The 57,671-nt window shown below is 64.6% G+C and carries 49 protein-coding genes (2 of these 49 running past the window's edge); 22 read left to right on the top strand and 27 right to left on the bottom strand.

Features of this window, described 5'->3' with window-relative positions; all coding sequences use genetic code 11:
- From I6F33_RS29070 to I6F33_RS29050, 5 genes are all read left to right on the top strand, one after another.
- A protein-coding gene (locus tag I6F33_RS29070; RefSeq protein ID WP_225144859.1) for an acyl-CoA acyltransferase crosses the window boundary here: on the top strand, positions 1-291 show its end. Its footprint begins 585 nt before the window's first position; 291 of the gene's 876 nt are visible here — the last part of the coding sequence; the start codon falls outside the window, past its left edge; its stop codon occupies positions 289-291.
- Between the two features lie 229 nt (positions 292-520).
- Positions 521-3,388, top strand: coding sequence for a PAS-domain containing protein (locus I6F33_RS29065; protein ID WP_225144858.1), 2,868 nt, complete (start codon positions 521-523; stop codon positions 3,386-3,388).
- A 201-nt stretch (positions 3,389-3,589) separates the two neighbouring features.
- Entirely contained in the window at positions 3,590-4,567 is a 978-nt protein-coding gene (locus I6F33_RS29060; protein WP_036023927.1) for a tripartite tricarboxylate transporter substrate binding protein, read from the top strand.
- Positions 4,568-4,750: 183 nt separating this feature from the next.
- On the top strand, positions 4,751-5,236 hold the full coding sequence (locus tag I6F33_RS29055; RefSeq protein WP_225144857.1) for a tripartite tricarboxylate transporter TctB family protein: 486 nt from the start codon (positions 4,751-4,753) through the stop codon (positions 5,234-5,236).
- 4 nt (positions 5,237-5,240) lie between these two features.
- Complete coding sequence (locus I6F33_RS29050) at positions 5,241-6,749, top strand: tripartite tricarboxylate transporter permease (protein WP_225144856.1); 1,509 nt, start codon at positions 5,241-5,243, stop codon at positions 6,747-6,749.
- 113 nt (positions 6,750-6,862) lie between these two features.
- Here the strand turns inward: I6F33_RS29050 and I6F33_RS29045 are convergent, their stop codons facing one another.
- On the bottom strand, positions 6,863-8,554 hold the full coding sequence (locus I6F33_RS29045; RefSeq protein WP_036002216.1) for a bifunctional diguanylate cyclase/phosphodiesterase: 1,692 nt from the start codon (positions 8,552-8,554) through the stop codon (positions 6,863-6,865).
- 222 nt (positions 8,555-8,776) lie between these two features.
- Between I6F33_RS29045 and I6F33_RS29040 the strand changes: the two genes are divergently transcribed.
- Entirely contained in the window at positions 8,777-9,037 is a 261-nt protein-coding gene (locus tag I6F33_RS29040; RefSeq protein WP_225144855.1) for a hypothetical protein, read from the top strand.
- 226 nt (positions 9,038-9,263) lie between these two features.
- On the opposite strand, the gene I6F33_RS29035 is transcribed toward I6F33_RS29040, so the two are convergent.
- From I6F33_RS29035 to mtgA, 3 genes are all read right to left on the bottom strand, one after another.
- The gene (locus I6F33_RS29035; RefSeq protein WP_036002287.1) at positions 9,264-9,905 is read right to left on the bottom strand and encodes a hypothetical protein; all 642 of its coding nucleotides are present in this window, start codon (positions 9,903-9,905) and stop codon (positions 9,264-9,266) included.
- Positions 9,906-10,043: 138 nt separating this feature from the next.
- On the bottom strand, positions 10,044-10,226 hold the full coding sequence (rpmF, locus tag I6F33_RS29030; RefSeq protein WP_007598106.1) for a 50S ribosomal protein L32: 183 nt from the start codon (positions 10,224-10,226) through the stop codon (positions 10,044-10,046).
- A 172-nt stretch (positions 10,227-10,398) separates the two neighbouring features.
- The gene (gene mtgA, locus I6F33_RS29025; protein WP_036002223.1) at positions 10,399-11,073 is read right to left on the bottom strand and encodes a monofunctional biosynthetic peptidoglycan transglycosylase; all 675 of its coding nucleotides are present in this window, start codon (positions 11,071-11,073) and stop codon (positions 10,399-10,401) included.
- Between the two features lie 161 nt (positions 11,074-11,234).
- Between mtgA and I6F33_RS29020 the strand changes: the two genes are divergently transcribed.
- Positions 11,235-12,158, top strand: a complete 924-nt coding sequence (locus I6F33_RS29020) for a polyprenyl synthetase family protein (RefSeq protein WP_225144854.1) — start codon at positions 11,235-11,237, stop codon at positions 12,156-12,158.
- Positions 12,159-12,237: 79 nt separating this feature from the next.
- Here the strand turns inward: I6F33_RS29020 and I6F33_RS29015 are convergent, their stop codons facing one another.
- Both I6F33_RS29015 and I6F33_RS29010 read right to left on the bottom strand, forming a co-directional pair.
- On the bottom strand, positions 12,238-14,031 hold the full coding sequence (locus I6F33_RS29015) for a caspase family protein (protein ID WP_225144853.1): 1,794 nt from the start codon (positions 14,029-14,031) through the stop codon (positions 12,238-12,240).
- A 182-nt stretch (positions 14,032-14,213) separates the two neighbouring features.
- Positions 14,214-14,642, bottom strand: coding sequence for a GFA family protein (locus I6F33_RS29010; protein ID WP_225144852.1), 429 nt, complete (start codon positions 14,640-14,642; stop codon positions 14,214-14,216).
- Positions 14,643-14,736: 94 nt separating this feature from the next.
- Between I6F33_RS29010 and I6F33_RS29005 the strand changes: the two genes are divergently transcribed.
- The 3 genes from I6F33_RS29005 (at position 14,737) to I6F33_RS28995 (ending at position 17,806) form a co-directional block, all read left to right on the top strand.
- Positions 14,737-15,111, top strand: a complete 375-nt coding sequence (locus tag I6F33_RS29005) for a nuclear transport factor 2 family protein (RefSeq protein WP_225144851.1) — start codon at positions 14,737-14,739, stop codon at positions 15,109-15,111.
- Between the two features lie 183 nt (positions 15,112-15,294).
- A complete protein-coding gene (gene bla, locus I6F33_RS29000) occupies positions 15,295-16,152 on the top strand; it encodes a class A beta-lactamase (RefSeq protein ID WP_225130532.1) in 858 nt (285 codons plus the stop codon).
- Positions 16,153-16,198: 46 nt separating this feature from the next.
- A complete protein-coding gene (locus I6F33_RS28995; RefSeq protein ID WP_225144850.1) occupies positions 16,199-17,806 on the top strand; it encodes a Na+/H+ antiporter in 1,608 nt (535 codons plus the stop codon).
- A gap of 108 nt (positions 17,807-17,914) precedes the next feature.
- On the opposite strand, the gene I6F33_RS28990 is transcribed toward I6F33_RS28995, so the two are convergent.
- Both I6F33_RS28990 and I6F33_RS28985 read right to left on the bottom strand, forming a co-directional pair.
- On the bottom strand, positions 17,915-18,730 hold the full coding sequence (locus I6F33_RS28990) for an N-acetylmuramoyl-L-alanine amidase (RefSeq protein WP_225144849.1): 816 nt from the start codon (positions 18,728-18,730) through the stop codon (positions 17,915-17,917).
- 3 nt (positions 18,731-18,733) lie between these two features.
- Positions 18,734-20,071, bottom strand: a complete 1,338-nt coding sequence (locus tag I6F33_RS28985; RefSeq protein ID WP_225144848.1) for a Rieske 2Fe-2S domain-containing protein — start codon at positions 20,069-20,071, stop codon at positions 18,734-18,736.
- Positions 20,072-20,508: 437 nt separating this feature from the next.
- Between I6F33_RS28985 and dgt the strand changes: the two genes are divergently transcribed.
- Positions 20,509-21,954 (top strand): dGTP triphosphohydrolase, encoded by a 1,446-nt coding sequence (dgt, locus tag I6F33_RS28980; RefSeq protein WP_225144847.1) that lies wholly within the window; start codon positions 20,509-20,511, stop codon positions 21,952-21,954.
- A gap of 42 nt (positions 21,955-21,996) precedes the next feature.
- Here dgt and I6F33_RS28975 read toward each other — a convergent pair whose 3' ends face one another.
- The 4 genes from I6F33_RS28975 to I6F33_RS28960 all read right to left on the bottom strand — a co-directional run bounded on the left by I6F33_RS28975 (position 21,997) and on the right by I6F33_RS28960 (position 25,819).
- A complete protein-coding gene (locus tag I6F33_RS28975; RefSeq protein WP_225144846.1) occupies positions 21,997-22,893 on the bottom strand; it encodes a TauD/TfdA family dioxygenase in 897 nt (298 codons plus the stop codon).
- A 144-nt stretch (positions 22,894-23,037) separates the two neighbouring features.
- Entirely contained in the window at positions 23,038-24,321 is a 1,284-nt protein-coding gene (gene ispG / locus I6F33_RS28970; RefSeq protein WP_225144845.1) for a flavodoxin-dependent (E)-4-hydroxy-3-methylbut-2-enyl-diphosphate synthase, read from the bottom strand.
- 13 nt (positions 24,322-24,334) lie between these two features.
- Entirely contained in the window at positions 24,335-25,288 is a 954-nt protein-coding gene (locus tag I6F33_RS28965) for a DMT family transporter (RefSeq protein WP_225144844.1), read from the bottom strand.
- 36 nt (positions 25,289-25,324) lie between these two features.
- Positions 25,325-25,819 carry a Fur family transcriptional regulator gene (locus tag I6F33_RS28960; RefSeq protein WP_036002259.1) on the bottom strand — a complete coding sequence of 165 codons (495 nt, stop codon included), beginning with the start codon at positions 25,817-25,819 and terminating at the stop codon, positions 25,325-25,327.
- Positions 25,820-25,974: 155 nt separating this feature from the next.
- Here I6F33_RS28960 and I6F33_RS28955 point away from each other — a divergent pair, with 155 nt between their 5' ends.
- Genes I6F33_RS28955 through I6F33_RS28945 form a run of 3 tightly spaced genes read left to right on the top strand, consistent with a single transcriptional unit; the run spans position 25,975 to position 29,186 of the window.
- Positions 25,975-26,457 carry a MarR family winged helix-turn-helix transcriptional regulator gene (locus I6F33_RS28955; protein WP_036002289.1) on the top strand — a complete coding sequence of 161 codons (483 nt, stop codon included), beginning with the start codon at positions 25,975-25,977 and terminating at the stop codon, positions 26,455-26,457.
- Positions 26,450-27,613 (top strand): HlyD family secretion protein, encoded by a 1,164-nt coding sequence (locus tag I6F33_RS28950; RefSeq protein ID WP_225113308.1) that lies wholly within the window; start codon positions 26,450-26,452, stop codon positions 27,611-27,613. The genes I6F33_RS28955 and I6F33_RS28950 overlap by 8 nt, the downstream gene beginning before the upstream one ends.
- Positions 27,614-27,629: 16 nt before the next feature.
- Positions 27,630-29,186 (top strand): MDR family MFS transporter, encoded by a 1,557-nt coding sequence (locus I6F33_RS28945; RefSeq protein ID WP_249789995.1) that lies wholly within the window; start codon positions 27,630-27,632, stop codon positions 29,184-29,186.
- Between the two features lie 64 nt (positions 29,187-29,250).
- Here I6F33_RS28945 and I6F33_RS28940 read toward each other — a convergent pair whose 3' ends face one another.
- From I6F33_RS28940 to pcaF, 6 genes are all read right to left on the bottom strand, one after another.
- Complete coding sequence (locus I6F33_RS28940; protein ID WP_225141291.1) at positions 29,251-30,312, bottom strand: ecdysteroid 22-kinase family protein; 1,062 nt, start codon at positions 30,310-30,312, stop codon at positions 29,251-29,253.
- 70 nt (positions 30,313-30,382) lie between these two features.
- Entirely contained in the window at positions 30,383-32,071 is a 1,689-nt protein-coding gene (locus I6F33_RS28935; protein WP_036023954.1) for a methyl-accepting chemotaxis protein, read from the bottom strand.
- Between the two features lie 264 nt (positions 32,072-32,335).
- Positions 32,336-32,938: a protocatechuate 3,4-dioxygenase subunit alpha gene (pcaG, locus tag I6F33_RS28930; RefSeq protein ID WP_225141294.1), complete on the bottom strand. Its 603-nt coding sequence runs from the start codon at positions 32,936-32,938 to the stop codon at positions 32,336-32,338.
- Entirely contained in the window at positions 32,939-33,640 is a 702-nt protein-coding gene (gene pcaH / locus I6F33_RS28925; protein ID WP_109142086.1) for a protocatechuate 3,4-dioxygenase subunit beta, read from the bottom strand.
- A 123-nt stretch (positions 33,641-33,763) separates the two neighbouring features.
- A complete protein-coding gene (locus tag I6F33_RS28920) occupies positions 33,764-34,657 on the bottom strand; it encodes a dioxygenase (protein ID WP_225141296.1) in 894 nt (297 codons plus the stop codon).
- Positions 34,658-34,757: 100 nt separating this feature from the next.
- A complete protein-coding gene (gene pcaF / locus I6F33_RS28915; RefSeq protein WP_036002283.1) occupies positions 34,758-35,966 on the bottom strand; it encodes a 3-oxoadipyl-CoA thiolase in 1,209 nt (402 codons plus the stop codon).
- Between the two features lie 320 nt (positions 35,967-36,286).
- Between pcaF and mutS the strand changes: the two genes are divergently transcribed.
- A complete protein-coding gene (gene mutS, locus I6F33_RS28910; protein WP_225141298.1) occupies positions 36,287-39,025 on the top strand; it encodes a DNA mismatch repair protein MutS in 2,739 nt (912 codons plus the stop codon).
- 120 nt (positions 39,026-39,145) lie between these two features.
- On the opposite strand, the gene I6F33_RS28905 is transcribed toward mutS, so the two are convergent.
- From I6F33_RS28905 to I6F33_RS28895, 3 genes are all read right to left on the bottom strand, one after another.
- Positions 39,146-40,822, bottom strand: coding sequence for a PAS domain-containing methyl-accepting chemotaxis protein (locus tag I6F33_RS28905; protein ID WP_225144842.1), 1,677 nt, complete (start codon positions 40,820-40,822; stop codon positions 39,146-39,148).
- Between the two features lie 365 nt (positions 40,823-41,187).
- On the bottom strand, positions 41,188-41,997 hold the full coding sequence (locus I6F33_RS28900; protein WP_225144841.1) for a hypothetical protein: 810 nt from the start codon (positions 41,995-41,997) through the stop codon (positions 41,188-41,190).
- 184 nt (positions 41,998-42,181) lie between these two features.
- Positions 42,182-42,691 carry an OsmC family protein gene (locus I6F33_RS28895; RefSeq protein WP_036002314.1) on the bottom strand — a complete coding sequence of 170 codons (510 nt, stop codon included), beginning with the start codon at positions 42,689-42,691 and terminating at the stop codon, positions 42,182-42,184.
- Positions 42,692-42,933: 242 nt separating this feature from the next.
- Between I6F33_RS28895 and I6F33_RS28890 the strand changes: the two genes are divergently transcribed.
- Positions 42,934-45,723: a [protein-PII] uridylyltransferase gene (locus I6F33_RS28890; RefSeq protein ID WP_225144840.1), complete on the top strand. Its 2,790-nt coding sequence runs from the start codon at positions 42,934-42,936 to the stop codon at positions 45,721-45,723.
- A 33-nt stretch (positions 45,724-45,756) separates the two neighbouring features.
- Entirely contained in the window at positions 45,757-45,942 is a 186-nt protein-coding gene (locus I6F33_RS28885) for a hypothetical protein (RefSeq protein ID WP_036023964.1), read from the top strand.
- A gap of 8 nt (positions 45,943-45,950) precedes the next feature.
- Here I6F33_RS28885 and I6F33_RS28880 read toward each other — a convergent pair whose 3' ends face one another.
- Positions 45,951-46,481: a methylated-DNA--[protein]-cysteine S-methyltransferase gene (locus I6F33_RS28880; RefSeq protein WP_225144839.1), complete on the bottom strand. Its 531-nt coding sequence runs from the start codon at positions 46,479-46,481 to the stop codon at positions 45,951-45,953.
- Positions 46,482-46,553: 72 nt separating this feature from the next.
- Between I6F33_RS28880 and I6F33_RS28875 the strand changes: the two genes are divergently transcribed.
- On the top strand, positions 46,554-46,937 hold the full coding sequence (locus tag I6F33_RS28875) for a DUF1304 domain-containing protein (RefSeq protein ID WP_081494490.1): 384 nt from the start codon (positions 46,554-46,556) through the stop codon (positions 46,935-46,937).
- 134 nt (positions 46,938-47,071) lie between these two features.
- Positions 47,072-48,295 (top strand): ABC transporter substrate-binding protein, encoded by a 1,224-nt coding sequence (locus I6F33_RS28870; RefSeq protein ID WP_036002328.1) that lies wholly within the window; start codon positions 47,072-47,074, stop codon positions 48,293-48,295.
- A gap of 129 nt (positions 48,296-48,424) precedes the next feature.
- Here I6F33_RS28870 and I6F33_RS28865 read toward each other — a convergent pair whose 3' ends face one another.
- Positions 48,425-48,850, bottom strand: coding sequence for a DUF1330 domain-containing protein (locus I6F33_RS28865; protein WP_036002330.1), 426 nt, complete (start codon positions 48,848-48,850; stop codon positions 48,425-48,427).
- A 170-nt stretch (positions 48,851-49,020) separates the two neighbouring features.
- Between I6F33_RS28865 and I6F33_RS28860 the strand changes: the two genes are divergently transcribed.
- Positions 49,021-51,231, top strand: coding sequence for a transglycosylase domain-containing protein (locus I6F33_RS28860; protein ID WP_036023971.1), 2,211 nt, complete (start codon positions 49,021-49,023; stop codon positions 51,229-51,231).
- Between the two features lie 324 nt (positions 51,232-51,555).
- Here I6F33_RS28860 and I6F33_RS28855 read toward each other — a convergent pair whose 3' ends face one another.
- From I6F33_RS28855 to I6F33_RS28840, 4 genes are all read right to left on the bottom strand, one after another.
- The gene (locus tag I6F33_RS28855; protein WP_036023974.1) at positions 51,556-52,395 is read right to left on the bottom strand and encodes a M48 family metallopeptidase; all 840 of its coding nucleotides are present in this window, start codon (positions 52,393-52,395) and stop codon (positions 51,556-51,558) included.
- A 217-nt stretch (positions 52,396-52,612) separates the two neighbouring features.
- Complete coding sequence (locus I6F33_RS28850; RefSeq protein ID WP_036023987.1) at positions 52,613-53,941, bottom strand: polyhydroxyalkanoate depolymerase; 1,329 nt, start codon at positions 53,939-53,941, stop codon at positions 52,613-52,615.
- A 121-nt stretch (positions 53,942-54,062) separates the two neighbouring features.
- Positions 54,063-54,881 (bottom strand): ABC transporter permease, encoded by an 819-nt coding sequence (locus I6F33_RS28845; RefSeq protein ID WP_036002338.1) that lies wholly within the window; start codon positions 54,879-54,881, stop codon positions 54,063-54,065.
- 211 nt (positions 54,882-55,092) lie between these two features.
- Positions 55,093-55,896, bottom strand: coding sequence for an ABC transporter ATP-binding protein (locus I6F33_RS28840; RefSeq protein WP_036023980.1), 804 nt, complete (start codon positions 55,894-55,896; stop codon positions 55,093-55,095).
- A gap of 119 nt (positions 55,897-56,015) precedes the next feature.
- Between I6F33_RS28840 and I6F33_RS28835 the strand changes: the two genes are divergently transcribed.
- Both I6F33_RS28835 and I6F33_RS28830 read left to right on the top strand, forming a co-directional pair.
- Complete coding sequence (locus tag I6F33_RS28835; RefSeq protein WP_225113330.1) at positions 56,016-57,338, top strand: ActS/PrrB/RegB family redox-sensitive histidine kinase; 1,323 nt, start codon at positions 56,016-56,018, stop codon at positions 57,336-57,338.
- Positions 57,339-57,440: 102 nt separating this feature from the next.
- Positions 57,441-57,671: the beginning of an ActR/PrrA/RegA family redox response regulator transcription factor gene (locus tag I6F33_RS28830; protein ID WP_276573704.1), read on the top strand. It continues 324 nt past the right edge of the window; the window shows 231 of its 555 coding nt (coding positions 1-231); the start codon lies at positions 57,441-57,443; the stop codon falls past the right edge of the window.

Genomic DNA, 57,671 nt, shown 5'->3' with positions numbered 1-57,671 from the left:
ACCTTCCCCTTCATCCTGCAACCGGTGCGCATCCGCCGCGGTTTCATCGCACCGCCCGCCATGAAGCTGATCTATTGCCGGAGCACCGCAGAATTTGCCGAATGCGCCGGCCGCATCGGACGGCTGCTGCTGCGGCTCGGCAAGATCGCGGTGGCCGTCGATGCCAACGGTCCGGTTCCCGGCCTCGTCGGCATTTACACCGAGCGGCGCGGCCGGAAATACTTCAGGGGCCCGCACCAGCCACAGCTCGGCGACCTCACCGACACGGAGCTCGTGCTGTACGGGCCGTAGAGCAACGCCCGGCTCTGTAAATCTGTACGAGCGGAGCGGGAATATTGCCGCGCTCGTCCGGAGCTACGGCCTATCGCCTTGGCAGCGGGCCGTTTACGCGTGCGCTCACCATCGCCGGTCATGCTCCGTAAACTACGGCGCTTAAGGGAATTTTCCGGCCTGTTCGCTAGCCTCGGCGGCTGAATTAGGTTGCATTCAGTCTATTGCTGGCCGAGGCCCCACCGACCCCATGATGTCGACCCGCGACAGCGAGCTTGGTACAGGCCGTGAGCAGGGCCCAGGCGCCCTGGTCGCGCTGAGCCAGCTTGCGCTCGACCACATGGAACAGGGCGTCTGCGTCTACGATGCCGACAACCGGATCGTGGTGACGAACCAGCGCTATCTCACGCTGTTCGACATGTCGGCCGAAATCGTGCGGGTCGGCACCAGCTATCGCGAGGTGCTCGCGCACAGCGCAAGCCGCGGCAACTTTCCGCAAGACCAGCTCGACGCGTTGTATTCGAGGCGGATGGCGCAGATCGCCGCGGGCAAGCCGTTCCGCACCGAGCAAATGCTGGCGAGCGGCCTCGTCATGTCGCTCGAGCTGAAGCCGCTCCCCGGCGGCGGCTGGATGACGATCTGCGATGACGTCACCCGCCTCGCCCGGCTCGAAGCGGAACTGCGCGTGCAGACCGAGCGCAGCCAGCACGCGCTCGCCAACATGTCGCACGGACTGATCATGTACGACGTCGACAGCCGTGTCGTCGTCTGCAACGAACGGTTCCTGAAGCTCTACAACCTCGACCCCGAGATCGTGAAGCCGGGCGTCGCGCATTCCACGGTGATCGAGCACTGGATGTCGCGCGGCAACCTGCCGGGCATGTCGGGCGACGAATTCTACCAGAACCGGCTGGAGGACGTGCGCACTAGGAAGCCGAAGACGCTGCTGGTGATGCGCTACGACGGACGGATGGTGCAGGCGGTCTCCCGCTTCCTGCCCGACGGCGGCTGGGTGACGGTGCACGAGGACGTCACGGAGCGGCTGCAATACGAGGAAACGCTGCGGCAGCAGAATTTCATCCTCGATGCGGCGCTGGAGAACATGGCGCACGGGCTCGCCTTCTTCGACAGCGACATGCGGCTTCGGGTCTGCAACTCCACCTACCTCAAGATCTACCTGTTGTCGCCGGAGGAGACCCGCCCCGGCACACACCTCGCCGAGCTGATCGAGCGATCCATGGCGAACGGCGCGTTCTCCCCGGAATACAGCCCGCAGCAGATCCTCAAAGCCGCCCGCGCGCGGATCGCAAGCCGTGATTCCTCGCCGATGCGCCGGCGCATGTCGAACGACACGGTGATCTCGGTGCGCTATTGCGCGCTGGCCGAAGGCGGCTTCGTCGCCACCTATGAGGACATTACCGAGCGCGAGCGTGCGATCGAGGAGCTGAGCGAGCAGTACCGCCGGTTCGACGCTGCCCTGAACAACATGAGCCAGGGCCTGTGCATGCTCGACGCCAGCCTGCGCGTGATCGTCTGCAACCGCCGCTATATCGAGATGTATGGATTGTCGCCGGAGACCGTGAAGCCAGGCGTCTCGATGCGCGACATCATGGAGCACGCCTGCGAGCTCGGCATCCATCCGAACATGACCGGCGCCAAGCTCTATGCCGACTACGTCGAGAGGCTGCGCGAGGGCGAGCACACGCTGCACCGCCATTTGAACGACGGCCGCATCATCAAGCTCAACCACAAGCGGATGGAGCATGGTGGCTGGGTCGTGACCTATGAGGACGTCACCGAGCGCCACAAGGCCCAGGCCCGGGTGGCGCACATGGCGCGGCACGATTCGCTCACCGACCTGCCCAACCGCACGCTGTTCCGCGAGAAGATGGGCGAGGGGCTGAACCAGGTCGCGATCGCCGGCGGCGCCATGGCCGTGCTGTGCTTCGACCTCGACAATTTCAAGACCGTCAACGACCGCCTCGGCCACGCCGCCGGCGACCGCCTGCTGCGCTGGGTCGCGGCGCGCCTCAAGGAGAATGTTGGCGAGCACGACACCGTCGCGCGGCTTGGCGGCGACGAGTTCGCCGTGCTCCAGCGCGGGCCGCAGCCGCAATCGGCCGACGCGCTCGCCCGCCGCCTGGTCGAGATCATCGGTCATCCGCCGCCGCTGGAAAGCCAGTCGGTCCATGTCGGCGTCTCCGTCGGCATCGCGATCGCGCCCGACCACGGACTCGATGCCGATGAGCTGATGAAATGCGCCGACCTCGCGCTCTACCAGGCCAAGGCCAAGGGGCGCGGAGCCTATCAGTTGTTCGAGCCCGAGATGGAGGAACAGGCGCGCAGCCGGCACGCGCTGGAGCAGGACCTGGTCGGCGCGCTGGAAGAGCGTGAATTCCACCTGGTGTTTCAACCGCAGATGCGGCTCGATTCCTCCGAGCTCACCGGCTTCGAGGCATTGCTGCGCTGGAAGCATCCCTCGCGCGGCTTCGTCTCTCCGGCCGAGTTCATCCCGATTGCGGAGGAGAACGGGCTGATCGTTCCGATCGGCGAATGGGTGCTGCGCACGGCCTGCGCCACCGCCGCGTCCTGGCCCGGCGTCACCGTCGCGGTGAACCTGTCTCCGGTGCAATTCCGCTCCCGCGGCCTGGTGGCGATGGTCACGAGCGCGCTCGCGGAAGCCGGCCTGCCGCCGCAGCGGCTCGAGCTCGAGGTCACCGAGACGGCGCTGCTCGACGACAGCAAGGCGACCATCGACATCCTGCACCAGCTCCGCGCGCTCGGGGTGCGCGTCAGCCTCGACGATTTCGGGGTCGGCTATTCCTCCCTGAGCTATCTGCGCAAGTTTCCATTCGACCGCATCAAGATCGACCGCTCCTTCGTCGGCACGCTCGGCGAAAGCCCGGAGAGCGTTGCCATCGTCAGAACGATCGCGAGCCTCGGCTCCGTGCTCGGCGTCGAGACCACGGCCGAGGGCGTGGAAACCGAGGAACAGCTCGACTTCGTCCGCGAATGCGGCTGCACCGCGGTCCAAGGCTATTATTTCGGCAAGCCGTGTCTCGCCTCGGAAGTCGGTCGCACCATCGAGAAGCTGAACACGGTCCGGCGGGTGGCCTGACCGCTTCGGCCGCTCAAATTCCGCCTCTCGGCACGCGGCCAAACGACGAATTGTCGCAGAGGTCGGCTCTGTCGGCGTTAGCTGACCGACGGCCGCACAGCGATGCGCGCAACACGCTTTTCTTCTCCGTCAAATTCAGGAACAATCGCCTCGCAACGAGAGACGGCGCCCCCAGAGAGGCCGCCGCGAGGGAGGCTTTCGATGTCGGGATACGGGCTGAAGACGATTGCATTTGCCGCGGTGCACGCCGTCATGGGCTTATTGCTCTCCACGGCGGTCAATGCGCAGGACTATCCAACGAAGCCGATCACGTTGATCGTGCCTTGGCCGGCCGGCGGATCGACTGATCTCTCGATGCGCGCGATCGCCGACAGCGCCTCGAAGGTGCTAGGCCAGCCGATCGTGATCGACAACAAGGCCGGCGGCAGCGGCACGGTCGGGCCGGCGACGATGGCCGCGGCGGCGAAGCCGGACGGCTATACCATCTCGCAGATCCCGATCACCGTGTTTCGCCTGCCCTTGATGCAGGAGGTGTCGTGGGATCCGGCAAAGGATTTCACCTATATCGTCCATCTCACCGGCTACACTTTCGGCGTGACCACGAGCGCGGAATCGCAGTTCAAGAGCTGGAAGGACGTGGTGGAGTTCGCAAAGGCGAATCCGGGCAAGGTAACCTACGCCACGCCCGGCGCCGGCACCTCGCTGCATATCGGCATGGAGCAGATCGCCGCGATGTCCGGCATCAAGTTGACGCAGGTCCCTTTCAAGGGCGGCGCGGAGACTAACGCCGCCGTGCTGGGACAGCACACTATGCTGCAGGCTGATTCCACGGGATGGCGGCCGCTGGTCGACGCCGGCAAGCTGCGGCTCCTGATGGTGTGGACCGGCGCACGCTCGCCGAACTATCCCGACGTGCCGACGCTGAAGGAGCTCGGCTATCCCATGGTCTATGATTCCCCGTTCGGCATTGCAGGACCGAAAGGGATGGATCCCAAGATCGTCGCCAAGCTGCACGACGCATTCAAGAAGGCGGTCGAGGATCCTGCGGTGGTCGCCACGCTGGCCAAATACGACATGGTGCCGAACTACAAGAACACCGAGGATTACAAGAAATTCATCGTCGAGGTCACGGAGTCCGAGCGCAAGGTGATCGAGACGCTCGGGCTCGCGAAGAAGTAAGACCGCGCTGCTTGTGTCCCGGACGCGCTGCAGCGTGCAACGCTGCTGCGCAGTGCCGGGACCCATCTTCTTCGCCCACACGCATGGGCCCCGGCTTTGCAGCGCACCTGCCATAGCACGTCGAAGACGTGCTTGAACGCAACTTGCGGTGCTGCGCTGCGTCCGGGGCACGAGAGAGAATCGATGAACGATCCAACCAACGTCAAGCTCCGCCTCAGCAACTCCGAATTCTGGGGCGGGCTGATCGGGCTCGCACTCGGCGGCTTCGTGATCTGGTCGGGCTTGAAGCTCAGGCTCGGCACCATCAACGATCCCGGCTCCGGCTATGTGCTGTTCTACACGGGCATCCTGATGTGCGTGTTCGCGAGCGCGATCATCGTCTCGGCGATCACCGAGGGTGGGCCGACGCTGGCCTCGCGCTGGGAGAACGTGCGTTGGAGCAAGCCGCTTGTCCTCATCGCCTGCCTCACTGCATTCGCGTTCGCGCTGGAGCCGCTGGGATTCCTGCTGTCATCGATCCCGCTGATGCTGCTGCTGTTGCGGCTGATCGATCCGGTGCGCTGGACGCTGGCGATTCCGATCGCGGTGCTGGTGCCCTCGGGCATGTGGTGGGTGCTCAAGCGGCTGCTGTTGATCCAGTTGCCGTCAGGCCTGTTCGGGATCGGCTGACGCCATGGATACGCTTGTCAACGTGGCACATGGATTCGGCGTCGCGCTGCTGCCGGTCAACCTGCTCTATTGCTTCATCGGCGTCTTCATCGGCACGCTGGTCGGCGTGCTGCCCGGCATCGGCCCGATCTCGGCGATGTCGCTACTGCTACCGGTGACACTGTCGGGAACGCCGGAATCCGGCATCATCATGATGGCCGGCATATATTACGGCTCGATGTATGGCGGCTCGACCACCTCGATCCTGGTCAACATCCCCGGCGAGGCGGCCTCCGTCGTCACCTGCATCGACGGCCACCAAATGGCGAAGCAGGGCCGTGCGGGCCCCGCGCTCGGCATCGCCGCGTTCGGCTCCTTCGCTGCCGGCACCTTTGCGCTGGTCGCCTTGATGTTGGTGGCGCCGAAGCTCGCCAGCCTCGCCATTGCTTTCGGCCCGGCCGAGTATTTCAGCCTGATGGTGCTCGGCCTCGTCGTGCTCACCTTCCTCACCCAGGGATCGATGCCGAAGGCATTGCTGATGGCGTGCATCGGTGTCGTGCTCGGGCTGATCGGGCTCGACAGCATCACCGCGCAGCCGCGACTGACCTTCGGCCGCATGGAGCTGATCGACGGCATCGGCCTCGTGCCCGTGGTGATGGGCCTGTTCGGCGTCGCCGAGGTGCTGCTCAACACCGAGCAGGCGATCAAGCGCGACGTCATCAACACCAGGATCACCCATCTCCTGCCGAGCAAGGAGGACTGGAAGGCGAGCGCCGGTCCGGTCGGCCGCGGCACCATCCTCGGCTTTTTCCTCGGCATCCTGCCGGGCGGCGGCGCCGTGGTCTCGTCATTCGCGTCCTACGCGCTGGAGAAGCGGCTGTCGAAGACCCCTGAAAGGTTCGGCCACGGCGCGATCGAGGGCGTCGCCGGCCCGGAATCGGCGAACAACGCCGCAGCCGGCGGCGCCTTCATTCCGCTGATGACGCTCGGCATCCCGCCGAACGTGGTGATGGCGCTGCTGCTCGGAGCCTTCGTCATTCACGGCCTGCAGCCGGGCCCGCTGATGATCACGCAGAACCCCGGCCTGTTCTGGGGCATCGTCGCCAGCATGTATATCGGCAACGTCATGCTGCTGATCCTGAACCTGCCGATGATCGGCATGTGGGTGCAGCTGCTCAAGCTGCCCTACAACATCCTGTTCCCCCTGATCATCCTGTTCACGATCTTCGGCGTCTACTGCTCGAGCAACAACGTGTTCGACGTCTATGTGATGATCGCGTTCGGGATCATCGGCTATTTCATGCGCAAGCTCGGCTACGAGCCGGCGCCACTGGTGCTGGCCTTCGTGCTGGGTCCGATGATGGAGAACAATTTGCGCAAGTCGCTGATCCTGTCGCAGGGCGATCTCTGGACCTTCGTGCAGCGGCCGATCTCGGCAGTGTGTCTTGTGTTTGCCCTGGTGCTGCTGATCGCGCCGCTGCTGCCGTCGCTGCGCAAGAAGCGCGAGCTGGTGGCGCTGGACGAGGGGGCGTGAGAAGATCTCGTAGTCGGTAGGGTGGATTAGCCGAAGGCGTAATCCACCGCTTCTCTCTCGACGCGGAGAGAAAGTGGTGGGTTACGCCTTCGGCTAACCCACCCTACGCCATCTCAGCTCGCCGCAGGCAGCGCATCCGACGGCACGCCCCATGGGCGCTCCGCCGAAGCCAGCCCGATCAGGCGGCCCTGGATGTAATCGCAGCCCCAGTCGCGCAACATGTTTGCGGCTTCGTCGTCCTGCACCCATTCGGCGACGGTCTTGATGTCGAGGCGGCGGGCGAGGTCGATCAGGGTCTGCACGAAGGCGCGGTCGTCGGCGGAATGGGTGATGTTCTGCACGAAGGCGCCGTCGATCTTGACGATGTCCACGCCGAGCTTGCGCAAATTGCGGAACGAGGTGTAGCCGGCGCCGAAATCGTCGATGGCGATGCGGCTGCCGAAATGCTTGAGGCGGCTGACGAAGGCGCGGACGTCGTCGATGTCCTGGATCGCGACCGTCTCGGTGATCTCGACGATCAGCCGCTCGGCAACGCCCGGATGGGCCAGCATCAGCGATTCGATCCCCGCCCACCAGTCCGGATCCATGGTCGTATCCGGCGAGATGTTGAGGCTGAGGCAGACGTCGGGCGCCGCCGCGAGCTCGGCGACCACGAGCTCGAGCACGCGGTGATCGACCAGGCGGATCAGGCCGAGCCGTTCGGCGACCGGCACGATGTCGGGCGCGAGCAGCACCTGGCCGTCGCCCTGGTCCATCCGCACCAGGCATTCATGGAATGCGCGCTCGCGCGAGACAGCCGAGACGACGGGTTCATAGGCGAGCCTGATGCGGCGCTCGTTGAGCGCGGTGACGATCTCGTCGGTGACGCGGATGTTGACGCGGCGCTGTGCGTCGCGCGCGGCATCCGGACGCCAGGCCGCGAATGAGCCGGAGCGGCGGCGCTTGGCGGCGTCCAGCGTCTCATGGGCGCGGTTGACGGCCTCGTCGGTGTTGCGGGCATAGCGCGGCAGACTGACCGCGCCGATCGACGCGGTGACCGAGACCGGACCGGATTTGGTCGGCACCACCTCGTCGCGGATGCCGGCGAGGAAGCGCTCCGCAGCCACGTTCATGTCGTCGACGGTGCAGTTCTTCAGGATCAGGCCGAACTTGTTGCCGGAGAAGCGCCCCAGCACGTCGCCGCCGCGCAGGCGCGCGCGAATGCGCTTGGCGACGTCGAGGATCACGGCGTCGGCGACGTCGAAGCCGAAAGCATCGTTGACGCGGGCGAGATGATCGATGCCGACCAGCATGAAGGCCGCTGTCGAGCGGAAGCGCGTCGTCTCCTCGATCGCCTCGGCCAGCGCCGCGATCAGATGCGAGCGGTTGAGCTCGCCGGTCAGCGGATCGAGCCGGGCCAGCCTGCTCAATTCCTCGTCCCGGGCGTGGCGCTCATTGTTGATGCGGACGGAGCCGATCGCTCGCGTGGGACGGCCGTCGGGACCTGCGAACCAGCGGCCGGTCTCCTCGATCCAGATCACGGGATCGGAGGCGCTCATGCGCACGCCGTACTCGATTCGGTAAGGGGTGCCGTCGGCGCCGTGCACCGGGGACGTCAGTGCCAGCGCCGCCGTCCGCAGCGTTTGCGCGGGCTCGATCAGCTTGGCGAATTCGGCGCCGGTCGAAAGCCGCTCGGCGGGAATGCCGGGGAAAACGGCGCTGACCTGCTCACCCCAGACGATGGCATCGCTGGCGATGTCCCAGGCGAACACGGCCTGACCGAGCGCGGCCAGGATGTCGGAGGCTTGCGGCAATCCAGGGGTCAAAAGTCGCCTCGTTTCGGGACAGTGGAGAAGTCCTGAGCCGGCACAGGATAGAGCCAGATTCGCTGCCGAACCTAGGCAAAGTTGATAAACAATTTGGAAACCACGTTTCCGAAGGCGTCGGAACCAAACCGGCCCGGCCGGCATAGGCCTTGCGAGTACAGGACTCGCGCCGGCCCCCGCGTCTCGAAACGCGACAGTCTCGCCGGATCAACGGTGATTGCGATGTTGGGTACTGATCGATCGGACGCGGCGGACAACGGCACAGGCACGGCCTTGGTGCCGCTGATGCCGACGTTGCGGTGGGTCCATAAGGTGCCCCTGCCCCGCCCCGATCCGAGCTTCGTCACACAATTGATCGCCAATGCCGAGCAGCTGCCGCAAACGAGCCGGCTCCGCCGCGCCTCCTCCGAGGATGCGCTGATGGCCTATGGCAGCAAGCGCCCGCTCGGAACCGTCAGCGCGCGCACGCGTCAGGTAGCTTAAGATTGATTGAAGTGAGAGCGCGCTTCTTACCTCTCGCCGCTTGCGGGGAGAGGTCGGATCGCCTCGGCGATGCGAAGCATCGTCCGGTGCGATCCGGGTGAGGGGGTACAGGTCCCGCGGCTATCGCATCCGCGGAGAGAGGCCCCTCACCCCAACCCACTCCCCGTAAGAACGGGGCAAGGGAGCACACTGCCGCGGCGGTGAGATGCGAGCCAATTCAGAGAAATCAGCGCGGCGGCGTGTCGGAAGACGGCGTGCCGTTCCCCGGCTGCAGCTGCGGCGAGGGAATTTCCGGCGAGGGGGCGCCCTGCACGGGCTTGGGCGCCGGGTGATCCATCAGCACGGATTCGGCGACGGATTGCGCGGTAGGTGCGGCCGGCGCCGGCTGCGGCGCGATCACCGGCTCGAACTTGCGCTCGGACTCCACGTCTTCCGCCGGCGCTTCGGCCCTGCGCTTGGCCTTACGAGGGGCCGGCACCGTGGTCTCGGCGACATAGGTGACTCGGCGGCGCGTGCGCTGGGCGATGCCAGCGAAGAAGTCCGCCATCGCCAGCAGCACCAGCAAAAAGAAGGTGGAGTTGCCGAATTTGGGCCACATCACGAATTCGGCAGCGGCCGCGCCGAAGATGATCAGCGACAGCAAATGATCCATCAGGAATTTCGAGCCCGGCCGCGCACCCTTGACCACCTCGAGCAGCAGCAGAACGATGCCGAGCGCGAGCAGGAGATCGGCGAGCGTGACCGGCCAGACCTCTCCGGACACCATAGGCACCTTGAACAGCACGTCCGTGAAGGACACGGTCGGCATCAGGAAGGCGATGATGTTGTAGACCGCGAGCGGAATCAGGAGCAGCGGGAAACCGACCATCGGCTTGATGCCTTCTCGATCAAGATATCCAGACAGAACAATGCAGCGGCGAAGCATCCGCTCCGCCGCCGTCACCGTCTATCTCATGGGTTGGCCGAATCGGGCGGGTCGATCTCCCGCCCGAGAAAGATCCTGGCTTCAGGACTCTTTCTTCTTCAGGACCTGGCGGCCCTTGTACATGCCGGTCTTGAGGTCGAGATGGTGCGGACGACGGAGCTCGCCGGAGTCCTTGTCTTCCACATAGGTCGGCTTCTTGATGGCGTCCGCCGAGCGGCGCATGCCACGGCGCGACGGCGAGGTTTTTCTTCTCGGAACGGCCATTTCAATATCCTCTAGGGATTGGTGTCATCAGGGCATCGTCCGCGAAGGGACGGCTCAGCACCCGCAAATAACGAGGCGAGCTGAATGCCGATCAAGGCCGCGCTTATAGAGGAAGGCTGGCTGTAAAGCTAGACTCTTGGGCCGGAAAATGCGCCCGGAACGGGCCAAAAAATCAGCGATTTTCCCGCCAACAGGTCGCAAGCGAGCTCGCCTGCCCCCGCGCCATATAGGTGGCTGCCAGCCGCCGGACGCCCGGTCCCGGGGTCCGGGCGCTGCGCTTGACCGGATTCGGCAGGATCGAGGCCAGAAGCGCCGCCTCGCGGGGCGAGAGGCTTTCGGCCGATTTGCCGAAGGCATAGGCGCTGGCCGCCTCGACCCCGAACTGCCCCTGCGGGCCGAGCTCGGCGATGTTGAGGTAGATTTCGAGAATTCGCTGCTTGGGCAGGACGAGGTCGATCCAGAGCGCCAGCGGGAATTCGAGCGCCTTGCGAACGAAGTCGCGCCCCTGCCAGAGGAACAGGTTCTTCGCGACCTGCTGGGTGATGGTGGAGGCGCCCCGGAAGGCGGTGCCGTCCTCCCTGGCGTCGTCGATCGCCTCGCGCAGCGCCCCCCAATCGATGCCGTGATGCTTGCAGAAATGGGCATCCTCGGCCGCCACCACCGCGCGCGGCAGAGAGGGCGACATATCAGCGAGATCGATCCACTCCCGCTGCATCGGCGCGCCCCGCAGGCTGCGCCAGGCCATCAGCGTCGAAACTGGGTGGCCGGTGCGGTAGAACGGCGCGATCACATAGGGCGCGAGGACCACGAGCGCGAGCACCACCAGCAGGATTTTGACGATGCGCAAATCGACCTTTCCGGCACGAACTGACGAGCGGCCACGGGCTGGAGCATTAAGTCTGTGATAATTCGGGCCTTTTCCAGCACTTTTTAGGCCTTCCAAACGATTGACTGGCGCGGGCGCATAAAGGATTGTCCCGCCGAATTTTAGTTCTGGAGCCCTTCTTGATGACCGGCACGTCCCCGTCCGATTTCGCCAAACGTCTGGACAAGACCGCTGATGACACCGAAGCCCTGCTCGGGCGCCTGCTGTCGGACGACATCCTGCATGACGAAATCGCCCGGCCCAAGCGACTGATGGACGCAATGCGCTATTCGAGCCTGAACGGCGGCAAGCGCCTGCGGCCGTTCCTGGTGGTCGAGAGCGCCGGCGTGTTCGGCGTGCCGCGCGAGGCGGCCCTGCTCGTGGGCGCCGCGCTCGAATGCATCCATTGCTATTCGCTGATCCATGACGACCTGCCGGCCATGGACAATTCGGACCTGCGCCGCGGCCGCCCCACGCTGCACAAGCAGACCGATGACGCCACCGCGATCCTCGCCGGCGACGGCCTCCTGACGCTCGCCTTCGACATCATCACCCGCGACGAGGTCCATCGCGACGCCAATGTGCGGCTGCTCTTGACGCGTGCACTGGCGCGCTGCGCCGGCATCGGCGGCATGGTCGGTGGCCAGATCCTCGATCTCGCCGGCGAAGGCCGCTTTGGCGGCAACGAGCCGATCGACGTCGCCCGTATCCAGCAGATGAAGACCGGCGCGCTCTTGCGCTACGGCTGCATTGCCGGCGCGATCCTCGGCCAGGCCTCGAAGGCGGAATATCAGGCGCTCGACGATTACGGCCGCGCGCTCGGCGAAGCCTTCCAGATCGCCGACGATCTGCTCGACGTCGAGGGCGATGCGGCCGCGCTCGGCAAGCCGGCCGGCGCCGATGCCGCGCTCGGCAAGACCACCTTCGTGACCCAGCTCGGGATCGAAGGCGCCAAGCAGCGCGTGCGCGACCTGCTCGCGCGCGCCGACAGCGCCGTCTCGATCTTCGGCGACCGCGCCGCAATTTTGCAGGCCGCCGCGCGTTTCGTGGCCGAGCGGAAGAACTGAGCTAAAGCGCGATGCGATCAGGATGAATCGTCATCGCGCTTTAGGTTATTGTTCGAGTGGTCAGGAAAGCCGTGCCATTTCAGTTGCAGACCTCGGCATTGGCGTCGACGTGGGGGCCGCCGCCGCCGCGATAGACGAGGCGGCAACCGGGCCTGACCGGCCGACAGAGCAGAGCGTTGCAAAAGATCTGACCACTGCCGCTCGATGCACGACCCGCGCCAGCCGCCGCAGCTGCACCGTAGCCGCCCGCTCCAGCACCGGCCCGCTGCCGCGCGGGGCGGTCCTCGCCGTCGTCGCGCCGCGAGGTCGCGGGCTTTGACGCCGGCTTGGCGGCGCGCTTCTTCTCGCATTCATTGTCGTCGTTCAGGACATAGCCGTTGCCGCAAACGATCCTGGTGCACTTGTCGCCTTCGGCCTTGAAACCGTGCTCGCAGACCAGCGGGCAGACCCGCGACGGCTTGGCCTTGACCGCATCGAGCGCGTCGGTGCTCGCCACCTTCACGTCGAGCTTGGTGCCGGCATAGCGGTTGAACTGCGACAGCGACCGCTGCGAGGACGTATTCCAATTGCCGTCGGCCTGCCCGGAGAAGCAGCCGACGCGGCCGAGCTCGCTCTGCACCGAGCGGTTGAGATCGGCCGGCGCGGTCGTCGGACTGAGCGCGGCGACGTTGGTGCCGGCAGCGCTCGTGGTGTTGCCCGGCGCAACGCCCGGCGCCGTGGCGGCGAGGTTGACGCGCTGTTGCTCGGCGGCGGCGGCCTGCTGCTGGGCCTGCTCCTTGGCCTTCTGCGCGGCAAGCTGCGCCTGCTCGGCGGCCTTCGCATCGGCCGCGGCCTTGGCTTGCGCATCCTTCTGCACGCCGAGCGCAGCAAGGCGGTCGCGCTCGGCCTCGGCCTGCTTCGCTTTCGCGATCGCCACCGCATGCGCCTGCTCGGCGCCGATCTTCTCGAGCTGAAGCTTGGCGAGGCTCGCATAGAACCCGTCGGGATGCTGGGCGAGGAAGGCTTCCCACGCCGGCCGGTTGCCGACCTGGAGCGCGAGCTCGTAGTCGCGGCGGATGTCGGCCTGGGGATTGGCCACGGGCGCCGCCGGCGCCAGCTTGACCGGCACCAGCGGCACGTCCTCACCACCGAGCGAGCCATAGACAAACGGCTCCTGCTTGTTGCCGGTCGACTTCAGCACGTCGTCGCGCACGAAGCCGAAGGCGCGGCGGACGTCGAGGCCCGGCGTCGTCAGATGCTTCGACAGCGCGATGGTGAACGGGCTGTTGGCACCGTCGCCGTCCTGCGCTGTGAAGCCGGCCTTGGCCGAATAGGCGATCAGCGTGTTGGGGCTGGACGGCTCGACCTGGGCGAGGCCGCGGCCGATGGCGCGCGAGGCGACCGTGCGCTTCATCCGCTTGCTGAACGGATTGTCGCGGCAGGCATCGAGGATCACCAGACGCAATTGCTTGGCGGGCTCGACCGCGACCAGGACACGATCGAGGGAGAGCGCCTCGTCAAAGACGTCGGTGTCGCGCTCGAGCTTGGCATCCACCGGGATCAAATAGTTCGAGCCCTCCACCTCGATGCCGTGGCCGGCGTAGTAGACCACGGCGATTTCGGCGTCGCGGGTCGCGTCGGCGAAGTCGCGCAGCACGCGCCGTGTCTCCAGCGCCGACAGATCGTGCCGGGAATCGACGACGTCGAAGCCGGCCTCCTTCAGGGTCTTGGCCATCACCGACCCGTCATTGACAGGATTGGCGAGCGAGGGCGCGTGCTGATAGGCCGAATTGGCCAGCACCAGCGCCACGCGCTTTCCGGCAACAGCCGGCCCGGCGCCGAACATCAGGCCGAGGGCGACGAAAAGCGGACAAAGTCTGAGCAAGCTGCGCATGACACGACTTCCGATGGTTCCGGGCCGTCCGGCCCTTTGGGACCGCTTTAGCAACATCCTCCGCCGGCGCTTGTGATGGAGGTCACGAAGCGGACCCCGGCGGCAGGCCGTACGACCTCTCTTGTTTGTCGCGCCAGCGCTGTCGCGGTTCGCCAACGGACGGCGGTGCGGACCGGGTTCCGTCAGACAACCCCGATGTGCTCCCGATATTGCGGCAGGTCGTCCGTAATTTCATGCCAGGGCGCCTTCGAGCCGACGAAAATATGGGCGCTCGGCCGGATCGAGGGGGCATCGACCAGGGTTCCCATGGCGACGTGGACCCACTCTCCTTCCCGGACCCGGGAATAGAGCAGCGAGCCGCAGCGGCCACAATGCGCGTCATGGGTGGTGTCGTCGCCGAAAATCATCCGGAGGTCGCTACCCCTGACAATACGAAGCCTGTCTTGCCGGATGCCGGCGAAGGGCTTGAAGGCGGCACCGGTGGTGCGCCGGCAGTTCGAGCAGTGGCAGTTCATCGCATAGGCGAACGCATCGGCCACCTCGAAGCGCACGGCGCGGCAAAAGCATTCGCCGACAAGAATGCGAGCGTTCGAATTTTCTGATTCTGCCATCGTGACGCCTTCGCGCAAATCGCTGACACACCCATAGCGCATTTCAACGTGTACGACTAAGTTGGCCCGAAGCCATCATGCAAAGGAACGACCCATGAGCCAGGACCGGTCGAGCGTCGAAGCCGTCGTGCAATCCTATTTTGACGGACTTTACGAGGGCAACGCCGACAAGCTCGGCGCCATCTTCCATCCCTCCGCCGATCTGCGCTGGGTCGAAAAGGGCGAGCTCCAGGTTCTGACCGTGCCGGACTGGCTCGACCGCGTGCGCAAGCGCGCCTCGGCCAAGGCCGAAAGCAAGCCGCGCGAGGACTTCATCGTCACCATCGACCGCTCGGACGATAAGACCGCTTTCATCAAGGTGCGCTGCCAGCTGCCGCCGCGCTATTTCACCGACTATCTCGTGGCGATGAAGCTCGCCGACGGCTGGCAGATCGTGTCGAAGTCGTACCGATATGATTTGAGGGAGTGACGGGCGCCGTCCTGCTGCCCGAATTCGGACGCACTCGCTATCCAATTCTCCGTCATTGCGAACGCAGCGAAGCAATCCAGAATCTCACCGCGGAGACAGTCTGGATTGTTTCGCTGCGCTCGCAATGACGACGCGGATGCAGCGTCCGCTCCATCTCCCACCCCTGCTCGCCTGGAAATCACCATGCTTGTCGACCGCCGCTCCCTGCTCGCCTCATTCGCCTGGTTGGCCGCCTCCCCTGCGCTCGCCGGGGATGCCCCATCAGAATTCGAATCCTACGAGCGCGAGAGCGGCGGGCGGATCGGGCTCTATGCGGAGAATCTCGCAACCGGCAAGAAGCTCTCCTGGCGCGCCGACGAACGGTTCGTGATGTGTTCGACGTTCAAGGCTTCGCTCGCCGCCAGCGTGCTGGCGCGGGTCGATCGCGGCGAGGAGCAACTCGCGGCCATGATCCGGTATGGCCAGTCGGATCTGCTGGAATACGCGCCGGTGGCGAGGGAAAATCTCGCGGCCGGCAAGATGTCGGTCGGCGAGATGTGCAAGGCCATCGTCGAGCTCAGCGACAACACCTGCGCCAATCTGCTGCTGGCGCGGATCGGCGGCCCCGCCGCGCTGACCGCCTTCTGGCGGTCGCTCGGCGATACCACCTCGCGGCTCGACCACAACGAGCCCGAGCTCAACCGCTCGCAACCCGGCGACCCCCGGGACACCACGACGCCGGCAGCGATGGCGGGAAATTTGCGCCGGCTGGTCGCGGGCGAGGCGCTGTCGCCTGCTTCGCGGGCCCTGCTCACCGACTGGATGGTGAACTGCAAGACCGGCGCAAATCGCCTGCGTGGCGGACTCCCGGCAGGCTGGAAGATCGGCGACAAGACCGGCAACAACGGCAAGGACGCCTCGGGCGACATCGCGGTCGCCTGGCCGAAGCCGGATACGCCGATCCTGATCGCGGCCTATACCCAGGGCGGCACGCCGAGCGCGGCGCAGATCACATCCGCGTTCGCGCGGATTGGGCGGATGGTGGCCGAACGGCTGGCGTGAGCCGCGCATTGACCTAGCCGTCGCTTCCGGGTCAAGACAGACCATCATGGAAGCGAAGTTTCAGACCTTTCTCATCCTGCTGGCCGTGCTGGCAGGCGTGGCACTGGCCGCGCGACGCTTCAACGTCGCCCCTGCCATCCTGCTGATGCTGGCGGGCGTCGGCCTCGCTTTCGTGCCAGGCATGCCGACTGTGGAGCTGCCGCCGGAGCTGGTGCTGCTGGTGGTGCTGCCACCGCTGATCTACTCGGCCAGCGTCGCGATGAGCTGGCGCGAATTCAAGAAGAACCTGCGTCCGATCGTGCTGCTCGCGGTCGGCGCCGTGATCTTCACCACGGCGATGGTGGCGGCCGCCACACACTACATGATCGGCCTGCCCTGGACCGTCGGCTTCCTGCTCGGGGCCATCGTCGCGCCGCCCGATGTGGTGGCGCCGCTCGCGATCGCGCGCCGGCTGAACATGCCGCGCCGCATCCTGGTCGTGCTCGAAGGCGAAGGTCTCGCCAACGACGCCACCGCGCTGATCCTCTACCGCTTCGCGCTCGCCGCGATCCTCGTCGGCCATTTCTCACTGCCGCTCGCGGCCGGTGAATTCCTCCTCATCGTCGCCGGCGAGATCGCCTTCGGCATCGGCGTCGGCTGGCTCTCCTTGCGCCTTCGCAAATGGTCTGGAGATCCGCAGGTCGAGCTGACGCTGTCGCTGATCACGCCCTATGTCTCGTACTGGCTGCCCGAGCATATCGGCGGCTCCGGCGTGATCGCAACGGTGGCCTGCGGGCTCTATGTCAGCTGGAACGGCCCATTGCTGATCTCCTCGGCGACGCGCCTGCAAGGCATCTTCTTCTGGGATCTCGTGATCTACCTGATCGAGGGCATGCTGTTCCTGCTCACCGGTTTCCAGATGCGCGCGCTCTACGAGAAATCGAAGACTTTTCCGCTCGACGACATTCTCATCGCAACCGCATTGGTCCTGGTGATCGTGGTGATCGCGCGTTTTGCCTGGCTCTATCCCGCAACTTATCTGCCGCGAATGCTGTCCCGGTCGCTGCGCGAGCGCGATCCTTCGCCGCCATGGCAATGGCCGTTCGTGCTCGCCTTCACCGGCGTGCGCGGCGCGGTGTCGCTGGCCGCCGCGCTGGCGCTGCCGTTCACGCTGCCGAATGGCGAGGCGTTTCCGTATCGCGACCTGATCCTGTTCGTCGCCTTCGGTGTCATCTTCGTGACGCTGATCGGCGTCGGCCTGACGCTGCCGCCGATCGTGCGGTGGCTCGGCGTCGCCGAAGCCGGTCGCAACGAGCATGCCGCCGAGCACGAAGCGGAGATCGCCGCGCGCCGTCAGGCGCTGGAGGCCGCGCTGAAATCGCTCGACGCGCTCACGGCGGAAAAAGAGGTTTCCGACGAGGTGATGCGGCTGCTGCGCGCCCGCCACGAGATCCGCTTCAACCAGCTCCCGGACTCGCTCGATCCCAACCGTCACGACATCTCTGCCGCCGGCATCGCTCTGACCCGCGACCTGATCGCCGCCGAGCGCAAATTCATCCACAAGCTGCTGCGCGACGGCCAGATCACCGACGAGACGCGGCGGCGGATCGAGCGCGATCTGGATCTGGAGGAGGCGAGCCTGGCGAATAGGGAATATCGAGCCGGGCCGCTGTAGCTTCCTCGTCATTGCGAGCGTAGCGAAGCAATCCAGACTGCCTCTGCGGAAGGACTCTGGATTGCTTCGCTGCGCTCGCAATGACTGCTGCTGAACCGGCAGGGCCAACTACCGTCTCTCGCAAAACTCCCTCATCGCGGCCGCGACGGCTTGTGCGACCGCCTCGTGTCGCTCCGGCGAGTTCATCTCCATTTCCTCGTCGCGATTGATGATCGAGCCCGCCTCGAGCAGCACGGCGGCGCTTCGCGTGCGCGACAGCACGACCAGCCCGTCATAGCGGTAGACGCCGACATCCTTGTCGAGCAGCTGGCGCCGGTAGCGGCCCATCACCGGCAGGGTGTACTGGCTCGCATAGTGCAGGCCCTGCTGCTTCAGTTGCCGGCCGATCATCCGGGCCAGCATCAGGCTGGTGGTAAAGTGCGGATTCTGCCGCGACACGAACAGCGAGTGGCCCGAAAAGCGATCGCTGAAATAGCTCTTTGTGCCGTCGAATTCCCAGGTCTCGAGCAGCTTGTCCGGCACCGAATCATGATGGACCGACAGGAACAGATCGGCGCGGCCTTGGTTCGCAGCACCGACGCGCTTGAACAGGCTCGGCCGTGCCTTGCCATCGGTGACGAGCAGGCGGGTTGCGGCAAAGCCCTCGGACTTGAGCTTGGCCGTGATCAGCCGTGCGAGGCGGAAGTTGAAGCCGAACTCCGGATCATTGCGCGCGCTCAATGCACCGTAGGAGTCCGGGGTGTGGCCGACATCCACGACGATCCGGAATTTAGGTATCTCGCATTTGGCCGATGACTGCGACTGTTTCGGTTTGGCCTTTGCGACTTTTCGCGCGGCAGCGGCCTCGCCGCGGCTGGCCGGCGCGAGCGATGACAACAGGATCGCGGCAGTGAGGCCTGCGACGATGCTGCGCGATTGCCTCACGCGTCACTCCGCCGCTGCAATCCTGGGACGGCCGACAAAGCCGGCGACATCGCCAAACCGTTCCAGCATCACGTCCGGCAGATCCTTGGCTTTGCTGGTGACGCAGGCGCCGGACCGTACTGCGTAGCGGTCCTGATGCGCGGTCTGCGGCGGCGGCTCGCCCTGCTGCAGTGCGCGCGCAAGATCCATCACGGTCTTGCGGAAATGCATGATGCCGAGATCGGTCGGGCCGAGATGCTCGCGGGTGCGGTCGGCGATCGGGCCCTGGCTGTCCTGCACGGCGGCATCCTGCTCGGAGACGCCCTTGATGCCAGTGTAGCTGCGGGTCTTCTGCAGCTTGCGATCGATCAGGTAGTCGTTGCCCTTGTGGCGCAGCGGCACGTAATTGTCGTCGACCTCCGCGATCACGCCGTTGCCGTGGTCATAGGCGTCACGCTCGGCTTTCGTCAGCGGCCGCTCCGGATTCCAGGCGTAGGTATAGATCCAGCAATTGGTGTCGGTGACGGGCACGAAGGTCTGCCCAAAGATGTTCTCGCCCGGCATCGCACTCGGCGCGTAGGCGTGGAACGGCATCAGGAATTGCGCGATGCGCCAGTAGATGTTGTCGCTACCTGTGAGCCGGCCGCCGGCAATCGTCAGCCCCGCCGCGTGCGGAGCGACCTTGATCACCGGACGCGGGTCCTCGGCAATCCAGCGCATGTGGTCGTTGTTCATGCGCACTATCGGATTCACGAAATGCTTCTTGATGTCGAGGATCTCGTTCTCCTCCTTGTCGAAGGAGAGATGGGCGAAGGTGAAATGCGCCGTGTCGATCGAGCCTTCCAGCGCCTGCGCCCAGTTGCAGTCCTGCCATTTCTTGCTGACGTAACGATGCGAGGCCGGCAGCAGCGCCATCTCGAGATCGGGGAGCTCGGGCATGGCTTCAAGCGGGCCCATATAGGCCCAGATCATCTCACCCCATTCGCGCACCGGATAGGACTTGATGCGGATGAGATCCTTCGCGTTGAGATCGGGATAGGAGGTCGGCATGTCGACGCAACGGCCGTCGGTGTCGAACTTCCAGCCGTGATAGACGCAGCGGATGCCGCATTCCTCGTTCCGTCCAAGCCAGAGATTGGCGCCACGATGCGGGCAGTACTGGTCGATGACACCGACGATGCCGCGCGTGTCGCGGAAGGCGAGCAGCTCCTCGCCGAGCACGACGATCTTCTTCGGCTCGCCGTCGGGCTCTGGGAGTTCTTCCGAGAGGAGGACGGGAATCCAAAACCGGCGCAGCAGCTCGCCCATGCCGGTGCCTGCACCCGTTTCGGTCAGAAATTTGTTGTCCTCGGCGCGGAGCATGGAAAATCCTCCCGGATATTTTCGGGGAGATTGGCTTCGGCTGGAGATAGCGTCAATGGAACCCGCCGGCGTAGCTGCCCGCGCAAGCCTCCTCTGCAGATATCCCCAGAGTTGGCCCCGGAAAAAAAGTCCGAAGGCCCTGATTCCGGCAAGCGAATCGCCGTTGTAGAATCAGTAACCTCGAATTGAATCGCCTCAATATGTTCGTCTTTCGTTCTTGACGCGACTTCTCAGTTCACGTATAAAATGCGTTAAAAAACAACGCTCTAGAGCGGAGATGGCGATGGCGGACCTACCTAAGATTGACTCTGCAGGACTACGTCTAGCAAAACTCAAGGGCGCAGAACGTGTCTCGTCGGTGACGAGGATCTCTGGTCCGGAGGGGAAGGTCGCCAAACGGGGCCAGTCATATCAACTGCGTCGCGATGAGGTAGCGAATGGCAGGGGCCCTATACAACCGGCAGGTAGACGAAAAGAGAGTCGTTAAGGTCAGGAACAAGAAAGGCGATGCTCGAAACGCCTTTAGACGTGACGTCGCCCGTCTAATACATTCGCCATCCTTTCGACGGCTCCAGGGGAAGGCACAGCTTTTCCCGTCGGACGAGAACGATTTCTTTCGAAATCGCCTAACGCACAGTCTTGAGGTCGCCCAAATAGCCACCGGCATAGCGCTGAACCTCAATAATAATGAGCCTGCGCTCAAGCGAACCCCCATTGATATTGATCTCGTGCACTTCGCCGCACTTGCTCACGACCTTGGACACCCGCCGTTTGGGCACGACGGCGAGCGCACACTCGACCACATGATGAAGGGCTATGGGGGATTTGAGGGAAATGCTCAGACGATCCGAATACTCACCCGATTGGAAAAGAAGGAACTCGAAACTCCGCCAATGAGGCGTAGAGACATCGACCCGAGGGTTGGCCTGAACCTATCATATCGAAGCATCGCTTCGGTTTTGAAGTACGACAGGGTGATCCCTAAAGAACGCACCGCTACAAGCGAAGTGACGAAGGGCTACTATCAAACAGAAGCCGCACTCATTGCTGACATCAAATCCAGTATCGGCCCCGGTTGCAAGCCTGGAAGGTTCAAGACTCTGGAGTGCAGCATCATGGATTTGGCTGACGATATTGCTTACTCAACATACGATGTTGAGGATGCCTTCAAGGCTGATTTTCTCTCCCCGCTATCAATGGCAGCTGCCGACAATCGTCTAAAGCAACGCATCGCGGATGTTGTAAACAGGAAGATGCTCAAGAGTTATCCGAAGAGTGTCACTTCACAAGAAACTCTGACCATCGACGGCGTTGATCGCATCATATTCTCAATGATGAAAGACATTTTTCAACCCTCGCAACGCCTCGTAGAACGAGCTCATGAGACAGCGATGACGGGCGAGGAGTTGAGCTACGCATTGTCTGCCGAAGTTTCAGCGGGCTCAAAAACTCTTCAAGAGGAAGGCAGCCTCCGCAGCGAGTTCACATCGAAGCTCGTATATGCATTCATGTCTGACGTAGAATTTGTGCTAGATCCAAAGACGCCAGCCCTTAGTTGGGTTCAGCTCAAATTAGGTACATTCCAGGCGATAGAGGTACTGAAGCGATTTGCCTACGAGGCGCTCGTCATGTCTAATCGTTTCAAAATGGCCGACAGACGAGGACGCGAAATCATTGAGCACATATTCAAGGCGCTAACGCAGCCGGGCGGCGAGAAGCTTCTGCCTCATGATGTCCGCTCAACTTTCGACGCATACAGCGACAAGGCTTGGAAATTTAGGACGATTTGCGACTTCATCGCGAGTATGACGGATCGCTATTGCGTTGAATGTTATTCCCGACTGATCGGCATCAACGCGCCATCAATTTATAAGCCGTATTAGAAAAGCCGCAGAGAGCGGAACGGAAAGGCTTTATCGCCTCACTCACACCGGCCGCTCCCCCTTCACCGTCACGCGCGTGCCCGAGCGTGTGTGCGGCCAGTAGTCCCACATCGCGCGGTGCTGGGTGCAGCGGTTGTCCCAGAAGGCGATGGCGTTCTCGGTCCAGCGGAAGCGGCACTGGAACAGCGGGTTCTCGGCGTGCTGGTAGAGATAGGCGAGCATCGCATCGCTCTCGTCGCGCGGGATGCCGTTGATGTGGCGGGTGAAGCCGCGGTTGACGTAGAGCGCCTTCTTAGCCGTGACCGGATGCGTGCGCACCACGGGATGCTCGGCATGCGGATAGGAGGGACGATCGGCGACGCCATAATTGGCATAGAGCCCGCGATAGATCGGCTCGCCGTCGTGCAGCGCCGTCAAGCCATCGAGATAGGCCTTCATGCGTTCCGACAGCGCCTCATAGGCCGCGTACATGTTGGCGAACAGCGTGTCGCCGCCGCGCGGCGGGCATTGCTTGATGTAGAGGATCGAGCCCATCGGCGGCTCGAGATCGCAGGAGACGTCGGAGTGCCAGCCCTCGCCATTGGCACGCGGCGAGTTCTTGTCCGCATAGATCTTCATCAAGGCGGGGTCTTCGTCCTCGTGGGGAGCTGCGGGATGAAAATGCAGCTCGCCGAACTTGCGGCCGAAGGCGAGGTGCTGCTGCGGTGTGATGTGCTGGTCGCGGAAGAAGATGACGAGATTCTCGGCGAGCGCACGCTGGATCTCGTCCATCTGCCGGTTGGAGCGGGCATCGTCCGCGACAAGTTTGCCGATCTCGACGCCGGAGATTTCCGCGCCGATGATGGGGGTGAGCTTTTCGACGGCGATGGTCTCGTACGGCGCGCCGTCTTCAGCGGTGTGGCGATAGCGCGGGCCCTGCTTGCCGGCGAGTGAGCTCATGGCGGGTCTCCCGATCATTGTTGATTGGGAGCCATCGTAGCAATGTAGGGCGGGTTAGCGAAGCGTAACCCGCCACTTCGCGCCTGAAAGAAATAAGGCGGGTTACGCTACGCTAACCCGCCCTACGATCTCGATGTGAGACGCCTACTCCGCCGCAGGCGCCGGCACCTTGGCGCCCTGGCCGTAGCGCTGGTCGATGTAGTCGATCACCAGCGCCTTGAAGTCGGCGGAGATGGTCGGGCCGCGCAGCGTGCGGAACTTCTTGCCGTCGACGAAGACGGGCGCGGCCGGCGCTTCGCCGGTGCCGGGCAGCGAGATGCCGATATTGGCGTGCTTGGACTCGCCGGGGCCGTTGACGATGCAGCCCATCACCGCGACGTTGAGCTCTTCCACGCCGGGATATTTGGTCTTCCAGGTCGGCATCTCGTCGCGGATGAAATCCTGGATCGAGCGGGCCAGCTCCTGGAACGTGGTCGAGGTGGTGCGGCCGCAGCCGGGGCAGGCCGCAACCAGCGGCACGAAGGTGCGGAAGCCCATGGTCTGCAAGAGCTCCTGGCCGACCTGCACCTCGCGGGTGCGGTCGCCGCCGGGCTCGGGCGTTAGCGAGATGCGGATGGTGTCGCCGATGCCCTGCTGCAAGAGGATGCCGAGCGCGGCCGAGGACGCAACGATGCCCTTCGAGCCCATGCCCGCTTCGGTGAGACCGAGATGAATGGCGTAGTCGGAACGGCTGGCAAGATCCTGATAGACCGCGATCAGATCCTGCACCGCCGAGACTTTTGCCGAGAGGATGATGCGGTCCTTGGGCATGCCGAGCTCTTCGGCGCGCGCGGCCGAAAGCAGCGCCGACTGCACCATGGCCTCGCGCGTCACCGCGCGCACGTCGCGCGGGTTTGGCGAGGCGGCGTTCTCGTCCATCAGCTTGGTCAAAAGCTCCTGGTCGAGCGAGCCCCAATTGGCGCCGATGCGCACCGGCTTGTTGTTCTTGTTCGCGATCTCGATGATGTCGGCGAACTGGGTGTCGCGCTTGTCCTTGAAGCCGACATTGCCGGGATTGATGCGGTACTTCGCCAGCGCCTCGGCGCAGGCCGGATAGGCCGCGAGCAGCTTGTGGCCGATATAATGGAAGTCGCCGATCAACGGCGTATTGATGCCGCGCTTGGCGAGGCCGTCGCGGATGTGCGGAACGGCGGCCGCAGCTTCCTCGCGGTCCACGGTGATGCGGACCATTTCGGAGCCGGCGCGCGCGAGCGCTGCGACCTGGGCGATGGTGCCTTCGACATCGGCGGTGTCGGTGTTGGTCATCGACTGCACGACGATCGGTGCACCGCCACCAACGGCGACGTTGCCGACCTTGACCTGGGTGGTCCGGTGCCGGGGCGCCGGGCCCGCAATGTCTGAATCGAGAGGATTTTCGAGCTTGTTCATGGCGGTCCAAATATCAGGTTTTGGTGACGTTCAGCAATGCGTCGCGCGGCGCCGCAACCGATGGGCTGGGACGGTTAACCAGAAAAAGCCCAACAATTACAAGGACGGCTGCGGCCCCGAATGTCAGGCTCAGGGTGTCATGCATGATGAAATAGCTACCCACCACGCCAAACAAAGGGGTGATGAAGGTAAAAGCGGACAATTTGCTGGCCGAATAGGCTTTCACCAGCGCGAACCAAAGCGTGAACGTGGTTCCCACCACCCAGATCGCCTGGAACGCCATCAGGCCAAGCGACAGCGGCGACGGCATGTGCGTGATGGTTTCGCCGAACAGCCAGGCCGCCAGCCCCAGGATCGGGACCGAGGTCGCGACCTGATAGCCCAATGCCTTCTCGGGCGCGGCGAAGCGCAGCCGCGTGCCCTTGGCGACCAGCGTGGTCGCGGCCCACAGCGCAGCGCCCCCGACGATCATGAGATCGCCGAGCAGAACCTGCGAATCGACATTGGGCTGGGGCACGCCGATCGCAAGCGCGACGCCGGCAAAGCTGATGCCAAGGCCGAGCCATTGCGCGCCGCCGAGACGCTCGCCGAGCACCTGGTAGGAGCCGAGCGCCACGAAGAACGGCGCGGTGTAGAGGAACACCACCGCACGAGAAGCAGACGTGAAGTGCAGCCCCTGGAAGATCAACACGAACTCGATGCCGAACATCAGCCCGGCGATCAGGCCGGGCTTCCAGGTGCCGTCACGTTCGAAAAAATTGACACCGCGAAAGGTGCCGATGAGGAACAGCACCGGCAGCGCGCCCATCGAGCGGATGGTGGCCTGGAGCATCGGCGGAATGTCCGGCAGCACCAGCTTCACCGCGATCTGGTTGAATCCCCAGGTCAGGCACAGCATGAGCATCAGGGCGATGGCGCCGGCACTGAGGGGACGACCGGCGGACGGTATGGCTTGAGGTGCGGACATTTCTTCCCAAAAATCCGGCTTTGCGCCGTTGTTGCTTCAAGACATTTTCTGACAATGCGTGCAGACGCCCGTGATCTCCACCACAGACAGCTTTGGCGCGAAGCCTGAGCTGCGCGCGGCGGCGTTGAGGTCCTTGGCGAAGGACGCCGAGGAGATCTCACCGACCAGGCCGCAGCGCTCGCAGATCAGGAACGCCACCGCGGAGGTCGAATCGTGGTCGTGGGCTGCGCAAGCGAGATAGGCGTTGCGGCTTTCGATGCGATGCACGAGGCCGTTGGCCATCAGGAAGTCGAGCGCACGATAGATCGTGATCGGTGCCGGCCGCGCCATCGACTTGGCAAGCTCGTCGATGATTTCGTAGGCGCCGAGCGGGCGGTGGCTGGAGAGCAAAGCACCCAGCACCTGGCGGCGGATCGGCGTGAATTTCTGCGCGCGCTGCTGGCAGACCACCTCGGCATGCGCAAGCGCGTCCGCGGTGCAGCGGCCGTGATCATGGTCGGGCGCGGGGAATGCCGGCTTTGCGAGGCTCATGTCGCGGTCTTCTACCATTTCGGCGGGGGAACCCAAAGCACGACGAGTCGTCCGGCTGCCAGCCATGCTCCTCCCGCGGGACAGCACCGCGCCACCGGTCCGTGAACTAATCATAAGCTTGCTTATAATACCCAAGCTTATTGGAGACGAAGCTCATGAGCCGCGGGTCGGTAGACCAGAATTTCCTGTTCACGCTCGGTGAGCTCTATCGCCTCTTGCGCGTCTATGCCGACAAGGAGGCCTCGCGCTTCGGCATCACCCGGGCGCAATGGGCGGTGCTGGCCAAGGTGGAGCGCAGCGAGGGCATGAAGCAGTCCGAGCTCGCCGAGCTCCTGGAGATGCAGCCGATCACGCTGACACGGCTGATCGACAAGCTCTGCGACAACGACTGGATCGAGCGCCGCAGCGACGCTTCGGATCGCCGGGTCAAGCGCCTGTACCTCAAAAAGGCCGGGCGGCAATTGCTCGGCCGCATGAGCGGCCTGAAGTCGGAGCTGACGGCGAACGCGCTCGACGGCATCAATCCGGCGGACGCGCACCGCCTCCTCACCCAGCTCGAAACCATCAAGGAAAACGTGCGAACCGCGATCCAGGCATCCGGCGCGGAGCAAGCACGCAAGGAGCAGCGCCATGGCTGATCAGGTCGTCAAGTTGCAGCCCGAGCAGAAGAGCGACAGCGGCAAGCCGACCAAGAAGGCCGGCACCGATCCGCGCCGCCGCCTGCTGGCGGGCCTGCGCCGCTATCGCCGTTTCCTGCTCCTGGTCGTGCTGCCTGTCATCGTCGCCATCGGCGGCGTCACCTTCTATCTGCATGGGGGCCGCTATGTCGGCACCGACGATGCCTATGTCGGCGCACAGAAGGTGCTGGTGACACCCGACATCTCCGGCAAGATCCTGAAAGTCATCGTCAAGGAAGGCCAGTCGGTCAAGCGCGGCGACGAACTGTTCGAGATCGACCCGGTTCCTTTCCGCCTCGCGGTCGAGGAGACCAAGGCGCAGCTCGCGCAGGCGCGCACGACCTATGACAACCTCGTCGCCAACATCAAGATCTACGGCGACATGTTGGGCCTCGCCCAGCAGGGCATCGATCTGAAGCAGCGCGACGTCGAGCGCAAGCAGGCGCTGGTGAAGAACAATTTCGGCTCCCAGCTCGATCTCGACAACGCCTCCAACGCACTGGTCACCGCCGGGGCGCAGGCGCAGTACATCAAGCAGCAGCTCTCCAACGCAAAGACCCAGCTGCTCGGCAACCCTGATCTGCCGCTCGAGCAATTCCCGCCCTACGCTCAGGCAAAAGCCAAGCTGGATGACGCGCAGCGCAACCTCGACCACACCGTGCTGCGCGCGCCGATGGATGGAGTGGCGACGCAGGTCGAGCAGATTCAGCTCGGCCGCTATGTGCCCGCCGGCACGCCGGTGTTCTCCATCATCGACGTCGCCCATCCCTGGGTCGACGCCAATCCGAAGGAGAGCGACCTCACCTATGTCACCGAAGGCCAGTCCGTCACGCTCGAGGTCGACGCATTCCCGAACCATGTGTTCAAGGGCAAGATCGGCTCGCTCTCGCCCGGCACCGGCGCGCAATTCGCGATCCTGCCGCCGCAGAACGCCATGGGCAATTTCGTCAAGGTGGTGCAGCGCGTGCCGATCCGCATCTATTTCGACGAGACCGACAAATATGTGCGGAAGCTGAAAGCCGGCATGAGCGTCTACGCCACCATCGACACCGGTCATCGGCGGTCGCTTGCCGGCCTGCTCGGCCTGTCCGCGACCGCGGGCCAGGATAAAGAATAAGACAAGGAATGGCGCGATGTCCGGCCCCCATGCCAGCCCGATGGTCCCCGGCCTGCGCCGGAACATGGTGACGATCTGCGCCATGACCGCGACCATCATGCAGGCGCTGGACACCACCATCGCCAACGTCGCGCTGCCCTACATGCAGGGCACGCTGTCGGCCTCGCAGGACCAGATCAACTGGGTGCTGACCTCCTACATCGTCGCCGCCGCGATCATGACGGCGCCGGTGGGCTGGATCGCCAACCGCTTCGGCCGCAAGCGCATCTTCATCATCTGCTCGGCCGGCTTCACCATGGCGTCGGTGCTGTGCGGCCTCGCGCAGGACATCAACCAGATGGTGCTGTTCCGCCTGCTGCAGGGCGTGTTCGGCGCAGCGCTGGTACCGCTGTCGCAATCGGTCATGCTCGACTATTACACGCTTCAGGAACGCGCCAAGGCGATGGCGATCTGGGGGATGGGCGTGATGATGGGTCCGATCATGGGACCGTCGCTGGGAGCCTGGCTCACCGAGACCTATTCCTGGCACTGGGTGTTCTTCGTCAACCTGCCGTTCGGCATCATCACCGTGCTCGGGCTGGTCGTCTTCATGGACGAGACCAGGAAGGATTTCAGCCTCAAATTCGACTGGTTCGGCTTCGCCGCGCTGGCGGTCGCGATCGGCGCGCTCCAGCTCGCGCTCGACCGCGGTGAGCAATTGGGCTGGCTGGAATCGAACGAGATCCTCGCCGAGTTCATCGTCTCGGCCGTCGCGTTCTACTTCTTCCTCGCGCATTCCTTCACGACCTCGACCCCGTTCATCCGCTTCGCCCTGTTCCGGGACCGCAACTTCGTCACCGGCTGCCTGTTCATGATCGTGATGGGGCTCGTCCTGTTCTCGACCATGGCACTCGCCTCGCCCTACATGCAGAACGTGATCGGCTATCCCATCATCACCGCCGGCCTGCTGCTGGCGACCCGCGGCATCGGCACCTTCTTCGCCATGATGCTGGTCGGCCGCATGATGCGTTATATCGAGGCGCGCACGCTGATCATCTGCGGCCTGACGCTGACGGCGGGCTCGCTGTTCCAGATGACCGGCTGGACCGATCTGACCCAGGTGCCGGAGATCGTCACCGTCAGCGTCATCCAGGGTTTTGGCTTCGGCCTCGTCTTCGTGCCGCTCTCGACCGTGGCGTTCCTGACGCTGTCGAACGAGCTGCGCACCGACGGCACCGCGATGCTGACCCTGATGCGCAACGTCGCGAGCTCGGTCGGCATTTCCGTCGTCATCGCGCAATTGACGCAAGGCACGCGATGGACCTACGCGATCCTGTCCGAGCACATCAACCCGTTCAACCACGCACTGCAGATGCCCGGCGTCAACGGCATCATCAATCTGTCGACCGACACCGGCCGCGCCATGGCCGACAGAATGGTCAACGTGCAGGCGCAGATCATCGCCTTCGCGCACGACTACCAGCTGGTGATGCTCTTCATCCTCTGCACCATCCCGCTCGCTTTGCTGATCGGCTCGACCAAAGCCACGCTGCGCAAGCAGGCGGCGGGGCCGGAGCATGCGGTGATGGAGTAGCGGATCTCGGGCCCCGGACGCAGCGCAGCGCTACACGTTGCACCGCGTCCGGGACACAACAGCGCTACAACAGCTCCTCGCAGCCCAAATCATCCACGGCCGCAAACGCCCGCTCCAGATTATTCCACCAGATCAGCGGCGGGAGGTTGATGCTCCACTGCCAGACCGGCCGCGTGATTTGCCAGAGCACCGCCCAGCGGTAGTCGCGATCGAGCGCGCCGCGCGTGTAGCCGGTGATACCGCTTTCGACCAGCGTGTCATGGTAGAGATTGAGCAGCAGCCGTTCGAGCGCGTGCCGGCGTTCCGGATACCAATGCATCGCCATCATGTAGGCGAGGTCGTGGGTCGGAACGTTGATGCTCCAAAGATCGAAATCGAAGATGCGAACGGTGTCGTCGACGCCCGTGCGCGGCAGCAGGAAATTCCAGACATGGGCGTCGCCATGGGTGATGCTGAGGTGGCGGCGTGAATGGTAACGCTGGGACAGCCGCTCCGACTGGTCGATGAGCCGACGGTAGATGATCCGCCGCTCCTCGCCGAGGCGATCGCCGAGGAGATCGGCAAAGCGATCGTAATGTCCCGCAAACGTCTCCATCCGTTGCGCGCTGTCCTCCACGCTCGCCCAGGTGCCGACGGTGTCGCCGAGGCTCGGATGGTCCCACCAGGCTGCGTGCCAGCGCGCCAGCGTGGTGACGATGGCGAGGGTCTGCTCGCGCGACGGCGGCACGGGCCAGGTTGTCGCGACCTCGTGGCTGTCGGTGAGATCCTCCAGCAGCAGATGCCAGGCGAGGCTGTCCTCGTCGAAATGCCCGTCAAAGCAGTGCGGGACGAGTCCCGGCGGCATCTTGGGCAGCAGCTGCGTGTAATAGTCCACCTCGCGCCGGCCGCCATCGGCGAGGCGCTTGGCGAAGGCGGAATTTGGAGTCTTCAGGATCAGCGACTGCGGAGCACCGGCGGATTCGCCGACATAGCGCAGCCCGAGCCTGACGATATGCGACACCACTGTGTCGCGCTGATGCAGCACCTTCACCTCGCGGACGGCGCCTGCATCCAGCGCGCCGCCCCGGCGCAGCGCGGCCGTCAGTCGGGCGGGCTCAACGACCGCCGGCAATTGTGGAGATGTCATGAACCACGATGCCCCTGTCCCGCGTCATACTGCACGATCACATGCCCGGGCACCAGCGGCTGCCGCCGGCTCAGGCTGCGGCGGTCGAGTCGCGCACCGTCCGCACAACAATCGCGCGCAGTTGATCGAGATTGGCCGTCATCCCGGCGATCGCCTGCCTCACATCCGCGGCGCGCTGGTTGACGGAGGCGGCATCGCGGCTGACGTCGCCGATCTTGGCCGAGACCTCCTGTGCGGCGGAGGCCGATTCGGAAATCGACCGCGTGATCTCCCGGGTCGCGGCATCCTGCTGTTCCATTGCGGCAGCGACCGATGTCGCCACGCCGTCGATCTCGATGATGTGGCCTCCCATGGCCTCGACGGCGTCAACCGCGGCCTGCGTCGAGGCCTGGATCTCTGCAATCAGCCGGCCGATCTCCTCGGTGGACTTGGCAGTCTGGTCGGACAGGGACTTCACCTCGGCGGCAACCACCGCGAAGCCGCGGCCGGCCTCGCCGGCGCGCGCCGCCTCGATCGTCGCGTTGAGCGCGAGGAGGTTGGTCTGGCCTGCGATGCCGCCGATGAGGTCGGAGACCTCCGCGATCTTCTTCACCGATCCGGCCAGCGCCTGAATGGTCGAACGCGCCTGCTCGCGGCCGGCGACGGCCGATTTGGTGACGGTGCTGGTCCGCGCGACCTGGCTCGTGATCTCGCGGATCGAGGCGCTCAACTCTTCGGCCGCAGCGGAGACGGCCTGCGAGCTGCCGAGCGCCTGGGTCGAGGCCGCCGCCACCGCCTGCGACTGCGCAGAGAGCGACTTTGCGATCTCAGAGAGGCCGGAGGCGGCTTGCTCCACGCCCTGCGTCGCCGCAGTCGCGGTATCGACCGAGCGGCCGGTCTCGCGCTCGACCGTTTCGGCCATCTGGTGCAGGGCGGAGCGCTTGGCGAGCGCCGCCGCCCGTTCCTGCCGCAACTGCTCCTCGCGCAGACGGGAGTTCTCGACCGCCGCCTGCTTGAACACCACAAGCGCGCCCGCCATCGAGCCGACCTCGTCCTGGCGCTGCGCGAACGGAATCTCGGCGGCGAGATCGCCGGTCGCGAGCTTCTGCATCGTGTCCGTCATGCGCACGATCGGGCGCACCACGCCGAGGGCAACACCCAGCAGGCCGGCGGTAACGAAGGCGAGGACGGCGATGGAGACGCCGAGGAGGATATAGAGCATCGCGCTGTCGCGGTCCGCGGCCAGCTTCTCCATGGCGGCATTCCGCTTGTTAGCACTCTCGACGATGCTGTCGATGACGGCGCGATGCGCGGTATAGGCCTCCTTGAGCTGCGCATAGACGCGCTCGGAAGCCGCCGCGTCCTTGGCCTTGAGGGCGGGCAGAAGCTGATCCGATGCCTTCCAGAATTTCTGCACCTCCGCATCGGATTTCGACACCAGCGCGGTCTTGAGGTCGGCCGAGAGGCTGGAGGAGACCCAGAACGCCTTGCGCTCGTCGTAGTCCTTGCGGAGCTGGACCAGACGCTCGCCGTGGGCCGCCAGCTGATCCGGCTCGCGCATGGCCAGCGTCGCCTCGAGATAGGCTTCGATGATGTATTCGGGCGGCGGCAGGATGTCGGCGATGAGGTCATTGCCGAGCTTGATGTCGGAATAGAGCGGACCGCCGACCTTGAGCTCTTTTAGGGCGTACAGGCTGGTCGAAACAACGGCGGCGAAACCAATGGCGAGAACGATGCCAAACGCGACGATCGCAGAGGACAAGGACAGACGAAATTTCATGAAACAATCCAGGTCGGCGTCGAAACTGCGGCCACCCTAGACGACTACGGTAAATACGGGATTGATTCGCGCCGGAATTGTATTTCACGAACCCCGCATGAATACGGAGATTAGGCGTCAAGTCATCGGTATTGAGTCAGCGAGGCTGACGCACAACCGCGCAAAAATCAACGTTCGAGTCTGATGCGGCAACGCAGCACCGGCTCCGATGCGCCGAATGAGATATGTGTGCCGAGGAGCAGGCCTCCCCGGCACGCCCTGCCCTCATACGTCGAAGAACACCGTCTCGTTGTCGCCCTGCAGGTGCAGGTCGAGCCGGTAGACCGGCTTGCCGGCCTCGCGGACCGCAGTGAGCGTGGCGCGGCGGTCAGCCGGCACCAGCGCCAGCACGGGATCGGCGGCGTTGCCGGCCTCGTCGCTGAAATAGATGCGGGCGTAGAGATGCCTGAGCATGCCGCGGCCAAACACCGCAACCAGGATGTGCGGCGCCTGCGGCTTGCCAGCAGGATCGGGCACGACACCCGGCTTGATGGTCTCGAAGGAATAGTTGCCGTCCTTGTCAGTGCCGCAGCGGGCAAAGCCGCGGAAGCTCGCATTCGGCAGCGCGCGCTTGTCCTGGGGATCGGCAAAGCGGCCCTGCGCATCCGCCTGCCAGATCTCCAGCATGCAATCGGGGACGGCCACGCCGTCGCCATCGAACACCCGGCCCTCGATGCGGATGCGATCGCCGGTGACATCGGGCGTCAGCGTCGAATTGGTGAACGCGTCGTTCCAGGCGTACTCGCCGGTCGGCGTCAGGCCGTATTTGAAGAACGGACCGACCGTCTGCGATGGGGTGATCCCGTCGGGCTTCGCGGACTCTTGCACTTAATGGTTCTCCATGGGGGTGGCGTCCTTGCCGCGCAGCACGATGTCGAAGCGGTAGCACAGCGCCCATTCGGGCTGGGTATTCTCCAAGTCGAACGACGAGACCATCCGCGCTCGCGCCTTCTCGTCCGGCACCGAGTTGAAGATCGGGTCGAACGGGAACAAGGGGTCGTTCGGGAAATACATCTGCGTCACCAGGCGCGTGACGAAGGAATGGCCGAACACCGACAGATGGATGTGCGCTGGACGCCAGGCATTGTGGTGATTGCCCCAAGGGTAGGCGCCAGGCTTGATCGTCACGAAGCGATAATAGCCGGACGCATCGCTCACGGTGCGGCCCGCGCCGGTGAAATTCGGATCGAGCGGCGCCGGATGCTGATCACGGACGTGGACATAACGGCCGCAGGAATTGGCCTGCCAGATCTCGACGAGCGAGTTCGGCACGCCGCGGCCGTCCTCGTCGCGCACATGGCCATGCACGATGATGCGCTCGCCGAGCGGCTCGCCCGCGTGCTGGCGGGTGAGGTCGTTGTCGCCCTCGCGCACGGTCTCGTGGCCGTAGACCGGCCCGGTCAGCTCCGACAGCGTATGGGGCATCGGAATCAAGGGCTTGTTCGGCGCGCGCTTGATCGAGCTCTTGTAGTCGGGCGACAGCGGCAGCGGATGCGCCGCGTTGCTGCCGGTGGGATAGATGAATGTCATTGGCGAACTCCTCCCCGGCCGTTTTCGGTCCGGCCGGTCAACTCTTCCGCCAATCATTATAGGATATAACTAATTTGGGAAAGCCGGTTTGGCGGCGTTCCCGCGCATGGCAGCCGGCCGCTGCTACCTGATCGGCGCACGCGGAAGCACGGCCTCTCCGGCCTCGAGCCGGTAGGTATGGTCGAGCGAATACCAGGGCAATGAGGCGTCCTTCGCCGTCGGATGCGGCGTATCGTGGCGCACGAACTTGCCGATCAGCGCCTGTGTCACACCGAACTGCACGTCGCTGTCGATATGGGGGTCGCTGGGATCATAGACCTGCGAGATCAGCACCTTGAATCCCGGCTTGAAGATCAGGGCATGCAGATGCGCGGGACGATAGGGGTGGCGGGCCTGCGCCGCGAGCAGGCGGCCGACGACACCATCGGTCGGAATGGGATAGCCGACCATCATCACCGAGCGGAAGGAAAAGCGCCCGTCAGAATCGGTCGTGAACTTGCCGCGCAGGTTCATGTCGGCCTGCTCGGGGTCCTGGTTCTCGTAGAGGCCGACCGGCGAGGCGTGCCAGACATCGACCTCGGCACCCCCGACGGGCCGGCCGTCCTTGCCAGTGACGTGGCCGCTGACGAACAGCGTGGCCCCCGGTGTCTCCGAGCGCACGATCGATCCGCCATTCTCGACCCGGGGCGAATTCAACCGCCAGAACGGCCCGAGCAATGATTGATCGGTCTCCGTATTGCCTTGATCGCCGTTGTTGAGCAGGCACACCAGCGAGGAGACGCCGAGCGACCCCGCCATCAGCACGACTTCGTTATGCGTGTCGGTGGTCAGCTTGCCGAGCTCGGCCACAATCGCCGCGGCGTCGCGGAACTCCTTCTCGGTCAGCCTGACATCGCGGACGAAGGCGTGCAAATGCTTGACCAGGGAGAGCATGATCTCGCGCAGCCGCGGATCGGATGTCCGCTCCATTACCGCCAGGGCCGCGGCCGTGACGTCCTTCTCGCGCTCGATGATCACAGGCTATTTTCTCCCTGTCTTTCCGGAACGCGAGAGAAATGCGCGAGCCCGGGCTCTTCGCCTATCCCCGCAAAGAGCGGGGAGAGGCGAAGGAGAGAGTTCAATTCAGCTTTTCGATCGCGACCGCGACGCCCTGACCGACGCCGACGCACATCGTGGCGAGTGCGAGCTTGCCGCCGCGCTTCTCCATGCCGTGCACGGCGGTGAGCGCGAGGCGGGCGCCGCTCATGCCGAGCGGATGGCCAAGCGCGATGGCACCGCCATGCGGATTGACGAAATCGGCGTCATCGGCGACGCCGAGCTGGCGCATGCAGGCGATGCCCTGCGAAGCGAAAGCTTCGTTCAGCTCGATCAGGTCGAAATCGCTGATCTTCTTAGCCAGCCGTTCCATCAGCTTGCGGGTCGCCGGCACCGGGCCGATGCCCATGATCCGCGGCGGCACGCCGGCCGAGGCGAGCCCGAGGATGCGGGCGCGGGGCGTAAGGCCGTGCTTCCTGACCGCGGCTTCCGAGGCCAGGATCATTGCGGCGGCGCCGTCATTGACGCCGGAGGCATTGCCGGCGGTGACGGTGCCGGGATTGCGCACGATCGGCTTCAGCTTGGCGAGACCTTCCAGCGTGGTCTCGGGGCGCGGATGCTCGTCCTTGTCGATGGTGATCGGGCCGGCCTTGCCGCCGGGAATGGTGATGGGCGTGATTTCTTCCGCGAAATAGCCGGCGGCGATCGCTGCGCCTGCGCGCTGCTGCGAGCGGATGGCGAAGGCGTCCTGGTCCGCGCGCGAGACCTGGAACTCCTCGGCGACGTTCTCGCCGGTCTCCGGCATCGCATCGACGCCATACTGCGCCTTCAGCAGCGGATTGATGAAGCGCCAGCCGATCGTGGTGTCGAAGATTTCGGCCGAGCGCGAGAAGGCTTCCTGCGCCTTGCCCATCACGAAGGGCGCGCGGGTCATCGATTCGACGCCGCCGGCAATCGCGAGATCGATCTCGCCGGAACGAATGGCGCGGCCCGCGGCGCCGACCGCATCGAGGCCCGAGGCGCAGAGCCGGTTCAGAGTCTGGCCGGGAACCGAATCCGGCAGGCCCGCCAGCAGCAGCGCCATGCGCGCGACGTTGCGATTGTCCTCGCCGGCCTGGTTGGCGCAGCCGAAGAACACCTCGTCCACCTGTGCCCAATCGAGATTGGGGTGCTTGGCCATCAGCGCCTTGATCGGGGCGGCGGCGAGATCGTCGGCGCGCACCTTGGCGAGCGAGCCGCCGAAACGGCCGATCGGGGTCCGCACGGCATCGCAGATAAAGACGTCACGCATCGTTGTTCTCCCTGAATGCCGCGATCCGGCCAAATTCTTCAATGTCGGCGGAGTTTTAGGAGGGCGCCCGCGGCAGGTCAATTGACGGTTTCGCGGAGCAGACGTCATTCCGGGGCGCGCCATTTGGCGCAAACCCGGAATCCATTTGTCGGCGTGACGTGCGGCCCGATGGATTCGGGGCCTGCGCCGTTCCGGCGCATCCCGGAATGACGGCGGAAAATGTGGCAGCCGCATGCGCTACACGGACAACGTGGAAAACCTTCGCTTCCCCGGCAAAGCAAATAGGAGCAGGTGCCGAAATTTTGTAGGTTGCGCCGCCCATGACGATGCAACAGCCGATACAAGTTCCGCCCGCCGATGACACGCCCGCGCCGCAGGCCGAGGCTGCCGCGCGCGTCACGCCGATGATGGAGCAGTATCTGGAGATCAAGGCGGCGCATCAGGGCTTGCTGCTGTTCTACCGGATGGGCGACTTCTACGAGCTGTTCTTCGAGGATGCCGAGATCGCTTCAAAGACGCTCGGCATCGTCCTGACCAAGCGCGGCAAGCACCAGGGCGCGGATATCCCGATGTGCGGCGTGCCGGTCGAGCGCTCAGAGGATTATCTGCATCGTCTCATCAGCGCCGGGCATCGGGTCGCGGTCTGCGAGCAGACCGAGGATCCCGCGGCGGCGAAAGCGCGCGGCAACAAGAGCGTGGTACGCCGCGGCGTGGTGCGGCTGGTGACGCCGGGCACGCTGACCGAGGACACACTGCTGGATGCGCGCGCCAATAATTACCTGCTGGCGATCGCGCGCGCCCGCTCCTCCGCCGGCGGCGACCGCTTCGGCCTTGCCTGGATCGACATCTCGACGGCCGAATTCATGGTCACCGAGGTCTCGGGCGGCGAGCTCGCCGCGACGCTGGCGCGCATCAACCCGAACGAGGCGATCGTCACCGACGCGCTCTTTGGCGACAACGAGCTCGGCCAGACCTTGCGCGAGCTGCCGGCCGTGACGCCGCTGACTCGCGACGTCTTCGACGGCGCCACCGCCGAGAAGCGGCTCTGCGACTACTTTGCCGTCGCGACCATGGACGGGCTCGCGCAGCTGACGCGCCTGGAGGCCACCGCGGCGGCCGCCGCCGTCACCTATGTCGACCGCACCCAGGTCGGCAAGCATCCGCCGCTCTCGCCGCCCGCGCGCGAAGCCTCGGGTGCGACCATGGCGATCGATCCGGCGACGCGCGCCAATCTCGAGCTGACGCGCACGCTCGCCGGCGAACGCCGCGGCTCGCTACTCGATGCCATCGACTGCACCGTGACCTCGGCAGGCTCCCGCCTGCTGGCGCAGCGTCTGGCCGCGCCGCTGACCGATGCGCCTGCGATCGCGCGGCGGCTAGACGCGGTCAGCACCTTCGTGGCCGATTCCGCCGCGCGCGAGGACATCCGCAGCATCCTGCGCGGCGCGCCCGACATGTCGCGCGCTCTGGCCAGACTCTCGGTCGGCCGCGGCGGGCCGCGCGACCTCGCCGGCATCCGCGACGGCATCATCGCCGCCGACCAGGTGCTGACGCGGCTCTCCGAAATGGATCAGCCGCCGCAGGAGATCGCGGCGGTGATGGCAGCGCTGCAGCGGCCGTCGCGCGCGCTCGCAGCCGAGTTCGCCAGCGCGCTGGACGAGCAGCTGCCGCTGATCAAGCGCGACGGCGGCTTCGTGCGTCAGGGCTACGAGCCGGCGCTGGACGAAGCGCGAAACCTGCGCGATGCCTCGCGTCTGGTCGTGGCCTCGATGCAGGCCCGTTACGCCGATGCGACCTCCGTCAAAGGCCTCAAGATCCGGCACAACAACGTGCTCGGCTATTTCGTCGAGGTCACCGCCCAGCACGGCGACAAGCTGATGTCGCCGCCGCTGAACGCGACCTTCATCCATCGCCAGACGCTGGCGGGACAGGTGCGCTTCACCACGTCCGAGCTCGGCGAGATCGAGGCCAAGATCGCCAATGCCGGCGACCGAGCGCTCGGCCTCGAGCTCGATATCTTCGAGCGGCTCTGCGCCAAGGCGCTCGCGATCAGCGACGATCTGCGGGCCGCAGCGCAAGGCTTTGCGCTGCTCGACGTCGCGACCTCGCTGGCCAAGCTCGCTGTCGACGAGAACTATGTGCGGCCCGAGGTCGACGGCTCGCTCAGCTTTGCCATCGAGGCCGGCCGCCATCCCGTGGTCGAGCAGGCGCTCAAGCGCAACGGCGAGCCGTTCATCGCCAACGCCTGCGACCTGTCGCCTGCGCCGGCCCAGAGGTCCGGCCAGCTCTGGCTGCTCACCGGTCCCAACATGGCCGGTAAATCGACCTTCCTGCGCCAGAACGCGCTGATCGCCTTGATGGCCCAGATCGGCAGCTTCGTGCCGGCGACGCGCGCGCGGATCGGCATCGTCGACCGCCTGTTCTCGCGCGTCGGCGCCGCCGATGATCTCGCCCGCGGCCGCTCCACCTTCATGGTGGAGATGGTCGAGACCGCGGCGATCCTGAACCAGGCCGGCGAGCGCTCGCTCGTCATCCTGGATGAGATCGGCCGCGGCACCGCGACCTTCGACGGCCTCTCGATCGCCTGGGCCGCGATCGAGCATCTGCACGAGAGCAACCGCTGCCGAACCTTGTTCGCGACGCATTATCACGAGCTGACCGCGCTCGCGGCGAAACTGCCGCGGATGTTCAACGCCACGGTGCGGGTGAAGGAATGGCAGGGCAACGTCGTGTTCCTGCACGAGGTGCTGCCGGGCTCGGCCGACCGCTCCTACGGCATCCAGGTGGCGAAACTCGCCGGCCTGCCGCCGGCGGTGATCACGCGCGCCAAATCGGTGCTGTCCAAGCTGGAGGCGCAGGACCGCGGCCAGACCGCGCGAGCCCTGGTGGACGATCTGCCGCTGTTCGCTGTCCCTTCGCGCGCCGCCACTGAAGCCGCGCCGCCGAGCGAAGCGGAGCTGCTGATGGAGGCGGTGAAGGCGCTGCACCCCGACGAGATGTCGCCGCGCGAGGCGCTCGATGCTCTGTATGCGCTGAAGGCGAAACTGCCGAAGCAGTGACGGTGCCGTCGGGTGGGCGAAGCGGAGCGTGCCCACCGCTCCATGAAGCGATCGGGGAGAGATGGTGGGCACGGCGCGCAAAGAGCGCACCTTTGCCCACCCTGCAATTCCGAGCCCGGCCTAGCCCCGCGCCGCGATCGCCGCGGCTTCCGCGGCGGCGCGCTGCATGCTGGTCGACATCTCGTTGGTCACCGTGCTCTGCTCCTCGATCGCGGCGGCGGTCGAGGTCACGTACTCGCTGACATTGTTGATCGCCTGCTTGATCGAGCCGAGCGCGCTGACGACGTCGCCGGAGATGCTGTTGAGGCTGCCGATCTCCTGGCCGATCTTGTCGGTCGCCTGCTTGGCCTGGTTGGCGAGGCTCTTGACCTCGGAAGCGACCACCGCGAAGCCGCGGCCGGCCTCGCCCGCGCGCGCCGATTCGATCGTGGCGTTGAGCGCGAGCAGGTTGATCTGCCCCGTGATGTTGTTGATCATCTCGACGATGCCGCTCATCGCCTGCGCGGCCTCGGTGAGGCGCTGGGCCTGCGCGTCGGCGGCGCCGACCTGCTCGACCGCGCCCATCGCGGTCTCGCGCGACTTGGTCATGGCCTCGGAGATCTCCCGCACCGAGGCGTTGAGCTCCTCCGAGCCGGCGGCGACCGATTCCATCATGCCCCGCACGCGCTCGTTGCCCATGCGGACCAGGACCTGCTTGGTGACGTCGGTGGCGTATTTCACGACCTTGAACGGCTTGCCGTTGAGGTCGAGGATCGGATTGTAGGAGGCCTGGATGTAGACCTCCTTGCCGCCCTTGCCGATGCGCTTGTACTCCGCCGCCTGGTACTGGCCACGATTGAGCGCGGCCCAGAACTCGCGATAGCCGGCACCGTCGCGCTCGGAGGGCTCGACGAACATGCTGTGGTGGCGGCCCTTGATCTCGGCCAGCGAATAGCCGAGCGCGCCGAGAAAGTTGGCGTTGGCGGTGATGATCGTGCCGTCCATGTTGAACTCGATCACAGCCTGGGCCTTGTCGATCGCCGCGATCTGGCCGGCGAGATCGGCATTCTTCAGCTTCTCCGCGGTGACGTCGGTCGCGAACTTGACCACGCCGTACGGCCTGCCGTTTTCGTCGAGCAACGGATTGTAGGAGGCAAGGATCCAGACCTCGCGGCCCCCCTTGCCGATGCGCTTGAACTCGCCGGCCTGGTATTCGCCGCGGTTGAGCGCGGCCCAGAATTCGCGATAGGCCGGGCTGTTTCGGTCGGCCTCGGCCACGAACAGGCTATGATGCTTGCCCTTGATCTCGTCGAGCGAATAGCCGAGCGCCTTGCAGAAGTTCTCGTTGGCCGAGACGATGATGCCGTCGAGATTGAACTCGATGACGGCCTGGGCGCGGCTGATGGCAGCGATCTTGGAGGCGTCCGTCATGCTGCGGATCTTCTTCGCGGTGATGTCGGTCGCAATCTTGGCGACCATCACCGTCTTGCCGTTGCCGTCGAGCACCGGATTGTAGGATGCCTCGATCCAGACCTCGTGGCCGTCTTTCGCGATCCGCTTGAACTCGCGCGCCTGATACTCGCCACGGTTCAATGCAGCCCAGAACGCCTTGTACTCGGCGCTGTCGCGCTGGTCGGCCGGCACGAACATCGAGTGATGCTTGCCCTGGATCTCCTCGAGCCGGTAGCCGAGTGCGTCGAGAAAATTCTTGTTGGCCGTGACGATCGTCCCATCAAGATTGAACTCGATCATCGCCTGCGAACGGCCGATGGCATCGAGCCGCGATTGTGCATCAGTGTGGGATTTACGGCCGAACATCAGGAAATCTCCATCTCGAATTGAGCCGAAGGGGATATGCTCGTCAGTATCGAGGAACTGATCGTGCAGCAGTGCTGACATATTCCAATCTGCGTCTCCCCCAGATCCGATTGGAAGGTCCGTCGCGATGGTCGGACAGCAACGAAGCGGGCGAGCAGCCTGATTCTTTACGGCAAAAGCTCGAACAAAGTTCTAATTTTACTGTCGGGAATTCGACGGGGGTTATCAGCATGTCAGCGCGAGGAGCCGCTGGAGCTCACACCGGAACAGTACGGCAGGACTTGAAATGATGGCGCTCATTCAACGGTTGATCCGAGCGGGCCACATCGGCTTCTCGCGACGTCGCGTCGCGCATATCCGTAGTCTCACGGCATCGGCCGCGTGCGGCGCAAGGCGCGCCGTCCTATTCTCCACAGCGTCAGATTCCATGCCGCGCAGGTTGCGAGCGCGAGGCACAAGCCGGCGGCGGAGCCGAACCACACGACTGCAACGTGCAGGACCGCAATCGCCATGCCAAATCCGAGCAGGCCCCAGGCGGAGTTGGCGAGCACGGCAGCGGTCGGCGGTCCACCGATGCGCGGATGCAGGATGACCATGATGCTGGAGAACACCACGGGAAAGAGTGCAATGATGCCGCTGATGCGCGGGCCGACCCAACTCGATGTCGAAACCACGATGGCGACAAGGGTCGCAACCAGCGCAGCGCGCATCGGCACATCGTACCAGCGGCGCGTCACCAGCGGCATCTTCGCATGGCGATAGCGCGCGAGCAGTGGAATGCAGATGCCGAACGCGATCAGATTGGCGGCGAGCCCCGCGGCGAGCGACCAGTCGAACTGGCGGATGATCGAGGCCATCCCGATCCATACCGCGAAAGCGCTTCCGCAGCTCACCACGAGAGTGTGCCGCTGCGACAGCACAACGTAAGTGAGGCACATCAAGATCGTTGCCGCATTGACCGGCAGGCTCGCCAGCGCGCCCTGGGCGACGAACGCGGCGTCATGATCGATCGCAAGGAAGACGTAGGACGGCCCGGCCGAGACCGGCAGGGTCGCGATCAGCGCGCCGATCACGGGTCCCGAGCGTTCGGTGATGATCGATGCCGTCACCACGAACGCCGCCGCGATCGCCATGCGCAGGAGCAGGAAGAGGAGGAAGTGGAGGTCGAGGGACATTTTATCTGTCATTCCGGGGCGCGCGAAGCGCGAGCCCGGAATCCATAACCACAGGCCATGGTGGCTTAAGAGCTAGGAGCAACGACCGTCCGAAAATCCCGACGGCCGGGGATTATGGGTCCCGGGCTCGCGCCAAGCGGCGCGCCCCGGGACGACACCAATCGGTGGAATGACGACCTGCGTCTTACATCCTTTGCATCGACACCGAAACCTTCGGGCCGTTCTTGATGGTCTGATAGACCACGCAATACCGCTCGGTGAGCTTGAGCAGCAGATCGAGCTTGTCCTGCGGCGCTGACGTGTCGACCTCGAAGCGCAGGCGGATCTCGGCGAAGCCGACCGGGGTCTCCTTGTCGATGCCGAGCGTGCCGCGGAAATCGAGATCGCCCTCGGCGTAGACGTTGCCGGTCTTCAAGGGCACCTCGATCGCGGTCGCGACCGATTTCAGCGTGACGCCGGCACAGGCGACCAGGGCTTCGAGCAGCATGTCGCCGGAGCAAAGCTCGAGGCCGGAACCGCCTGTGCCCGGATGCAGGCCGGCCATCGCGATAGCGCGGCCGGTCTCGACCTTGCACGCAATGCCTTCGCTATCGGTGGAGCCCTTGGCCTTCAGCGTGATCAGCGCAGCCTTGGGATCGGTCTTGTAGCGCTCCTTGATCGGGGCCTGCATCTGGCGCAGCTCTGCAGCGTCCATCTTGTTCTCTCCCGGGGATATCGACGAGCGGTATAGAGCGCGATTGGTTTTGTGTCAGCCCATGATTGGTGGAGGCAGTCATGACCAGCCGGGATCCAGGAGAAAAATCTGAGCACATTCATGACGTTACCCCAGGCGCCGATATCGGTATCGAAGCCGATTCATCTGCATGGCGAAACTCGCCGGTCGTCCCTTGCGAATGTCTCGTGACAGCGCCTGTCACCTCTTATATCCGGTAAGACATGGACAGCGTCGCGACTGAGCAGAAGCCACAGGTGGACGAGCGCTTCGATACCGCGCGGATCACCGCCGCGGTCGATGCGCTTGCCGAGAAGCACGAGGGGCGCGAGGACGCGTTCCGCACGGCGATGGCGCTATTGCTCAAGGCGGAGCTGATCGCGGCGCGCGCCGCCGCCCAGGCGATCCTTCTGAAGGACCGCCACGGCCGCCGCTGCGCCGAGCGGCTGTGCCACGTGCAGGACGAGATCATCCGCATCCTGTATTCGGCCGCGACGCGCCATCTCTACCGCTCGCCGATCCCGAGCGGCGCCGAGCGCATGGCGGTGGTGGCGACCGGCGGCTACGGCCGCGGGCTGATGGCGCCGGAATCGGACATCGATCTGCTCTTCATCCTGCCCTACAAGCAGACCGCCTGGGGCGAGCAGGTCGCCGAAGCCATTCTCTATTGCCTCTGGGACATGGGGCTGAAGGTCGGCCACGCCACGCGATCGGTCGATGAATCGATCCGGCAGGCGCGCGGCGACATGACGATCCGCACCGCGATCCTGGAGACGCGTTTCCTGACCGGCGACAAGCCGCTCTACGACGAGCTGGTCGAGCGCTTCGACAAGGAGGTGGTGCAGGGCACCGCGTCCGAATTCGTCACCGCAAAGCTCGCCGAGCGCGAGGAGCGCCACCGCCGCGGCGGCCAGTCGCGTTATCTGGTCGAGCCCAACGTCAAGGACGGCAAGGGGGCCTTGCGCGACCTGCACACGTTGTTCTGGATCGCCAAATACGTCTACCGCGTGCGCGATACCCACGAGCTGGTCGCGCGCGGCGTGTTCGACGCGCAGGAATATCGCAGCTTCCGCCGCTGCGCCGACTTCCTCTGGTCGGTGCGCTGCAACCTGCATTTCTACTGTGGCCGCGCCGAGGAGCGCCTCTCCTTCGATCTCCAGCGCGAGATCGCGATACGTCTCGGCTACACTTCGCATCCGGGCATGCAGGACGTCGAGCGCTTCATGAAGCACTACTTCCTGGTCGCCAAGGAAGTCGGCAACCTCACCGCCATCCTCTGCGCCAAGCTCGAGGACCAGCAGGCCAAGCCCGCGCCGGTGCTGAGCCGGGTGATGGCGCGGCTGCGACCGAGCGCGGTGAAGCGGCGCGTCCCGGACAGCGACGACTTCATCGTCGACAACAACCGCATCAACGTCGCCGCGCCCGACGTGTTCAAGCACGACCCGGTTAATCTGATCCGCATCTTCCGCCTCGCGCAGAAGAACAACCTCGCCTTCCATCCGGATGCGATGCGCGACGTGACGCGCTCGCTCGGCCTGATCAACGCGGGCTTGCGCGAAAATCCCGAGGCCAACCGGCTGTTCATGGAGATCCTGACCTCCGACAATGCCGAGATCGTGCTGCGGCGGATGAACGAGACCGGCGTACTCGGCCATTTCATCCGCGCCTTCGGCAAGATCGTCTCGATGATGCAGTTCAACATGTATCATCACTACACCGTCGACGAGCACCTGATCCGCTGCATCGGCTTCCTGCAGGACATCGAGCGCGGGGGCATCGAGGAGTTCGCGCTGGCGAGCGACCTGTTCCGCAAGACCCGGCCCGAGCACCGCGCGGTGATCTACATCGCAACGCTGCTGCACGACGTCGCCAAGGGCCGTCCCGAGGACCACTCCATCGCCGGCGCCAAGGTGGCGCGGCGGCTCTGCCCGCGGCTCGGCTTCAGCCCGGCCGATACCGAGCTCGTGGCCTGGCTGATCGAGGAGCACCTGACGATGTCCACGGTCGCGCAGTCGCGCGACCTCTCCGATCGCAAGACCATCGAGAATTTCGCTGCCGTGGTGCAGTCGGTGGAACAGATGAAGCTCTTGACCATCCTGACCACCGCCGACATCCGCGGCGTCGGGCCGGGCGTGTGGAACGGCTGGAAGGCGCAGCTCTTGCGCTCGCTATACTACGAGACCGAGCCGGTGCTGACCGGCGGCTTCTCGGAGGTCGACCGCGGCAAGCGCCTCGCCGCTGCGCACGCCGAATTCCGCATGGCTTTCGCCGAATGGCCGAACGACGAGCTCGACGCCCATATCGGCCGGCACTATCCGGCCTACTGGCTCAAGGTCGAGCTGCCGCGCAAGATCCGCCACGCCCGCTTCGTCCGCTCCAGCGAGCAGGCCGGCCACAAGCTCGCGATCAATGTCGGTTTCGACGAGGTGCGCGGCGTCACCGAGCTGACGATCTTCGCCGCCGACCATCCCTGGCTGCTGTCGATCATCGCCGGCGCCTGCGCCTCGGCCGGCGCCAACATCGTCGACGCCCAGATCTACACCACGACCGACGGCCGCGCGCTCGACACCATCTCGATCTCGCGCGAATACGACCGCGACGAGGACGAGGGACGGCGCGCCACGCGCATCGGTGAGATGATCGAGGACGTGCTGGAGGGCAAGCTGCGCCTGCCCGAAGTGGTGGCGCGGCGCACCGTGCGCAGCAAGGCGAAGCCTTTCGTGATCGAACCAGAGGTGACGATCAACAACCAATGGTCCGATCGCTACACCGTGATCGAGGTCTCCGGGCTCGACCGGCCCGGCCTGCTCTACGAGCTGACCACCGCGATCTCCAAGCTCAATCTCAACATCGCCTCGGCCCATGTCGCGACCTTCGGCGAGCGCGCGCGCGACGTGTTCTACGTCACCGACCTCCTGGGCGCCCAGATCAACGCGCCGACGCGCCAGGCCGCGATCAAGAGCGCGCTGACCCATGTGATGGCCGGCGACAAGGCGGTGCAGCCGGCGGCTTGAACCAGCCTCGCAATCCCAAAAGGCTCAGCCGCAATGACTGATTACCTTCCGGTCGAATCTTACATAATCCAGCGCCTCGAACAGGGCGGATGGCGTGTGATCGAACGGCGCGCTGACCTAACAGACATTCCGATCGCCGACTTTGTTTCGCTTCGAGACGCAGAGGAATGGGTTGACTGGAAACAGGGGGATCCGCGCATTAACCCGAACAGCATCTGAGCTGCGCGTCAAATCTCCACCCCCTCATGCCGCAGCAGCCACCTCTTTCGCTCCAATCCACCACCATACTTCACCAGCGAACCGTCCGCTCCGATCAGGCGATGGCACGGGAGCACCACGCTGATCGGATTTGACCCGTTGGCGTGGCCGACGGCGCGGATCGCCCTGGGCATGTCGATCTTCGCGGCGAGCGCGCCGTAACTCATCGTGGTGCCGGTGGGGATCTGCGCGAGCGCGGTCCAGACTTTTTGCTGGAACGGCGTGCCGGCGATACGCCATGCGATGCTCTGGAGCTGACCGAGATCACCGTCGAAATAGCGCGAGAGTGCGGTCCGCATGTCCGACGGCGCAGGCTGATCACGCAGATCCACTGTGCCATAGTGCAGGCGCAACAGATCGCGCATGCGGTGCTCGTAGTCTTCCCAGTCGAGCGCGCGCAGCTTGCCCTCGGCATCGGTGACGAGCAGCGCAATCCCGATCGGCGTCGCCAGGTGGTCGAGACCGAAGCGTTCAGGCACCTTGGTTGATCGAGCGGACATTGCGGCACCAGCAATCGAAACACATCGATCGCACTTGCCACGGCGGCCGTGCTAACGTCCACCCGAAAGCTGATGCTTTTGGGGGAGCTCACCTTGATCCTGATCGCCAATATCCTGGTGGCGCTGGTCGCGGCGCTGCACGTCTTCTTCCTCGTCCTGGAGATGTTTCTCTGGGACAAGCCGCTGGGCCTGAAGGTGTTTCGGAATTCGCCCGAGAAGGCCGAGATCACCAGGGTGCTGGCCGCCAATCAGGGTCTCTATAACGGCTTCCTCGCGGCCGGCCTGGTCTGGGGCCTGTTCCACGGCAACCCGGCCTTCGCATTCCAGATCAAGGTGTTCTTCCTGCTCTGCGTGATCGTGGCCGGCGCCTATGGCGCGGCGACCGTCAGCACGCGGATCCTGATCGTGCAGGCGCTGCCGGCGGCAATCGCGCTGATTGCGATGTTTCTCGCCTGAGACGCTACGGCGCGGCGCCGCGATCCTTGCGCTGCGGCGAAGCTTCCTCCACAATCTTCGGCAGCGATGGCGACCGTTGCAATCAACGGAGAAAGACCATCGACCTAAAATTCCGTCAGGAGGAACGAACCAACATGAACAATCGCAGAGCCTTCCTAGCTGCCACGGCGGCGTTCGCCGTCGCAGTCTCGACCAGCCAGGCCCTCGCCCAGAAGAAATACGACACCGGCGCAAGCGACACCGAGATCAAGATTGGCCAGACCGTGCCGTTCTCCGGCGCCTATTCGGTCTACGCCAATATCGGCAAGACCCAGGCCGCATATTTCAGGATGATCAACGATCAGGGCGGCATCAACGGCCGCAAGATCAACCTGATCCAGTATGACGACGCCTATTCGCCGCCGAAGACCGTCGAGCAGGTGCGCAAGCTGGTCGAGGGCGACGAGGTCCTGTTCACCTTTCAGCTGATCGGCACAGCCGCGAACGCCGCCGTGCAGAAGTACCTCAACGGCAAGAAGGTACCTCAGCTGCTGGCCTCGACCGGCGCCGCGCGCTTCAACGATCCGCAGAACTATCCTTGGACCATCGCTTACAATCCCAACTATGTGTCCGAGGGGCGGATCTACGCAAAATACATTCTCGCCAATCACCCCAACGCCAAGATCGGCGTGCTCTACCAGAACGACGACATGGGCCGCGACTATCTTGCCGGCCTCAAGAGCGGCCTCGGCGACAAGGCCAACATGATCGTCGGCGAGGTGTCGTATGAGGTGACCGACCCCACCGTCGACTCGCAGGTGGTGAAGCTGAAGTCGATGGGCGTCGACCTGTTCTATAACGCCTCGACGCCGAAATTCGCGGCGCAGGCGATTAAGAAGCTTGCCGATCTCGGCTGGACGCCGGTGCACATCCTCGACATCAATGCGAGCCCGATTTCGGCGACGCTGAAGCCGGCAGGCCTCGACATCTCCAAGGGCATCATCTCGACCAATTACGGCAAGGAGCCGAGCGACCCGCAGTGGAAGGACGATCCCGGCGTGAAGGCTTTCTTCGCTTTCATGGACAAGTATTTCCCGGAAGGTGACAAGCTCAACACCATCAACACCTACGCCTATTCGGTCGCCGAGCTCTTGGTGCAGGTCTTGAAGCAATGCGGCGACGATCTGACGCGTGCGAACATCATGAAGCAGGCCGCCAATATCAAGGGCTACACGCCGAGCCTGGCGCTGCCCGGCATCAAGATCAACACCGGGCCGAACGACTACCGCGTCAACAAGCAGATGCAGATGATGAAGTTCAACGGCGAGCGCTGGGAGCTGTTCGGACCGATCATCGAGGACACCGGCCCGTCGGGCTAGAACGCATCTGCCTCTGCGACGTCATGCCCGGGCTTGTCCCGGGCATCCACGTTCTTGGGGCGTCAAGGAAGCCGTGGATGGCCGGGTCAAGCCCGGCCATGACGATCGAGAGAGCCTCCTACTTGGCGTTCAGGTCGGTATCTCTCCAAAGTTCTTCCCGACCGGCAGCACGGCGTGCCGGATCAGCCGCGAATCCTCCACCGCGGCCTGGCGGTGCTTCACCGCCTCACGATAGACGGGGTCGCGGATCATCTCGACGAAGGCGGCGACGGTTGGATATTCGGCGATGAAGCAATGGTCCCAGCGTTCCTCCTGCGGGCCGATCAGCATCAGCTCGAATTTGCCCTGCCAGACGATGCGGCCGCCGAGCCGTTCGAACACCGGGCCGCTTTCGCGGCCATAGGCCGCATAGGCTTCCGCGCCGCTCGCCTTGCGGCCGTCGGGATAGGCCGCCTCTTTGCGCAGGCGCACCAGGTTGAGCATGTGGATCGGGCCCGGCCGATCGTTCTCCCGGAATTGCGCGAAGATCTCCTTGGTAGGATCGATATGGCCCATGGCGCTCCCTCATCTTATTGATACGAGCGATCCTAGCCTTGCGGCCCCGGAAGCGGAACTGCGGCCGGCGAATGCCGCATCTCCTAATCGTGCGTTAACGCCGGGGTAACCCGGCCTTAAACAGCGACCGCTAGCATCTCGGCGGGGCGGGCTGACCGGGCGTTTTGCGTATGGCGTGGGGAAAGAAAAAGGGTGCGCGGAAGGAGCCGCTGTTCGGCTTGCCCGCGGCGCTCGCCGATCTGCGCCTCACGCCGGCAGACCGCGTTCCCGGCGGCGACGACAAGCCGAAAAAATCCGCGAAACCATCCGCCAAGCGCAAGAGCGAGGATGCCGGCACCGAGCCGCCGCGCGAGCGCAAGGCGCCAGCCGGCCGCAGCGGCGCCAAGCGTCGAGCGAAGTCGCGTGGCGGGTTCGGTCTCGGCCGCCTGGTCTATTGGGGCGCGGTGCTGAGCCTGTGGGGCGTCATCGCGGTGATCGGCGTCGTGATCTATGTCGGCGCGCATCTGCCGCCGATCCAGTCGCTGGAGATCCCGAAGCGCCCGCCAACGATCCAGATCGTCGGCATCGACGGCAGCATTCTGGCCCAGCGCGGCGAGATGGCCGGCGCCAATGTCGCGCTGAAGGATCTGCCGCCGTATTTGCCCAAGGCGTTCATCGCGATCGAGGATCGCCGCTTCTATTCGCATTTCGGCATCGACCCGGTCGGCATCCTGCGCGCGCTCGTCACCAATTTGCTCCATCGCGGCGTCTCGCAGGGCGGCTCGACCTTGACGCAGCAGCTCGCGAAAAACCTGTTCCTGACCCAGGAGCGCACCATCCGGCGCAAGCTCCAGGAGGTGGAGCTCGCGATCTGGCTGGAGCGCAAGCATTCCAAGGACGAGATCCTGGAGCTTTATCTCAACCGCGTCTATTTCGGCTCCGGCGCCTACGGCGTCGAGGCGGCAGCGCAGAAATATTTCGGCAAGTCGGCGAAGGCCGTGACGGTCGCGGAAGCCGCGATGCTGGCCGGCCTCGTCAAGTCGCCGTCCCGCCTTGCCCCGAACCGCAATCCGGAAGGTGCCGAAGCGCGGGCCCAGATCGTGCTCGCGGCGATGGCGGATGCGAAGTTCATCACCGACGCGCAGGCGAAGGCCTCGATCGGCCATCCCTCCTACAACGTGAAGCCGGCCGGCGCCGGCACGGTGAACTACGTCGCCGACTGGATCGGCGAGGTGCTGGACGATTTGGTCGGGCAGATCGACGAGAGCATCAAGGTCGAGACCACGATCGATCCGAAACTGCAGAGCGTGGCGGAAGCCGCCATCATCGACGAGCTCGCGGCCAAGAGCGTGAAGTTCAACGTCAGCCAGGGCGCGCTGGTGGCCATGACGCCCGACGGCGCGGTGCGCGCCATGGTGGGCGGGCGGAACTATTCCGACAGCCAGTACAACCGCGCGGTCACCGCAAAACGTCAGCCGGGCTCCTCGTTCAAGCCGTTCGTGTACCTGACCGCGCTCGAGCAGGGGCTGACGCCCGACACCATGCGCCAGGACGCGCCGATCGAGGTCAAGGGCTGGCGTCCTGAGAACTACACCCATGAATATTTCGGCGCGGTGACGCTGACCCAGGCGCTGGCGATGTCGCTCAACACCGTCGCGATCCGTCTTGGCCTCGAGGTCGGGCCGAAGAACGTGGTGCGCACCGCACACCGCCTCGGCATCTCCTCCAAGCTCGAGCCCAACGCCTCGATTGCGCTCGGCACCTCCGAAGTCTCCATGGTCGAACTGGTCGGCGCCTATGCGCCGTTCGCCAATGGCGGCCTCGCCGTGGCGCCGCATGTCGTCACAAGGATCAGGACAGTCAGCGGCAAGCTGCTCTACATGCGCCAGGCGGAGGAGCGCAACCAGGTCATCGACCCCCGCCATGTCGGCATGATGAACGCGATGATGCGGGAGACGCTTGTTTCGGGCACTGCCAAGAAGGCGGAGATCCCGGGCTGGCCGGCGGCGGGCAAAACCGGCACCAGCCAGGATTATCGCGACGCCTGGTTCATCGGCTACACCGCGAGTCTCGTCACCGGCGTCTGGCTCGGCAACGACGACAACTCGCCGACCAAGAAGGCGACCGGCGGCGGCCTGCCGGTCGAAGTCTGGTCGCGCTTCATGAAGGCCGCGCACGAGGGCGTGCCGGTGGCGGCCTTGCCGAGCTCACCCGGCGGCTGGGGCCTGTCGAACCTCGCGCAGGCGGCCTCGCAGGTGTCGCCGCCGACGCCCGCGGCACCGCCACAACCGAACGCCGGCGGCTATCGCCCGCCGCCTCCGACGCGCGCCAATGTCCGGCCGGAAGCGGCGGCGGGGCTCGATGGCTGGCTGATGGATCGGCTGTTCGGCGGGAATCGGTAGTTGTGGGTTGGGACCCTTCGGGCCTCAAAGCACAAACTGCGAAAACAACCCCATGCACAGTAGAAGACGAGGTCCGGCGCGATGCGCGCTGGATGCTGCGAAGCGGTTGATGCGCCGGGATTAATCAGGCAAGCGGCGCAATCGTCGCGAAGTGTGGCGAGAATGGAGCGGTGATGCCTGCCCACTCTCTCCTGTCATTCCCCGCGAAGGCGGGGAATCCAGTACTCCGAGGCATCGAGATTCATAACGGCTGCTGCGGCGTACTGGATCGCCCGCCTTCGCGGGCGATGACAGCGCTGGGAGCGCGGCCTGATCTGCGAGGAACTAATCCTCGACGCCATACCGGTGCAGATCATTCCCGTACGTGTCGAGCCACTTCTTGGCGCGCTCCATGGACGGGCAGACCTTGCCGCAGACGCGCCAGAAGCGCGGCGAGTGGTTCATCTCGACGAGATGGGCGACTTCGTGCGCGGCGAGGTAGTCGAGCACGAAGGGCGGGGCGAGGATCAGCCGCCAGGAGAACGACAGCGAGCCGGCCGAGGTGCAGGAGCCCCAGCGGCTGGACTGATCGCGGATCGAGAGGCGCTTGACCCTGACCCCGAGCTCGGCCGCGTAGACCTCCGCCGAGCGCTGCAGGTCGCGGCGCGCCTCGCGCTTGAGGAAATCGCTGACGCGCCGATCGACATGCTCGAGGCCGCCGGCGACGCAGAGAATGCGCTCACCGCTGTCACGCACCTCGGTCCACACCGTGCCGCGGGTGCCGGCGCGATGAACGATGCGATGCGGCGTCCCGCGCAGCGGTATCACCGTGCCCGGCTGGAACGGTGCGGCCTTCGGCAAGCGGCCGAGGCGCGCTGCGATCCACGCACCGTGACGCTGTGCGAAGTCCTTGGCCTCCGCAAGCGTGCCGCGCGGCGGCATGGTGAGGATGGCTTCGCGGTCGCTCGGATGGATTCGGAGCGTGTAACGGCGCGCGCGGCGGTGCCGGCGCAGCCGAATCGCAAAAAATTGCGATCCGTGGGTGATGACGAGGGTCTTCGGTTCGTGGGGCCTACGATAAAGGAGTGCGCGGGTGGCCATGTCTGTCAGTCCGGGGGGCAGGAGGGCGCCCGGATTCTGCCATAACCGCCGCCATGGGAAGCGCTCGGCGCAAAAACAAATCATTTGCCCAATATACAGCGGTCAGGCGTCCGGGAGACCCTACAGACTGGGGTTGGAACCGGCTTTTTTCGCCCCCGCTGGACGCATGCAACACCCCCAAGGGGTGAGGGCAGACTCACTCCTATAAAGCTACCTAAATACCGCGAATCTGGCGTGGAGTTGCGCCCGCCGGAGGCCGCGACAGGGGCCGAAATTTCGACGGGAAAGCCGAAATTCGAGATTATTCAGCCGCAAGCGCCTGCAACGAAGCAGGATTCGCAGCCGAAACCATGAAGTCGTGAATCCGTGGCACGATCTCCGATTTGAAACGCGATCCATTGAACACGCCGTAATGTCCGACGCCCTTCTGGACGTAATGAACGCGGCGATGATCGGGAATCGCGCTGCACAATGTGTGCGTCGCCTCGGTCTGACCGAGACCGGAGATGTCGTCGTTCTCGCCTTCGACCGTCATCAACGCGACGCGCTTGACCTTGGAAGGATCGACGCGGGTTCCGCGATGGGTCATCTCGCCCTTCGGCAACGAGTGCTTCACGAACACGGTGTCGACGGTCTGCAGGTAATACTCGGCCGACAGATCCATCACCGCGAGATATTCGTCGTAGAAGTCGCGATGCTTGTCGGCGAGATCGCCGTCGCCCTTCACCAGATGGGCAAACAGCTGCTTGTGGGCATCCATGTGCCGGTCGAGATTCATGCTGATGAAGCCGTTGAGCTGCAAGAATCCTGGATAGACGTCGCGCATCATGCCCGGATGCGGGAACGGCACTTTGGTGATGACGTGGTTGCGGAACCAGTCGATGCCGCGCTCCTGGGCGAGATTGTTCACCGCTGTCGGATTGCGGCGGGTGTCGATCGGGCCGCCCATCAGCGTCATTGAGGTCGGCACGAACGGATCGCGCCGCGCTTCCATGATCGAGACCGCCGCGACGACGGGCACGGAGGGCTGGCACACCGCCATCACGTGGGTGTTGCCGCCAAGCACATGCAGCATCTCGATGACATAGTCGATGTAATCGTCGAGATCGAAGCGGCCTTCGCTCAAGGGCACCATGCGGGCATCGGCCCAGTCGGTGATGTAGACCTCATGCGCCGGCAGGAAGGCTTCGACCGTGCCGCGCAGCAGCGTCGCATAATGGCCGGACATCGGCGCCACGATCAGCACACGCGGTTGCGGACTGCGCAGCGGACGGGCGAACTTGCGGTCGAAGTAGAGCAGCTTGCAGAACGGCTTTTCCCAGACCGAGCGGATCTCGACGGGGACCCGGATGCCGTTGACCTCGGTGTCGTTGAGACCCCATTCCGGCTTGCCGTAGCGGCGCGTGGTGCGCTCGAACAATTCGCAGGCCGCGGCGACCGACTTGCCGACCTCGGTGCGCGACCAGGGATTGAGGGGGTTCTGAAACAGCAGCTTGGTCGCGTCGGTGACCGCACGCGCCGGATTGAGAGAGGCGTGCGCCATCTCGTACATCCAGTACATCGGCGTCGTCAGGGCCGGACTGCCTTCTGCCGCCAGGGGCGGTGCGCCGCCGAACTCACCAATAGGCATCGTCATATTCCTCTTCGCATCGCAGCATACTGCCGAATGCGTAATATTGCGTCAATGCATGGTTCCGTACATCTACGTGCCGAAAACCGCCAAATCAGCCTGAATCCACGGGAAAGTGACTTTATTCACCGCCCGACAGCAGCGAGCCGTGCCGCTTTGCGCTGCGCAAAAGGGCAAGGAATGCCCCAAAAGATGCAACCAAAAGGACGGCGTTGATGAGCAACGCCTCCATCATCAGATCGCTCCTAAAGGTCTGCTCGATCAGCAGCGCGCGCATGCCCTCGAAGGCATAGGTCGGCGGCAACGCCCAGGCGACGTATTGCAGCCACACCGGCAACACGCTGACGGGGTAGTAGACGCAGGCAAGCGGCAGGATTGCGAACATCAAGGTCCAGACGATGCTCTCGGCGCCGAGGCCGTTACGCACCACGAGGCCCGAGACGAAGATGCCGACCGACCAGCTCGTGAAGATCAGATTGCAGAAGAACGCGATCAGGGGCAGGCCGAGGGCATAGATGTTGAAGTGAAACAGGAACAGCGCGAGCAGGGTCATCGGAATGATGCCGATCGCAAGCCGGATCAGGCTCATGACCATGAGCGCCAACAGAAACTCGATCGGCCTCAAGGGGCTCATCATGAGATTGCCGAGGTTGCGCGCCCACATCTCCTCCAAGAACGAGATGGAGAAGCCGAGCTGGCCGCGGAACAGGATGTCCCAGAGGATGACGGCGCCGATCAGCGTGCCGCCGGCGCGCGCGAAGAAATTGGCGTTCTCGGCGATGTAATACTGGAGAAAGCCCCAGGTGATGACCTGCAGCGCCGGCCAATAGAGCAGCTCGAGCAGCCGCGGCCAGGACGACAGCAGCAGATACCAATAGCGCAGGATCATCGCGCCGATGCGGTGGAGCGAGATGCCGCGGTGGAGGGAGAGCTCGGTCATGGCCGTACCCCGTGGCCGGGATGGAAAGTGTCATCCCGGGGCGCGACGTAGTCGCGAACCCGGGATCCATAATCACAGGATTGAATTTGGCGAAGACTCGGATTTACCAGTCTCGCCTCACAGCTGCCGCCTGTGGTTATGGATTCCGGGCTCGCGCTCCGCGCGCCCCGGAATGACGTCGCTCCATTGAAGTTACGATTACAGCTCTCCCTCACCTCACCGCCTCCTTCGCCCCGTTTGCCCGGCCGCGGGCGACGTCGAGAAACACCTCCTCCAGCGTGGTGCGGTTGTAGCGGGCCATGATCGCCTCGGGCGTGTCGTCGTCCTCGATGCGGCCGCGCTTCATGATGATGACGCGGTCGCAGAGCCGCTCGACCTCGAGCATGTTGTGCGAGGCGAGGAGAATGGTGGCGTTGTTGTCCCGGCGATACCGCTCCAGATGCGCCCGCACCCAATCGGCGGTATCGGGGTCGAGCGAGGCGGTCGGCTCGTCCAGCAAGAGCAGCTCCGGCTGGTTGATCAGCGCCTTTGCCAGCGCAACGCGGGTCTTCTGCCCGGCGGAGAGCTTGCCGTTGGCGCGGTCGATGAAATCGCCGAGGTCGAGATCGGCGGCGAGCCTGGCAATGCGCTCAGTGAGGTTCTTCACCGCATAGAGCTTGCCGAACACCGTGAGGTTCTGCCGCACCGTGAGCCGCATCGGCATGTCGACATAGGGGCTTTCGAAATTCATCCGCCCCAGCACGGACGCACTCTCGTCCGGCATCTCGTGACCGAGCACCTGCACGCGGCCGGAGGTCGGCAGCACCAAGCCCATGATCATCGCGATGGTCGTGGTCTTGCCGGCGCCGTTGCCGCCGAGCAGCCCGGTGATGCTGCCGCGCGGCAGCGAGAAGGAGATGTCGTCGACGGCGCGGGTCTGCTTGTAGACCTTGACGAGGTGATCGACGGCAATTGCCGCGGACGAATCTCGATCCGCGACAGTCGGCCGACTTGAAGCCTTGCCATTCTCGGTCATGCTGGCCGTTCTTCTGCTATTGCATCGGCGAGCGCAAGGCTCGATGTAAGGGCTCCTCACCGGGCGGTTCCGTCAGCCCGGCGTCCGTGACCTTGGAAGGCGCCGCCACATTGGCCGATATGACCAAAATTGCCGATTCCGACTTCCATAACGCGCAGCGGCATATCCGGCTGGACACGATCCTGCGGCTGCGCTGGCTGGCGGTGCTGGGGCAACTCGCCGCGATCTTCATCGTGGCCCAGGGGCTGGAGTTCAACGTCGAGATCATTCCCTGCGTCAGCATCATTGCGCTCTCGGCGGCGCTCAACCTCGCACTCCAGACCGCAGCCAATCCGATGCAGCGGCTGGAGCCGATGCAGGCGGCCGGCCTGCTCGCGCTGAACATCGTCGAGCTGGCCGGCCTGTTGTTCTTCACCGGCGGACTGCAGAACCCGTTCTCGTTCCTGTTCCTCGCGCCCGTGCTGATCTCGGCCACGGCGCTGCCGGCCCGTTTCACCTTCGGCCTCGGCCTGCTCGCGGTGGCCTGCGCGTCGATCCTGTTCTTCTTCCATTTTCCGCTGCCGTGGGATTCCGAGGATCCCCTGGTGCTGCCGCCGGTCTATCTCGTCGGGGTCTGGCTTTCGATTGCGCTCGCGATCGGCGTCACCAGCCTCTACTCGTTCCAGGTGACCGAGGAGGCGCGCAAGCTTGCGGACGCGCTGGCCGCAACCGAACTGGTGCTGACGCGCGAGCAGCACCTGACCCAGCTCGACGGTCTTGCCGCCGCGGCCGCACACGAGCTCGGCACGCCGCTCGCGACGATCTTCCTGATCTCGCGCGAGCTGGAAAAGACGGTGAAGGAGCCAAGCATCGCCGCCGACCTGAAGACCTTGCGCGAGCAGACCCAGCGCTGCCGCGACATCCTCAGCAAGATCACCCAGCTTTCCCCCACCGGCGCGCCGTTCGATCACATGAAGCTGTCGGAGCTGATCGAGGAGGTGGTGGCGCCGCATCGCGATTTCGGCGTCGAGATCAAGGTGCGGATCGCGGTGGCCGCGGCGGCGGAGCCGGTCGGCTCGCGCAATCCCGCGATCCTCTACGGCATCGGCAACATCGTCGAGAACGCGGTCGATTTCGCCCGCACCACCGTCGAGGTGAACGCCTGGTGGAACCAGGACCATATCGAGCTCGTGATCTCCGACGACGGACCGGGCATTCCACCCGATATCCTCAACCGGATCGGCGAGCCCTATCTGTCGCGGCGACGCCCCCAGGATGATGGTGGCGGCGAACGGCGCGGCCTCGGCCTCGGCGTCTTCATCGCGCGCACCTTGCTGGAGCGCACCGGCGCGAAGGTCTCGTTTACCAACCGCATCTTTCCGGACCATGGTGCGGTGGTTCAGATCACATGGCCGAGACAGCGTTTTGAGGCTATCGAGACGCTCGAAGAAACAATAGGATAGCCGCGACCTTGCGTCGCACAACGGGGCGGGTCGACCATTTGCCGCCTTGGCACCGCGCGATTGCGACGCCATATGTCGATGCGCTGGAGAGAGGAAACAACCTTGAACGCCATTGCCGACCTGAACGAACAGACCGACCGCTCGCTGCTCATCGTTGAAGACGACAAGCCGTTTCTGGAGCGTTTGTCACGGGCCATGGAGAGCCGCGGCTTTTCGGTGACATCATGCGACACGGTCTCGGACGGGCTTGCGCAGATCGGCAAATCGGCGCCGGCGTTCGCGGTGGTGGATCTGCGGCTCGGCGACGGCAACGGCCTCGACGTGGTCTCGGCG

The organism is Bradyrhizobium sp. BRP20, assembly GCF_020194215.1.
In the GTDB taxonomy this organism is placed as follows: Bacteria; Pseudomonadota; Alphaproteobacteria; order Rhizobiales; family Xanthobacteraceae; genus Bradyrhizobium; species Bradyrhizobium yuanmingense.
This window is presented reverse-complemented; position numbering and strand designations above follow the sequence as displayed.

Excerpts from the sequence above, each read along its gene's own strand:
- I6F33_RS29065 (WP_225144858.1), top strand. The coding sequence starts at position 521 with ATGATGTCGACCCGCGACAGCGAGCTTGGTACAGGCCGTGAGCAGGGC.
- I6F33_RS29060 (WP_036023927.1), top strand. The coding sequence starts at position 3,590 with ATGTCGGGATACGGGCTGAAGACGATTGCATTTGCCGCGGTGCACGCC.
- I6F33_RS29055 (WP_225144857.1), top strand. The coding sequence starts at position 4,751 with ATGAACGATCCAACCAACGTCAAGCTCCGCCTCAGCAACTCCGAATTC.
- I6F33_RS29050 (WP_225144856.1), top strand. The coding sequence starts at position 5,241 with ATGGATACGCTTGTCAACGTGGCACATGGATTCGGCGTCGCGCTGCTG.
- I6F33_RS29040 (WP_225144855.1), top strand. The coding sequence starts at position 8,777 with ATGTTGGGTACTGATCGATCGGACGCGGCGGACAACGGCACAGGCACG.
- I6F33_RS29035 (WP_036002287.1), bottom strand. The coding sequence starts at position 9,905 with ATGGTCGGTTTCCCGCTGCTCCTGATTCCGCTCGCGGTCTACAACATC.
- rpmF (WP_007598106.1), bottom strand. The coding sequence starts at position 10,226 with ATGGCCGTTCCGAGAAGAAAAACCTCGCCGTCGCGCCGTGGCATGCGC.
- I6F33_RS29020 (WP_225144854.1), top strand. The coding sequence starts at position 11,235 with ATGACCGGCACGTCCCCGTCCGATTTCGCCAAACGTCTGGACAAGACC.
- I6F33_RS29015 (WP_225144853.1), bottom strand. The coding sequence starts at position 14,031 with ATGCGCAGCTTGCTCAGACTTTGTCCGCTTTTCGTCGCCCTCGGCCTG.
- I6F33_RS29010 (WP_225144852.1), bottom strand. The coding sequence starts at position 14,642 with ATGGCAGAATCAGAAAATTCGAACGCTCGCATTCTTGTCGGCGAATGC.
- I6F33_RS29005 (WP_225144851.1), top strand. The coding sequence starts at position 14,737 with ATGAGCCAGGACCGGTCGAGCGTCGAAGCCGTCGTGCAATCCTATTTT.
- bla (WP_225130532.1), top strand. The coding sequence starts at position 15,295 with ATGCTTGTCGACCGCCGCTCCCTGCTCGCCTCATTCGCCTGGTTGGCC.
- I6F33_RS28995 (WP_225144850.1), top strand. The coding sequence starts at position 16,199 with ATGGAAGCGAAGTTTCAGACCTTTCTCATCCTGCTGGCCGTGCTGGCA.
- I6F33_RS28985 (WP_225144848.1), bottom strand. The coding sequence starts at position 20,071 with ATGCTCCGCGCCGAGGACAACAAATTTCTGACCGAAACGGGTGCAGGC.
- dgt (WP_225144847.1), top strand. The coding sequence starts at position 20,509 with ATGGCAGGGGCCCTATACAACCGGCAGGTAGACGAAAAGAGAGTCGTT.
- I6F33_RS28975 (WP_225144846.1), bottom strand. The coding sequence starts at position 22,893 with ATGAGCTCACTCGCCGGCAAGCAGGGCCCGCGCTATCGCCACACCGCT.
- ispG (WP_225144845.1), bottom strand. The coding sequence starts at position 24,321 with ATGAACAAGCTCGAAAATCCTCTCGATTCAGACATTGCGGGCCCGGCG.
- I6F33_RS28965 (WP_225144844.1), bottom strand. The coding sequence starts at position 25,288 with ATGTCCGCACCTCAAGCCATACCGTCCGCCGGTCGTCCCCTCAGTGCC.
- I6F33_RS28960 (WP_036002259.1), bottom strand. The coding sequence starts at position 25,819 with ATGAGCCTCGCAAAGCCGGCATTCCCCGCGCCCGACCATGATCACGGC.
- I6F33_RS28955 (WP_036002289.1), top strand. The coding sequence starts at position 25,975 with ATGAGCCGCGGGTCGGTAGACCAGAATTTCCTGTTCACGCTCGGTGAG.
- I6F33_RS28950 (WP_225113308.1), top strand. The coding sequence starts at position 26,450 with ATGGCTGATCAGGTCGTCAAGTTGCAGCCCGAGCAGAAGAGCGACAGC.
- I6F33_RS28945 (WP_249789995.1), top strand. The coding sequence starts at position 27,630 with ATGTCCGGCCCCCATGCCAGCCCGATGGTCCCCGGCCTGCGCCGGAAC.
- I6F33_RS28940 (WP_225141291.1), bottom strand. The coding sequence starts at position 30,312 with ATGACATCTCCACAATTGCCGGCGGTCGTTGAGCCCGCCCGACTGACG.
- I6F33_RS28935 (WP_036023954.1), bottom strand. The coding sequence starts at position 32,071 with ATGAAATTTCGTCTGTCCTTGTCCTCTGCGATCGTCGCGTTTGGCATC.
- pcaH (WP_109142086.1), bottom strand. The coding sequence starts at position 33,640 with ATGACATTCATCTATCCCACCGGCAGCAACGCGGCGCATCCGCTGCCG.
- pcaF (WP_036002283.1), bottom strand. The coding sequence starts at position 35,966 with ATGCGTGACGTCTTTATCTGCGATGCCGTGCGGACCCCGATCGGCCGT.
- mutS (WP_225141298.1), top strand. The coding sequence starts at position 36,287 with ATGACGATGCAACAGCCGATACAAGTTCCGCCCGCCGATGACACGCCC.
- I6F33_RS28905 (WP_225144842.1), bottom strand. The coding sequence starts at position 40,822 with ATGTTCGGCCGTAAATCCCACACTGATGCACAATCGCGGCTCGATGCC.
- I6F33_RS28900 (WP_225144841.1), bottom strand. The coding sequence starts at position 41,997 with ATGTCCCTCGACCTCCACTTCCTCCTCTTCCTGCTCCTGCGCATGGCG.
- I6F33_RS28895 (WP_036002314.1), bottom strand. The coding sequence starts at position 42,691 with ATGGACGCTGCAGAGCTGCGCCAGATGCAGGCCCCGATCAAGGAGCGC.
- I6F33_RS28890 (WP_225144840.1), top strand. The coding sequence starts at position 42,934 with ATGGACAGCGTCGCGACTGAGCAGAAGCCACAGGTGGACGAGCGCTTC.
- I6F33_RS28885 (WP_036023964.1), top strand. The coding sequence starts at position 45,757 with ATGACTGATTACCTTCCGGTCGAATCTTACATAATCCAGCGCCTCGAA.
- I6F33_RS28880 (WP_225144839.1), bottom strand. The coding sequence starts at position 46,481 with ATGTCCGCTCGATCAACCAAGGTGCCTGAACGCTTCGGTCTCGACCAC.
- I6F33_RS28875 (WP_081494490.1), top strand. The coding sequence starts at position 46,554 with ATGCTTTTGGGGGAGCTCACCTTGATCCTGATCGCCAATATCCTGGTG.
- I6F33_RS28870 (WP_036002328.1), top strand. The coding sequence starts at position 47,072 with ATGAACAATCGCAGAGCCTTCCTAGCTGCCACGGCGGCGTTCGCCGTC.
- I6F33_RS28865 (WP_036002330.1), bottom strand. The coding sequence starts at position 48,850 with ATGGGCCATATCGATCCTACCAAGGAGATCTTCGCGCAATTCCGGGAG.
- I6F33_RS28860 (WP_036023971.1), top strand. The coding sequence starts at position 49,021 with ATGGCGTGGGGAAAGAAAAAGGGTGCGCGGAAGGAGCCGCTGTTCGGC.
- I6F33_RS28855 (WP_036023974.1), bottom strand. The coding sequence starts at position 52,395 with ATGATTTGTTTTTGCGCCGAGCGCTTCCCATGGCGGCGGTTATGGCAG.
- I6F33_RS28850 (WP_036023987.1), bottom strand. The coding sequence starts at position 53,941 with ATGCCTATTGGTGAGTTCGGCGGCGCACCGCCCCTGGCGGCAGAAGGC.
- I6F33_RS28845 (WP_036002338.1), bottom strand. The coding sequence starts at position 54,881 with ATGACCGAGCTCTCCCTCCACCGCGGCATCTCGCTCCACCGCATCGGC.
- I6F33_RS28840 (WP_036023980.1), bottom strand. The coding sequence starts at position 55,896 with ATGACCGAGAATGGCAAGGCTTCAAGTCGGCCGACTGTCGCGGATCGA.
- I6F33_RS28835 (WP_225113330.1), top strand. The coding sequence starts at position 56,016 with ATGACCAAAATTGCCGATTCCGACTTCCATAACGCGCAGCGGCATATC.